Origin of the sequence: Hydrocarboniphaga sp., assembly GCF_965279055.1 — a bacterium.
In the GTDB taxonomy this organism is placed as follows: Bacteria; Pseudomonadota; Gammaproteobacteria; order Nevskiales; family Nevskiaceae; genus Hydrocarboniphaga.
The window spans coordinates 4,216,416-4,272,762 of the sequence record NZ_OZ257125.1 but is presented as its reverse complement, the minus strand read 5'-3'; the positions used below and the strand labels follow the sequence as shown (position 1 = coordinate 4,272,762).

The 56,347-nt window shown below is 66.3% G+C and carries 50 protein-coding genes (1 of these 50 running past the window's edge); 30 read left to right on the top strand and 20 right to left on the bottom strand.

The features are described 5' to 3' along the window. The 11 genes from ACQZF9_RS19250 to ACQZF9_RS19200 form a co-directional block, all read left to right on the top strand. Positions 1–472, top strand: the 3' portion of a protein-coding gene (locus ACQZF9_RS19250; protein ID WP_428310582.1) for an SMP-30/gluconolactonase/LRE family protein. 1,127 nt of this gene lie to the left of the window's left edge; only the last 472 of its 1,599 coding nucleotides appear in the window; its start codon lies off the left edge, out of view; the stop codon is at positions 470–472. Between the two features lie 10 nt (positions 473–482). Further along, complete coding sequence (locus ACQZF9_RS19245; protein WP_428310581.1) at positions 483–896, top strand: EthD domain-containing protein; 414 nt, start codon at positions 483–485, stop codon at positions 894–896. Positions 897–1,037: 141 nt separating this feature from the next. Then, positions 1,038–2,420: an aromatic ring-hydroxylating oxygenase subunit alpha gene (locus ACQZF9_RS19240; RefSeq protein WP_428310580.1), complete on the top strand. Its 1,383-nt coding sequence runs from the start codon at positions 1,038–1,040 to the stop codon at positions 2,418–2,420. An 82-nt stretch (positions 2,421–2,502) separates the two neighbouring features. After that, on the top strand, positions 2,503–3,321 hold the full coding sequence (locus ACQZF9_RS19235) for a TauD/TfdA dioxygenase family protein (protein ID WP_428310579.1): 819 nt from the start codon (positions 2,503–2,505) through the stop codon (positions 3,319–3,321). A 27-nt stretch (positions 3,322–3,348) separates the two neighbouring features. Next, positions 3,349–4,596: an MFS transporter gene (locus ACQZF9_RS19230; protein ID WP_428310578.1), complete on the top strand. Its 1,248-nt coding sequence runs from the start codon at positions 3,349–3,351 to the stop codon at positions 4,594–4,596. A gap of 210 nt (positions 4,597–4,806) precedes the next feature. Continuing rightward, positions 4,807–6,630 (top strand): flavin-containing monooxygenase, encoded by a 1,824-nt coding sequence (locus ACQZF9_RS19225; RefSeq protein ID WP_428310577.1) that lies wholly within the window; start codon positions 4,807–4,809, stop codon positions 6,628–6,630. Positions 6,631–6,695: 65 nt separating this feature from the next. Further along, on the top strand, positions 6,696–8,126 hold the full coding sequence (locus ACQZF9_RS19220; protein WP_428310576.1) for an aromatic ring-hydroxylating oxygenase subunit alpha: 1,431 nt from the start codon (positions 6,696–6,698) through the stop codon (positions 8,124–8,126). Between the two features lie 46 nt (positions 8,127–8,172). Next, the gene (locus tag ACQZF9_RS19215; RefSeq protein WP_428310575.1) at positions 8,173–9,951 is read left to right on the top strand and encodes a thiamine pyrophosphate-binding protein; all 1,779 of its coding nucleotides are present in this window, start codon (positions 8,173–8,175) and stop codon (positions 9,949–9,951) included. A gap of 107 nt (positions 9,952–10,058) precedes the next feature. Continuing rightward, positions 10,059–11,480, top strand: a complete 1,422-nt coding sequence (locus ACQZF9_RS19210; RefSeq protein ID WP_428310574.1) for an aldehyde dehydrogenase family protein — start codon at positions 10,059–10,061, stop codon at positions 11,478–11,480. 29 nt (positions 11,481–11,509) lie between these two features. After that, positions 11,510–12,001 (top strand): nitroreductase/quinone reductase family protein, encoded by a 492-nt coding sequence (locus ACQZF9_RS19205; RefSeq protein ID WP_428310573.1) that lies wholly within the window; start codon positions 11,510–11,512, stop codon positions 11,999–12,001. 149 nt (positions 12,002–12,150) lie between these two features. Further along, a complete protein-coding gene (locus ACQZF9_RS19200) occupies positions 12,151–13,401 on the top strand; it encodes an MFS transporter (protein ID WP_428310572.1) in 1,251 nt (416 codons plus the stop codon). Positions 13,402–13,467: 66 nt separating this feature from the next. On the opposite strand, the gene ACQZF9_RS19195 is transcribed toward ACQZF9_RS19200, so the two are convergent. The 3 genes from ACQZF9_RS19195 to ACQZF9_RS19185 are packed head-to-tail and all read right to left on the bottom strand — an operon-like array spanning position 13,468 to position 17,651. Then, complete coding sequence (locus ACQZF9_RS19195; RefSeq protein WP_428310571.1) at positions 13,468–14,838, bottom strand: MFS transporter; 1,371 nt, start codon at positions 14,836–14,838, stop codon at positions 13,468–13,470. Positions 14,839–14,884: 46 nt separating this feature from the next. Next, positions 14,885–17,104 (bottom strand): acyl-CoA dehydrogenase family protein, encoded by a 2,220-nt coding sequence (locus ACQZF9_RS19190; RefSeq protein ID WP_428310570.1) that lies wholly within the window; start codon positions 17,102–17,104, stop codon positions 14,885–14,887. A 58-nt stretch (positions 17,105–17,162) separates the two neighbouring features. Then, on the bottom strand, positions 17,163–17,651 hold the full coding sequence (locus ACQZF9_RS19185; RefSeq protein WP_428310569.1) for a YybH family protein: 489 nt from the start codon (positions 17,649–17,651) through the stop codon (positions 17,163–17,165). Positions 17,652–17,843: 192 nt separating this feature from the next. On the opposite strand from ACQZF9_RS19185, the gene ACQZF9_RS19180 reads away from it, so the two are divergent. Then, positions 17,844–18,296 carry a PaaI family thioesterase gene (locus ACQZF9_RS19180; protein WP_428310568.1) on the top strand — a complete coding sequence of 151 codons (453 nt, stop codon included), beginning with the start codon at positions 17,844–17,846 and terminating at the stop codon, positions 18,294–18,296. Between the two features lie 231 nt (positions 18,297–18,527). Here the strand turns inward: ACQZF9_RS19180 and ACQZF9_RS19175 are convergent, their stop codons facing one another. Next, positions 18,528–19,346, bottom strand: coding sequence for an IclR family transcriptional regulator (locus ACQZF9_RS19175; protein ID WP_428310567.1), 819 nt, complete (start codon positions 19,344–19,346; stop codon positions 18,528–18,530). A 161-nt stretch (positions 19,347–19,507) separates the two neighbouring features. Here ACQZF9_RS19175 and ACQZF9_RS19170 point away from each other — a divergent pair, with 161 nt between their 5' ends. The 4 genes from ACQZF9_RS19170 (at position 19,508) to ACQZF9_RS19155 (ending at position 24,639) form a co-directional block, all read left to right on the top strand. After that, complete coding sequence (locus ACQZF9_RS19170) at positions 19,508–21,076, top strand: acyl-CoA synthetase (protein WP_428310566.1); 1,569 nt, start codon at positions 19,508–19,510, stop codon at positions 21,074–21,076. Positions 21,077–21,144: 68 nt separating this feature from the next. Further along, a complete protein-coding gene (locus ACQZF9_RS19165; RefSeq protein ID WP_428310565.1) occupies positions 21,145–22,281 on the top strand; it encodes an FAS1-like dehydratase domain-containing protein in 1,137 nt (378 codons plus the stop codon). A gap of 150 nt (positions 22,282–22,431) precedes the next feature. After that, positions 22,432–23,655, top strand: coding sequence for a CaiB/BaiF CoA transferase family protein (locus ACQZF9_RS19160; protein WP_428310564.1), 1,224 nt, complete (start codon positions 22,432–22,434; stop codon positions 23,653–23,655). 72 nt (positions 23,656–23,727) lie between these two features. Next, entirely contained in the window at positions 23,728–24,639 is a 912-nt protein-coding gene (locus ACQZF9_RS19155) for an SDR family NAD(P)-dependent oxidoreductase (protein ID WP_428310563.1), read from the top strand. 152 nt (positions 24,640–24,791) lie between these two features. On the opposite strand, the gene ACQZF9_RS19150 is transcribed toward ACQZF9_RS19155, so the two are convergent. The 4 genes from ACQZF9_RS19150 to ACQZF9_RS19135 form a co-directional block, all read right to left on the bottom strand. Continuing rightward, on the bottom strand, positions 24,792–25,562 hold the full coding sequence (locus ACQZF9_RS19150; RefSeq protein ID WP_428310562.1) for an enoyl-CoA hydratase/isomerase family protein: 771 nt from the start codon (positions 25,560–25,562) through the stop codon (positions 24,792–24,794). Further along, a complete protein-coding gene (locus ACQZF9_RS19145) occupies positions 25,562–26,836 on the bottom strand; it encodes an acetyl-CoA hydrolase/transferase family protein (RefSeq protein ID WP_428310561.1) in 1,275 nt (424 codons plus the stop codon). The genes ACQZF9_RS19150 and ACQZF9_RS19145 overlap by 1 nt, the downstream gene beginning before the upstream one ends. A gap of 157 nt (positions 26,837–26,993) precedes the next feature. Further along, complete coding sequence (locus ACQZF9_RS19140; RefSeq protein ID WP_428310560.1) at positions 26,994–27,884, bottom strand: HpcH/HpaI aldolase/citrate lyase family protein; 891 nt, start codon at positions 27,882–27,884, stop codon at positions 26,994–26,996. A gap of 48 nt (positions 27,885–27,932) precedes the next feature. Next, entirely contained in the window at positions 27,933–29,099 is a 1,167-nt protein-coding gene (locus tag ACQZF9_RS19135) for an acyl-CoA dehydrogenase family protein (protein ID WP_428310559.1), read from the bottom strand. A gap of 127 nt (positions 29,100–29,226) precedes the next feature. On the opposite strand from ACQZF9_RS19135, the gene ACQZF9_RS19130 reads away from it, so the two are divergent. Then, positions 29,227–30,420 carry a CaiB/BaiF CoA transferase family protein gene (locus tag ACQZF9_RS19130; RefSeq protein ID WP_428310558.1) on the top strand — a complete coding sequence of 398 codons (1,194 nt, stop codon included), beginning with the start codon at positions 29,227–29,229 and terminating at the stop codon, positions 30,418–30,420. Positions 30,421–31,483: 1,063 nt separating this feature from the next. On the opposite strand, the gene ACQZF9_RS19125 is transcribed toward ACQZF9_RS19130, so the two are convergent. The 3 genes from ACQZF9_RS19125 to ACQZF9_RS19115 form a co-directional block, all read right to left on the bottom strand. Beyond that, entirely contained in the window at positions 31,484–32,284 is an 801-nt protein-coding gene (locus ACQZF9_RS19125) for an IclR family transcriptional regulator (RefSeq protein WP_428310557.1), read from the bottom strand. Between the two features lie 98 nt (positions 32,285–32,382). Next, positions 32,383–33,510, bottom strand: coding sequence for an acyl-CoA dehydrogenase family protein (locus ACQZF9_RS19120; protein WP_428310556.1), 1,128 nt, complete (start codon positions 33,508–33,510; stop codon positions 32,383–32,385). Between the two features lie 44 nt (positions 33,511–33,554). Beyond that, entirely contained in the window at positions 33,555–34,784 is a 1,230-nt protein-coding gene (locus ACQZF9_RS19115) for a CaiB/BaiF CoA transferase family protein (RefSeq protein ID WP_428310555.1), read from the bottom strand. Between the two features lie 231 nt (positions 34,785–35,015). Here ACQZF9_RS19115 and ACQZF9_RS19110 point away from each other — a divergent pair, with 231 nt between their 5' ends. The 6 genes from ACQZF9_RS19110 (at position 35,016) to ACQZF9_RS19085 (ending at position 40,960) form a co-directional block, all read left to right on the top strand. Then, complete coding sequence (locus tag ACQZF9_RS19110; protein WP_428310554.1) at positions 35,016–35,969, top strand: acyl-CoA dehydrogenase family protein; 954 nt, start codon at positions 35,016–35,018, stop codon at positions 35,967–35,969. 2 nt (positions 35,970–35,971) lie between these two features. After that, positions 35,972–36,748, top strand: a complete 777-nt coding sequence (locus tag ACQZF9_RS19105; RefSeq protein ID WP_428310553.1) for an SDR family NAD(P)-dependent oxidoreductase — start codon at positions 35,972–35,974, stop codon at positions 36,746–36,748. Between the two features lie 94 nt (positions 36,749–36,842). Further along, positions 36,843–37,970, top strand: coding sequence for an acyl-CoA dehydrogenase family protein (locus ACQZF9_RS19100; RefSeq protein ID WP_428310552.1), 1,128 nt, complete (start codon positions 36,843–36,845; stop codon positions 37,968–37,970). Positions 37,971–38,101: 131 nt separating this feature from the next. Continuing rightward, on the top strand, positions 38,102–38,863 hold the full coding sequence (locus tag ACQZF9_RS19095; protein WP_428310551.1) for an SDR family NAD(P)-dependent oxidoreductase: 762 nt from the start codon (positions 38,102–38,104) through the stop codon (positions 38,861–38,863). After that, entirely contained in the window at positions 38,860–39,840 is a 981-nt protein-coding gene (locus tag ACQZF9_RS19090; RefSeq protein ID WP_428310550.1) for an NAD(P)H-dependent flavin oxidoreductase, read from the top strand. Before ACQZF9_RS19095 ends, ACQZF9_RS19090 begins: the two co-directional genes overlap by 4 nt. A 136-nt stretch (positions 39,841–39,976) precedes the next feature. Beyond that, positions 39,977–40,960, top strand: coding sequence for an MDR family oxidoreductase (locus ACQZF9_RS19085; protein WP_428310549.1), 984 nt, complete (start codon positions 39,977–39,979; stop codon positions 40,958–40,960). 152 nt (positions 40,961–41,112) lie between these two features. On the opposite strand, the gene ACQZF9_RS19080 is transcribed toward ACQZF9_RS19085, so the two are convergent. Together ACQZF9_RS19080 and ACQZF9_RS19075 are read right to left on the bottom strand one after the other, a co-directional pair. Beyond that, positions 41,113–42,543 (bottom strand): NAD-dependent succinate-semialdehyde dehydrogenase, encoded by a 1,431-nt coding sequence (locus ACQZF9_RS19080; RefSeq protein ID WP_428310548.1) that lies wholly within the window; start codon positions 42,541–42,543, stop codon positions 41,113–41,115. Positions 42,544–42,627: 84 nt separating this feature from the next. Next, a complete protein-coding gene (locus tag ACQZF9_RS19075) occupies positions 42,628–42,753 on the bottom strand; it encodes a hypothetical protein (protein ID WP_428310547.1) in 126 nt (41 codons plus the stop codon). 75 nt (positions 42,754–42,828) lie between these two features. Between ACQZF9_RS19075 and ACQZF9_RS19070 the strand changes: the two genes are divergently transcribed. Continuing rightward, on the top strand, positions 42,829–44,013 hold the full coding sequence (locus ACQZF9_RS19070) for a lipid-transfer protein (protein WP_428310546.1): 1,185 nt from the start codon (positions 42,829–42,831) through the stop codon (positions 44,011–44,013). Between the two features lie 129 nt (positions 44,014–44,142). On the opposite strand, the gene ACQZF9_RS19065 is transcribed toward ACQZF9_RS19070, so the two are convergent. From ACQZF9_RS19065 to ACQZF9_RS19045, 5 genes are all read right to left on the bottom strand, one after another. Next, complete coding sequence (locus ACQZF9_RS19065; RefSeq protein WP_428310545.1) at positions 44,143–44,781, bottom strand: 3-oxoacid CoA-transferase subunit B; 639 nt, start codon at positions 44,779–44,781, stop codon at positions 44,143–44,145. 1 nt (position 44,782) lies between these two features. Continuing rightward, the gene (locus ACQZF9_RS19060; protein WP_428310544.1) at positions 44,783–45,517 is read right to left on the bottom strand and encodes a CoA transferase subunit A; all 735 of its coding nucleotides are present in this window, start codon (positions 45,515–45,517) and stop codon (positions 44,783–44,785) included. 80 nt (positions 45,518–45,597) lie between these two features. Continuing rightward, on the bottom strand, positions 45,598–46,335 hold the full coding sequence (locus ACQZF9_RS19055; RefSeq protein WP_428310543.1) for a TetR/AcrR family transcriptional regulator: 738 nt from the start codon (positions 46,333–46,335) through the stop codon (positions 45,598–45,600). 118 nt (positions 46,336–46,453) lie between these two features. Next, a complete protein-coding gene (locus ACQZF9_RS19050) occupies positions 46,454–46,858 on the bottom strand; it encodes a hypothetical protein (RefSeq protein ID WP_428310542.1) in 405 nt (134 codons plus the stop codon). A 193-nt stretch (positions 46,859–47,051) separates the two neighbouring features. Beyond that, positions 47,052–47,837, bottom strand: coding sequence for an alpha/beta fold hydrolase (locus ACQZF9_RS19045; RefSeq protein ID WP_428310541.1), 786 nt, complete (start codon positions 47,835–47,837; stop codon positions 47,052–47,054). A gap of 234 nt (positions 47,838–48,071) precedes the next feature. Between ACQZF9_RS19045 and ACQZF9_RS19040 the strand changes: the two genes are divergently transcribed. Continuing rightward, positions 48,072–50,195 (top strand): PQQ-dependent dehydrogenase, methanol/ethanol family, encoded by a 2,124-nt coding sequence (locus ACQZF9_RS19040; RefSeq protein ID WP_428310540.1) that lies wholly within the window; start codon positions 48,072–48,074, stop codon positions 50,193–50,195. Between the two features lie 18 nt (positions 50,196–50,213). On the opposite strand, the gene ACQZF9_RS19035 is transcribed toward ACQZF9_RS19040, so the two are convergent. Continuing rightward, entirely contained in the window at positions 50,214–50,969 is a 756-nt protein-coding gene (locus tag ACQZF9_RS19035; protein ID WP_428310539.1) for a helix-turn-helix transcriptional regulator, read from the bottom strand. A 466-nt stretch (positions 50,970–51,435) separates the two neighbouring features. Between ACQZF9_RS19035 and ACQZF9_RS19030 the strand changes: the two genes are divergently transcribed. From ACQZF9_RS19030 to ACQZF9_RS19010, 5 genes are all read left to right on the top strand, one after another. After that, on the top strand, positions 51,436–52,059 hold the full coding sequence (locus ACQZF9_RS19030; RefSeq protein ID WP_428310538.1) for an energy transducer TonB: 624 nt from the start codon (positions 51,436–51,438) through the stop codon (positions 52,057–52,059). Positions 52,060–52,091: 32 nt separating this feature from the next. Next, positions 52,092–52,919, top strand: coding sequence for a MotA/TolQ/ExbB proton channel family protein (locus tag ACQZF9_RS19025; RefSeq protein WP_428310537.1), 828 nt, complete (start codon positions 52,092–52,094; stop codon positions 52,917–52,919). Between the two features lie 4 nt (positions 52,920–52,923). After that, positions 52,924–53,355 (top strand): ExbD/TolR family protein, encoded by a 432-nt coding sequence (locus ACQZF9_RS19020; protein WP_428310399.1) that lies wholly within the window; start codon positions 52,924–52,926, stop codon positions 53,353–53,355. Between the two features lie 128 nt (positions 53,356–53,483). After that, positions 53,484–53,918 (top strand): ExbD/TolR family protein, encoded by a 435-nt coding sequence (locus ACQZF9_RS19015; protein ID WP_428310536.1) that lies wholly within the window; start codon positions 53,484–53,486, stop codon positions 53,916–53,918. Between the two features lie 9 nt (positions 53,919–53,927). After that, positions 53,928–55,133, top strand: coding sequence for a hypothetical protein (locus ACQZF9_RS19010; protein ID WP_428310535.1), 1,206 nt, complete (start codon positions 53,928–53,930; stop codon positions 55,131–55,133). A 38-nt stretch (positions 55,134–55,171) separates the two neighbouring features. Here the strand turns inward: ACQZF9_RS19010 and ACQZF9_RS19005 are convergent, their stop codons facing one another. After that, entirely contained in the window at positions 55,172–56,338 is a 1,167-nt protein-coding gene (locus ACQZF9_RS19005) for an acyl-CoA dehydrogenase family protein (RefSeq protein ID WP_428310534.1), read from the bottom strand. Positions 56,339–56,347: the final 9 nt, after the last annotated feature.

The following is a 56,347-nucleotide window of genomic DNA, read 5'->3' as shown; positions in this document are numbered from 1 at the left end:
TGCGGTCGAGCAGGGCAGCGGCCGCGTGGTGTCGCTGCAGGGTGGCAATGTCGAGACGCTCGCGACCGGCCTGAAGCTGCCGTCCGGCGTCGCGGTGTCGGCCGATGCGGTGGTCTACGTTGCCGAATCCGCCGGCGGCCGCGTGGTCAAGCTGGTCGGCGGCCGCGCCGAAACCGTACTCGACGGCCTGCAGCAGCCACAGGGGCTGGCGCTGTCCGGCGGGCGTTTGTACATCGTCGATGCCGGCGCCAAACAGGTTCTCGAATGCGATCCGGCCAGCGGCCGCAGCCGCGTGATCGCCTCGCAATTGCCGGTCGGTGCGCCGCCGGGCGTGACGCCGAAGTTCCTCGGCGCGATCGGCACCATGTCCGGGCCGATGGGACCGTTCGCCGGTATCACTGCCGGCGCCGATGGCCGGCTGTATTTCTCGGCCGACGCGGAAGGCAGCGTGCTGGCGCTGCGCCCGGCGTAAGGAGCGGGCCATGCTCAAGCAGATCGTATTTCTGAAAAAGCGCGCCGACATGAGCCGCGAGCAGTTCATGGACTACTACGAAACCCAGCACACGCAGCTGAGCCGGCGCCTGGGCGCCAAGCCGGCGCTGCCGAACGCGCAGCGCTATGTGCGCCGCTACCTGACGCCGGTGCCGAACCCGCTGACCGGCGAAGTGATCGATCCGGGCTACGACTGCGTGATGGAAATATGGTGGAACAGCCGCGCCGATTTCGACGCGGCGATGAAGGGCCTGGCCAATCCGGAAATGCTGCAGGCGCGCCTCGCCGACGAGCGCCGGCTGTTCGCGTCCAACAGCAACCCGGTGTGCCTGGTCGACGAGCACGATTCGCCGGTCGGTCTGCACAACACGATTCCCCGGCTGGTGCTGACGCCGTCGACTTAGGCCGTTGTTCGCGGCCGTTCCCGGCTGCGGTCTTAGTAATCACTACTGTTGACTTACTTCGGCCCGAGCGACCAATATCGGCACGATAAAAAATACGGCGGTGACCGATCGCTGCCCGTTTCACCGCCTTTGGAGGGCGCCATGAGCGAAACCGCCGAGACCGACAACAGGACCGCATCCCGGGCCGCCGAGGAGCTGTCCGAAGCGGTCACGTTCGGCGTCGATGCCTATACCTCCGAAGCCTACGTGCGCGCCGAACGCGACAGGCTCTGGTGCAAGGTCTGGCAGCAGGTCGGGCGTGTCGAGGACATTCCCAATGTCGGCAGCGTGCTGACCTACGACATCCTCGACGATTCGATCATCGTCGTGCGCACCGCCGCCGAACAGTTCAAGGCGTTCTACAACGTCTGCACGCATCGCGGCCGCAAGCTGATCGACACGCCGGCCGGCGCCAAGGGCGCCTGCACCAAGCGCCGCAGTTTCGTCTGCCCGTTCCACGGCTGGACGTTCGATCTGAACGGCGAGTGCACGCAGATTCGTGAGAAGGACGACTGGGGCGGTGCGCTGACGCCGGAAAACACCCGCCTCGGCGAAGTCAAAGTCGATACCTGGGGCGGCTGGCTGTGGATCAACCTGGATCCGGACTGCGAGCCGCTGCGTGCCTATCTGGAGCCGGCGGCGAGCATGCTCGATCCGTTCCAGCTGCAGAACATGCGCGCGCGCTGGCGCAAGTGGGTGATCTTCGACTGCAACTGGAAAGTCTCGGCCGAAGCCTTCAACGAGATCTACCACGTCGACGTGACGCATCCGGAGTTCATGCAGTTCGGCCAGTTCCAGGGCTGGGCGCGCGCGCAGGGCAAGCACAGCAACATCGGCTACGACGCGCCCAAGAACATGGACGCGAATCAACAGGCCAAGCTGCGCATCGGCAGCGGCGACGCGCGCATCTCCACCGCGCTGATGCAGACCTTCACCTGGGAGCAGGTCAATACCAACACCACCAAGACCCTGGTCGACGCGGCGCAGCGCCTGGTCGACGAGCTGCCCGAAGGCACGCCGCCGGGCGAGGTGCTGCAGCACTGGCTGGCGAGCGCGCGGCGCGACGACGAGGCGCGCGGCGTGTTCTGGCCCCAGGTCGATCCGGCGCATGTCGGCAAGAGCGGCACCGCCTGGCAGATCTTCCCCAACTTCCAGATCGGCCACGCCGTCAACAACATGCTCTGCTACAACTTCAAGCCGTACGGCATGGACCCGAACCGGTGCATTTTCGAGGTCGCGGTGTACGAGCTGTATCCGAGCGGCGAAGAACCGAAAGCCGAATGGGAATACACGCCGGTCGGCGATCCGCGCTGGCGCACCGTGCTGCCTCAGGATTTCTCCAACATGGCGGCGGTGCAGCAGGGCATGAAATCGCGCGGCTTCAAGGGGCCTAAGCCGAATCCGTATCGCGAACGCACCATCGCCAACCTGCATCGCAACCTGGCCCGATATCTGGGCATCGACGAGCCGAAGAAGCTCAAGTAGCGGCAGCAAAACCCCCTCATCAACGACGAGCCGGCGGCCCGCGGGGCGCAGACCGGTATCCACACAGCAGGAGACTTGCAGCATGGTTTTTTCGACTCGGGATCTGACGCCGCGCATCGCCACCGAAATCAACTCGGACAAGGCGACGCTGCTCAGCGGTGAATACGCCGGCAAGCTGCGCGAGCTGCTGGAGCAGCGCGGCGTGCTGGTGTTCCCGAAGATCATGTTCAACGACGAAGAGCAGGTCGCGTTCACCAATACGCTCGGCAACTTCGCGCCGGAAATGGCCGGCGAAATCATCTACAAGGTGACGCTGGATACCAAGGCCAACAAGCTCGCCGATTACCTGAAAGGCTCGCTGTACTGGCATATCGACGGCACCATGAACGACGTGCCGATCCTGGCCTCGCTGCTGTCGATGAAGACGCTGCCGTCGACCGGCGGCGGCGACACCGAGTTCGCCAATACCTACGCTGCCTACGACGATCTGCCCGAGGAAGAAAAAGCGCAGATCGACGCGCTGCGCGTGATGCACTCGGCCTGGAACACGCTGTACTACTACGACCCGGAACCGAGCATCGAAACCCTGCGCGGCATGATGCGCATCGGCGACCGCGAACTGCCGCTGGTGTGGAAGCACCGCTCGGGCCGCAAGTCGCTGGTCATCGGTGCCACCGCGCGCCACGTCGTCGACATGGATTTCAAGAAAAGCGCCGAGCTGCTGGTGCAGCTGCGCGACTGGGCCACCAAGCCGCAGTTCGTCTATCGCCACGTCTGGTCGGTCGGCGACCTGGTGATCTGGGACAACACCGGCACCATGCATCGCGCCACGCCTTACGATCCCAAATCCGGCCGCATGCTGCACCGGACCAAGCTCGCAGGCGAAGAAGCTTTCGCTTAAGGAACCACGGCCGACGAGGCGACGAGCATGAACGCGACAGGCAACACCACCGCTTCCGAATGGCGCGGCTACTGGTTTCTGCCGGTGGTGGCGGCGCTGGGTTACGCCACCTCGGTGCTGCATGTCTATTCGATCGGCCCGTTCATCGCGCCGCTGCACCAGGAGTTCGGCTGGTCGCGTGCGCAGATCGCGGCCGGCATCACCGTGTCGGCCATCGTCAGCGCGATCTTCTGCATTCCGGTGGGCATGCTGGTGGATCGCATCGGACCGCGCCGCGTCGGCCTGATCGGCGTGCTGGCGATGTGCGCCGCGTTCGCCCTGCTCGGCACGGCCAGCGGCAGCACCGCGAACTGGCTGATGCTGTGGGCGGTGGTCGCGGTCGGCACGTTCTGGGTACAGGCGACGGTGTGGACCAGCGCGGTCGCCAGCCGCTTCGAGCGCTCACGCGGACTGGCGTTCGCGATCACCTTGTCCGGCGCTTCGGTGGCCGCGACGATTTTCCCGATGCTCGGCACCTGGCTGATCGGCCGCTACGGCTGGCGCCCGGCGTTCGGGGCGATGGCCGGCATCTGGGCGCTGCTGGTGTTCCCGCTGCTGCTGCTGCTGTTCCGTGGCGCGCGTGACGCTGGCCGCGCGGCGACGGCCGCGCCGCCGCCCGCCGTGCGCAGCGGCATCAGCTTGGCCGAAGGCCTGCGCTCACCGGTGTTGTACAAACTGCTGCTGGCCTGCGGCCTGTTCTCGTTCACGCTGATCGGCGCGCTGGTGCATTTCGTGCCGATCCTGACCGACGCCGGCGCGGCGCCGTTGAAAGCCGCCGGCATCGCCTCGCTGATCGGCATCTTCTCCATCGTCGGCCGCCTCGGCACCGGCCTGCTGCTGGATCGTTTCCCGGGGCACAAGGTCGGCGCGATCGCCTTCCTGATTCCGATCATTGCCTGCGCGCTGCTGCTGCTCGACGGCGCCAACCCGGTCAGCCAGGGCTTCGCCGCCGCCGCGATCGGCTTGACGGTCGGCTCCGAAGTCGACGTGATCGCCTACCTGGCGGCCCGGCATTTCGGCCTGAAGAATTTCGGTGCGCTGTACGGCGTGCTGCAGATGGCGCTGGCTTTCGGCACCGCGTTCGGCCCGCTCGCGGCCGGCTCGGTGTTCGATCACTACGGCAGCTACGCGCCGTTCCTGATGCTGACCATCGCGCTGCTGGCGACCAGCGCCGCCTCGCTGTTCAGCCTCGGCCCGCCGCCGCCCGCCCTCGAACCGGCCGAAGCACCGCCGTGATGTCCCTGTAGGAGCGGGCTTGCCCGCGACCGGGGGCCGCCCCGTGGGCCAGGCATCGCGCCTCATCCGCCTTCAACCGATTGAAAGTCTTGTGCGCTGCGGCAGTGACGCTGCCGCCGGCTTTTCGCCTGCTAAATGGTCCGAGATGATATAAAGTTGCCGCAGTTGAAATAAACAGCATCGTTGATTAGACGGATGGAGAAGCCGCATATGCAGTGTCAGCCGACGCAGACGCCGCAGGACATCGATATTCCTGCGCTGCGCGAGAAATACCGCCTCGAGCGCGACAAGCGCGTGCGTCCCGAGGGGCAGCAGCAGTATGTGCGCCCCACCGGCGGTTCGGTCGCCCGCTTCGAAGCCGACCCGCATATGCCGATGCAGCCGCGTGCGCCGCTGTCCGAGGATCTCGACGTGCTGGTGCTGGGCGGCGGCTGGGGCGGCATCATGGCCTCGTATCACCTGAGCCAGGCCGGCGTCACCAGTCTGCGCAATGTCGACACCGCCGGTGATTTCGGCGGCGTCTGGTACTGGAACCGCTATCCCGGCATCCAGTGCGACAACGAGTCCTACTGCTATCTGCCGCTGCTGGAAGAAACCGGCTTCATGCCGTCGAAGAAATTCGCCGACGGCTGGGAGATCCAGAAGTACTGCCGCTCCATCGCCGAGAAATTCGGCTTCGCCGACAAGGCCCTGTTCCACACGCTGATCAGCGAGCTGCGCTGGGACGATCGGCTGCAGCGCTGGCGCGTCGGCACCAATCGCGGCGACGACATCCGCGCACGTTTCGTCGTGCTCGCCTGTGGCGTGCTGAACATGCCCAAGCTGCCGAGCCTGGCCGGCATGGATCAGTTCCAGGGCAAGATGTTCCACACCGCGCGCTGGGACTACGCCTACACCGGCGGCGGCTACGGCCAGCCCGAGCTGGACAAGCTCAAGGACAAGCGCGTCGCCATCGTCGGCACCGGCGCCACCGCGATCCAGGCGGTGCCGCATCTGGCCAAGTACGCCAAGCAGCTCTACGTGGTGCAGCGCACGCCGTCGAGCGTCGACGAGCGGCCGAATCCGCCCACCGATCCGCAGTGGCAGAAAACGCTGCAGCCCGGCTGGCAGATGGAGCGCAAGGTCAATTTCCATCACGCCGCGATGGAAGGCCTGCGCCCCGGCGAGCCGGACCTGATCTGCGACATCTGGACCGAGATGAACCGCAATCTGCAGGCCGAGATGCAGGCCGAAGGCTGGCCTGCGCTGAGCATGGAGCAGTTCATGGCCAGGCGCGAAGTCATCGATTATCGCGTGATGGAGCGGCTGCGCCGCCGTGTCGACGCCGCGGTCAAGGATCCGGCCACCGCGGAATCGCTGAAGCCCTACTACCGTTTCCTGTGCAAGCGGCCGCTGTCCAGCGACGAGTTCTATCCGGCCTTCAATCGTCCCAACGTCGAGCTGATCGACGTCGCCGAAACCAAGGGCGTGCAGCGCATGACCGCCAAGGGCTTCATCGCCAACGGCAAGGAATACGAAGTCGACTGCATGATCTTCGCCAGCGGCTTTGAAGTCACCAGCGATCTCGAGCGCCGCTGGGGCATGGACACCGTCGCCGGCCGCGGCGGCAAGTCGATCTACGAACACTGGTCGGAAGGTCCGTCGACCTTGCACGGCACGATGACGCACGGCTTTCCCAACCAGTTCTACATCGGCTACATCCAGGGCGGCCTGAACGCCTCGGTGACCGAGCAGTTCGGCGAGCAGGGCCGGCATATCGCCTACATCATCTCCGAGTCGCTGAAGCGCGGACTCAAGGTGGTGGAGCCGAGCCAGCAGGCGCAGGATGACTACGTGCGGCACTTCCGCGAACTGGAGATCGATTTCTCGGAGTTTCAGAACGCCTGCCCGCCGGGCTATTTCAACAACGAGGGCGAAGACCGGCCGAAGTGGGCGCTGTTCCGCGGCTACGGTCTGGGCTGGGATGCGTTCCAGAAATTGATGGCGGACTGGCGCGACCAGGGCGACATGCAGGGTCTGGTCGTCGAGCGCTGATTGCGGCGCATGATCGGCAGCGGACATCGGTGCAGATCCGCGGCATCGGAAGACAGGAGAACATCGTGAATTATTCTGTGAATATCGGCGCCGGCGATCACACCGCGTTCAAGGTCGAAGATCTGGCCGAGCCGCTGACGTTCCCGGCGGATGCCTATGTTTCGCCGGAATACGCGCGCCAGGAAGGCGACCGGCTGTGGGCCAAAGTCTGGCAGCACGCCGGTCGCGTCGAAGAGATTCCGGAGATCGGCAACTACATCAGCTACGAGGTCGGCAGCGACTCGATCCTGGTGGTGCGCACCGGCGAGAGCACGATCAAGGCGTATCACAATGTCTGCTCGCATCGCGGCCGTCAGCTGGTCGACGTGCAGCCCGGGCAGCACAGCGCCTGCGGCAAACGCAAGATGTTCGTCTGCGCGTTCCACGGCTGGCGCTACGACCTCGACGGCAACTGCACCTTCAAGCTCGACGAGGGCGACTGGAAAGGTGCGCTGACCGACGTACGCACGCATCTGAACGAAGTGCGCGTCGACACCTGGGGCGGCTGGATCTTCATCAACATGGATCCCAACTGCGTGCCGCTGCGCCAATACCTGGAGCCGGCCGCGTCGATTCTCGATCCGTTTTCGTTCGAGAAGATGCGCTACAAGTGGCGCCAGTGGGTGATCTTCGACTGCAACTGGAAAGCCGCGATCGAGGCGTTCATGGAGCCGTATCACGTCGAGGGCACGCATCCGCAGCTGCTCGCCTACGGCCAGTATTACGCCTACAGCAAGGCGCACAGACTGCATGGCGTCAGCGGCTTCGACGAGCGCGACCCGGCCATGAAGATGAAGCAGAGCAGCACGATCACGCGCGCCGGCAAGGGCAAGGACCCGCGCGTGTCGACCTACGAGCTGCAGAACGAAATCTATACGACCGTCAACAAGGCCAGCACCACCGAGACGCTGGTGAACGCGGCCAGGCGCCTGGTCGACGAGCTGCCGGAAGGCACGCCGGCCGGCGAGGTGATCAAACACTGGCTGGCCTCCGCGAAAGCCGATGACGCGGCGCGCGGCATCGACTGGCCGACGATCACGCCGGAGCAGATGTCCGAGGCCGGCCTGGCCTGGAGCATTTTCCCGAACATGTCGATCCTGCAGGGCATCACGTTCGCGTTGTGCTATCGCGCGCGGCCCTACGGCGACGATCCGAACAAATGCATTTTCGAGTCGTTCGCGATCGAGCGTTTTCCTCCCGGCGAAGAACCGAAGACGCAATGGGTTTACGCCGATCCGACCGCGGAAAAATGGGGCAAGGTGCTGGCGCAGGATTTCTCGAACATGGCGGCGGTGCAGCGCGGCCTGCGTTCGCGCGGCTTCCGCGGCACGCTGCCGAATCCGCACCAGGAACGCAAGGTGACCAACTTCCACCGCAATCTGGCGCAGTACATGGGAGCGGGCGATCTGCAGCTGCTCGCCGACGCCGATCCAACGCAGGCCGGTCAATCACGCTAGCTCAGCTCATCAGCAGTTCAACCGAATCAGTCAAAGGTAGAAGAGAATGTACGGAGAAGAAAAAACCCCTGCCGCTGCCGTCGCTTCCGGCGAGCGTGGCAAGGTGAAGGTTTACCAGCGCATCCTGGAACTGCTCGAAGCCGAGGGCATCAACGCCGTTTTCGGCATCCCGGATCCCAACTTCGTGCATCTGTTCGTCGAAGCCGAGAAGCGCGGCTGGACCGTCGTGACGCCGCACCACGAGCTGTCGGCCGGCTTCATGGCCGAAGGCTATGCGCGCATGACCGGCCGCCCGGCGCTGTGTATCGCCACGCTCGGCCCGGGCATTGCACTGACCGCCGGCTCGATGATGACCTCGCTGGTCGAAAACACGCCTGTGATCTACCTCGGCGGACAGCGCGCGCGCATCACCGAGCAGCGCGTGCGCCGCGGCCGCATCCAGTTCATCCAGCAGGAGCCGCTGTTCGAGAACTCGGTGAAGTGGAGCGCGAGCATCGAGTACGCCGAGCAGACCGACGAAATCGTTCGCCACGCACTGCGTGTCTGCCAGTCCGGCACGCCGGGTCCGGTCTACATCGAGTATCCGTCCCACGTCATCCAGCAGGAGCTGGACGTGCCGCCGGCGCTGCCGCCGTCCTCGTATCGCCTGTTCGAGCCGGGTGCGGACGGTAACGCGATCGCCAAGGCCGCCGAGCTGATCAAGGGCGCCGAGTGCCCGGTGCTGCTGGTCGGTCACGCGGTGCAGTGCACGCGCGCCGGCCAGAAGGTGCGCGAGCTGGCCGAGCTGATGGGCTGCCCGATCCTGCAGACGTCGGGCGGCACCGCCTTCATCGAAGGTGTCGAAGACCGCAGCTTCCCGTATCTGTTCTCCGACGTGGGTGACGAGATCGTCGCCAAGTCCGATGTCGTCGTCGCCATCGGCACCGAGATCGGCGAGCCGGTGCACTACGGCCGCGGTCACCTGTGGACCAAGGGCAACACCGATCGCAAGTGGATCTACGTCGAACTCGATGCCGAAGCCATCGGCCAGAACCGTCCGATCGACGTGCCGCTGGTGGGCGATCTGCGCACCGTGGTGCCGCAGCTTTCCGCCGCACTCAAGGGCAGCCCGCGCAAGGAGCACCCGGACCTCAAGCGCTGGATCAAGGAAGATGCGGACCGCCTCGCCGGGCTGGCCAAGCAGGAGTTCAAAACCGAGAGCGGCCGCGTGCACACCGGCCAGTGGGTCATCGAAGCCACCAAGGCGATGCCGAAGAACGCGATCCATGCGCGCGACGGCGGTTGCACCGTGATCTTCACCTGGACGTATCTGCAGTCCAAACCGCATGACGTGGTCTGGAACCAGAACTTCGGCTGTCTCGGTACCGGCCTCGGCTATGCCATCGGCGCGTCGATCGCCGACGGCGGCAAGCGCCCGGTGCTGCTGACCACCAGCGACTCGGCGTTCCTGTACCACGTCAGCGATCTCGAAGTGGCACACCGCTTCAATCTGCCGCTGGTCGTCGTCGTCGGCGTCGACAACTCCTGGGGTCTGGAGGTGGGCGTCTACAAGCGCACCTTCGGCCACGGCAACACCACCGAGCCCGGCGTGCACTGGAGCAAGGACGTGCGCTTCGACCAGATCGCCAAGGGCCTGGGCTGCGAAGGCGTCTACGTGGAGAAGGGCGAAGACATCAGCAAGGCCGTCGCCGCCGCCTTCGAAAGCGGCAAGCCGACGGTCATCCACGTGCCGATCGACCCGGTCGTCAACCACGGCGGCAACCAGAACCTGGATACGCCGAACTACGCGCGTTTCCGCACCTGGTACGCCGAAGGCACGCAGTAAGGCAAAAAGGCCGCCACGCGCAAGCTGGCGGCCTTTTGCGTTGTGGTGGCGCCCCGCGGCGCGCAAAAAAATTCTGGAGAAATTCCAGAAAAATTCTGGAGAGAGAAATGCGTGAATACCTGAAGTTCTACATCGACGGCCAGTGGGTCGCGCCGTCCACGCCGAAAACCGCCGAGGTGATCAACCCGGCAACCGAAGCGGTCAGCGGCAGGATCTCGCTGGGCTCGGCTGCCGATGTCGACAAGGCCGTGGCCGCGGCGAAGAAGGCCTTCGCCAGCTGGTCACAGACCACGCGCGAGCAGCGTCTCGACGTGTTGCAGTCGATCCAGGCCGAGTACGCGAAACGCCAGACCGAAATCGGCGACGCGATCATGGAAGAAATGGGCGCGCCCAGCGGCCTTGCCCAGGGCTTCCACACCGCGCTCGGCGCCGGCCATCTGGCCACCGCGATCGAGGTGCTGAAGGAATTCAAGTTCAGCGAGCAGCGCGGCGCGACCTTGATCGCCAAGGAACCGATCGGCGTGTGCGCGTTGATCACGCCGTGGAACTGGCCGATGAACCAGATCGCGGTCAAGGTGTTCCCGGCGCTGGCCACCGGCTGCACGATGATCCTGAAGCCGCCGCAGCTGGCGCCGTATTCCGCGCAGATTTTCGCTGAAATTCTCGACAAGGCTGGCGTGCCGAAAGGCGTGTTCAACATGCTGCAGGGCAGCGGCGCCGTCATCGGCACCGCGCTGTCGACGCATCCGGACGTCGACCTGATTTCGTTCACCGGCTCCGAAGGCGTCGGCGTCGAGATCGCGAAGAACGCTGCGCCGGGCGTCAAGCGCGTCTGCCAGGAACTCGGCGGCAAGAGCGCCTTCGTCGTGCTCGACGACGCCGATCTGGCCAAGAACGTTGCCAGCGCGACCTCGTCGATGATGATCAACTCCGGCCAGACCTGCAGCGCCGGTTCGCGGCTGCTGGTGCCGAAAAAGCGCATGGCCGAAGCCCTGGAAGCAGCGAAAGCCGCGGCCGAAGGCGTCACCGTCGGCGACCCCAAGGGCAACGTCGCGATGGGCCCGGTGGTGTCCAAGGCGCAGTACAACATCATCCAGGAATACATCGAGACCGGCGTCGGCGAAGGCGCGAAGATCGTCGCCGGCGGCGCCGGTCGCCCGGAGGGTTTGAGCAAGGGCTGGTACGTCAAGCCGACCGTGTTCGGCAACGTCAGCAACAGCATGCGCATCGCGCGCGAGGAAATCTTCGGGCCGGTGCTGGTGGTGATCGGCTACGACGATGTCGACGATGCGGTGGCGATCGCCAACGACTCCGACTTCGGTCTCGCCGGCTACGTCAACGGCGCCGATGCGGCGGCCTGCAACGCGGTCGCCAGGCGCATGCGCACCGGCTGGATTTCGATCAACGGCGGCTACGACTTCCACGCGCCCTTCGGCGGCTACAAGAAGAGCGGCAATGGCCGCGAATGGGGCGAATTCGGCTTCCACGAATACCTGGAAGTGAAGTCGATGCTGGGCTACGCGCCGTAGAAAAGCCGCGCCGACGGGGAGAGCAGCCGATGAGCAACGAAAGCAGCGCCACGATCGCCGCAGCGCGGCGCGACTGGAAGACCGAGCATCTGGAGATGTATCTGGAGTCCGGCGGCGCCAGCGGCCACATCGTCGACGTGCACGACATCGGCGGCCATCCGTTCACGACGACGCTGCTGCTGCGCTATCGGGGCCGCAAGAGCGGCAAGACCATCATCACGCCGCTGATCTACGGCGACATCGGCGGCGAGGTGGTGATCGTCGGCTCCAAGGGCGGCGCCGATCATCATCCGGCCTGGTATCTGAACCTGGTCGAGACACCGCAGCTGGATTTCCAGGTCGCGACGCAGGCGTTCCGCGCCAGCTGGCGCGAAGCGGCCGCCGGTGCAGAGCGCCAGCGCGTCTGGGACTTCATGGTCGGTGTATTTCCGCCGTTCGCGAGCTACCAGGCCTCGACGCAGCGCGAAATTCCGCTGGTGATGATGAAGGCGATCGAGCCGATCGAAAGCTTCAAGGCTTAGTCTGTCATTCCCGCGAAAGCGGGAATCCAGTCCTGCAAGGCACAGCGTCGTTCGATCCGCGAGGGAACTGGATGCCCGCCTTCGCGGGCATGACGATCATGCGGTCGTAGCGCGGGGCATGACCCGCCGACCTCAAGGAGAGAACCACAATGAGCACGTCCAACAGTGCCTTCAAGGAATGGCGGCAGTTCGGCACGCTGCCCGTGGCCGCCGCGATCGGCTATTCCACCGCGGTGCTGCACACCTACGGCATCGGCGCCTTCGTCGCACCGCTGCAGCAGGAGTTCGGCTGGTCGCGCGCGCAGATTTCCGGCGGCATCACCATCGCCGGCCTGGCCGGCGCCGCGCTGAGCATTCCGATCGGCCTGCTGGTCGACAGGCTCGGCCCGCGCATCGTCGGGCTGATCGGCGTGCTGCTGATGACCGGCGCGTTCGCGATGCTCGGCACCGCCACCGGCAGCACCGCCAACTGGCTGGGCCTGTGGTGCCTGATCGCGTTCGCCAACCTGTGGCTGCAGGCGACGGTGTGGACCAGCGCAGTCGGCAGCCGCTTCGAGCAGTCGCGCGGCCTGGCGTTCGCGATCACCTTGTCCGGCGCTTCGCTGAGCGCGGCGGTATTTCCGGTGCTGTCGACGGCTCTGATCGGCGCCTACGGCTGGCGCAATGCATTCGCGGCGATGGGCGGCATCTGGGCCGCGGTGGTGCTGCCGGTGATGCTGCTGTTCTTCCGCGGCGCGCAGGACGGCCCGTTGCGGCGCAGCGTCGCGTCGCGGGCTGCGGCCGGTGCGCTGCCCGGCGTCAGCGTGCGTGAAGGTCTGCGCTCACCGGCGTTCTACAGGCTGCTGCTGGCCAGCGGCCTGTTCACGTTCACCGCGCTCGGCATCGTCGTGCACTTCGTGCCGATCCTGAAGGATCGCGGCGCCGATCCGCTTGCCGCGGCCGGCGTCGCCTCGCTGGTCGGCCTGTTCTCGCTGCTCGGCCGCCTCGGCACCGGCTTTCTGCTGGACCGGCTGCCGGCGCATCGCGTCGGCGCCGCGGTGTTCCTGTTGCCCATCGTCGCCAGCGCGCTGCTGTATTTCGACGGCGCCAATCCGCTGAGCCAGTCGCTGGCCGCAGCCGCGTTCGGCCTGACGCTGGGCGCCGAAGTCGACGTGATCGCGTACCTGACGTCGCGGCACTTCGGCCTCAAGCACTTCGGCGTGCTGTTCGGCGCGATCACCGGCGCGCTGGCGCTGGGCAGCGCGTTCGGGCCGCTGGCCGCGGGTGCGGCTTTCGATCATTACGGCGGCTACGCGCCGTTCCTGCTGCTGACGATGGCGCTGATGGCGCTCAGCAGCCTGGCGCTGGCGACGCTGGGACGGCCGCGCTTCGTGGCTCCGCACGCCGTTCGTCCCGAGTAGCCGCTTTAGCGGCGTATCGAGGGACCGGATCGCGGTCGGGTCCCTCGATACGCCTCGCAAGCGAGGCTACTCGGGACGAACGGGTGTTGGTGCAGACGTTCGCAGCACCAGCAGGCTGCACAGCACCGCGATCAGCGCCAGCGCGGCGGCGATCAGCGACGGCGCCGCGCCGGTGCCGACACCCAGCGCCAGCAGTGCCGCGACCGTGGTCGCGCCCAGCGTCTGGCCGACGCCGCGTATCGTCGAGTACAGCGCGCCGGCCGCGGCGGCGCGCGCGATCGGCGCGGCGCCGACCACCTGCCGTGCGTTCGGCGGAAAGTACATGCCGAAGCCCAGGCCGCAGACGGCGACGCGCCACATCACGTCGAATGCGCCGGGCGCATTCGGCAGCAAGGCCAGGCTGCCCAGGCCGAGCGCGCCGATGACCATGCCGATCGCGCCGAGCAGGCTCGCCGGAATGCGATCCGACAACAGCCCGGCGACTGGCGCGACCACCATCATCATCATCGGGATCGGCGCCAGCGCCGCGCCGGCCGCGGCCGGGCTGAAATGGAACTGCTGCTGCAGCCGGAACGGCAGCGCCACGTTCAGCATCATCATCGCGACATAGCCGAACAGCGAGCCCAGGCAGGGCAGCGCGATGGTGCGCAGCTGCAGCAGGTCGATCGGCAGCACCGGGTTGGCCTGGCGCCGTTCCCAGCGCACGAAGCCGATGCCGACGGCCAGGCCCAGCGTCAGCAGCGCGGCCGCAATCAGCGGCGCGTCGCCGTGTACACCCATCTCCAGGCCTGACACCAGCAGGCCGAACATCACCGCGCTCAGCAGCGCGCCGAGCAGGTCGTAGGGCGCCTTGCGGCCGCCGCCCTCGGGCAGGGTGCGGCGGCCGATGGCGATCGACAGCAGGCCGAACGGAATCACGATCGCGAACAGCCAGGGCCAGCGCGCGACCGACAGCACCGCGCCGCCAATGATCGGCGCCGCCGAGGCCGCGGTGGTCGCGATCACGGTGTTGAAGCTCAGGCCGCGGCCGAGCTGGGACGGCGAGTAGATCGCGCGGATCAGCGCGGCGACCACGCTCATCGCCGCCGCCGCGCCCAGCGCCTGCAGGCCGCGCAGCAGCACCAGCACCGGCAGGCTCTTGGCGAAGAAGCACAGCAGCGTCGCGACCAGGAACAGCATCTGGCCGTACTGATAGGTGGCGCGCTGGCCGAGGCGCTGGCTCAGCGCCGACAGCGGCAGCAGCGCGATCATCATCACCAGCTGGTAGACCGTGACCACCAGCACCGCCGACGACGCCTGCACGTGCAGCTCGCGCGCCAGCGTCGGCAAGGCGACGTTGACGATCGAGCCGTCGACCGTGGTCAGGATCGTGCCGAGCGAAATCGCGGCGATCGCCGCGTAGCGGCGCGGCGCCGGCAGCCCCGCTTCGGCGGTCATCGCGGGACCGCTTGCCTGGGGCGGCCCGCGGGCCGCCCTGCGAAACTCAGGCGCGGCTGCGCGGCAGGCCGAGCCGGCGTTCGGCGACCATGCTGCGCAGCACTTCGCTGGTGCCGCCGTAGATCGAGGTCGCGGTCGAGTGACGATAGCCTTTTTCGACCAGGCCCAAGCCGTCCTGGCCGCGCAGCAGCGAGCGCGGTGCGGCCAGATCGAGCAGGTCGGCGGAGTCGACGATGAAGGCCTCGGTCGAGAACACCTTCGACGCCGGGCCGAAGGCGAGGTCGGGAATACCGGCCAGGCGCGAGCCGAGCACGCGGCCCGACAGCACTTCGCTGATGCGGCTGTCGGCGTAGGCGCGGGCGACGCGCGCGAGGAAGTTGGAATCCTCGACCAGCGGCCGGCCGTTGCGCTGCTCGCCGCGCGCCCATTCGACGACGATGTCGGCCATCTCGCGAATCAGGATGTGGTAGTAGCCGCCGCCCTGCTCCATCGTCAGCGCCGCCGCCAGCACCTTGGCGCCGCCGTTGACTTCACCGAGGCGATACTTGTCCTCGACGCGCACGTCGGAATAGAACGTCGCGTTGGTGCGCTCGTCCATGAAGGTGTGCACCGGCGTGATCGTGATGCCGGGCTTGTCCATCGGCACCAGGAACACGGTGATGCCCTTGTGCTTGGGCACGTCCGGATCGGTGCGGGTGATCAGGATCACGTAGCTGGCCAGCTCCGCGCCCGAGGTGAACATCTTCGCGCCGTTGATGATCCACCCGGCGTCGGGGCCGTCGCCGTCGCGCACCGCGCGGGTCTTGGCAGCGAACACGTCGGAGCCGCCGGAGGGTTCGGTGTAGCCCAGGCAGGCGCTGATTTCGCCGCGGCCCATGCGCAGCAGCACTTCTTCCTGCAGCTCCGGCTTGCCGGTTTTCTGCACGACGTGGCCGATCATCGAGGTGGTGCTGCGCGGCAGGCCGGCGTAGCCGACTTCCTGCCACACGGTCAGGCTGGCGCGCGTGGAATCCGCATCCGCGCCGCGGCCGCCCCATTTCACCGGCCAGTCCGGATACAGCAGGCCGGCTTCGCCGAGCGCGCGGTGCACGTCCCAGTCGTGCGACTCGAAATTGTGATCGACCAGGTTGTGCTTGGCCGGATCGAGGATGCGCTGGAACAGCGCGCGGGTTTCGTCGGCGAGCTCCTTGCCGGTGGTCGGCGGATAGAAGTCGACATCGACGACGCCCGGATCCGGCAGCACCGCTTTTTCGCCGAACACCAGACGCCGGCCGGCACGCACCAGCTCGGCCTGCGGATCGCCGAGCACCAGCGCCCAGGTCTTGGCGCGGCGGTGATACAGCTGGATGTCGTACTCGACCGACAGGCCGTAGCCGCCGAAGGTGTGCAGCGAATGCGCGACGCACTGGGTCGCGGTCCGCACGCTCCACCAGTACAGCATCGACACCGTCGCCGCTGCATCAGGCTCGCCGTCGGCGATCGCGCGCAGCGTCCAGTACAGCAGCAGGCCGGCGCCGTCGGCGTCGATCGCGTCGACGGCCAGCGGATGGGCGATGCCCTGGTTGGCACCGATCGGCTGGCCGAAGGCGATGCGCTCGCAGGCATAGGCGGCGCCCATCGCCAGTGCTTCCTTGGACAGGCCGATCAGCGCGGCCGACGTCAGCAGCTTCCATTCCTCGATGCCGGCCGCCCAGACCGCGGCGGCGCGCTCGCCGCTGGCGATGACGACGCGCTCGCCGGCCCCCGGCGTGAACACGCCGATGCCGACGCCGGACAGGGTTGCCGGTGCAGCGAGCGCCGCGGCGGGAATGTCGATCGCGACGTCGCTTCCGTTGAACGTCAGCACGCCGCTGGCCACTGCGGCGCCCGGCACCAGCTGCGTCTCACCGGGCCTGGCGTCGTGCAGCGCCAGCGTCAATACGCTTTCGCCGTCGCGGACCTTGGCTATCCATTGCTGGGCCACGTCACCGCCGAGTTCGCCGAGCACGCGCAGCGCGACCACGGCCTCGGCCAGCGGCACCGAGGCCAGACGGCGGCCGGCCTGCTCCATCATCAGGCAGGCGTCGAACAGGCTCATGCCACCACCGCCGGCATCCGCCGACAGGCGCATGAACGGCGCTTCGATCGCGACCAGCTCGCGCCACAGCGCCGCGTCGAAACCCAGCGGCTCGGCCGCACGCACGCGCGCCGGCGTCGACTCGGTGGCGAAGAATCCCTCGAACATCTCCAGCACAGGCAGGCTGTCTTCCGGCAGACCCAGCTTCATACCACGGCTCCTCTATCGGTTCATTCGCCGCGATCGGCGCGGCGTGCGTGTCGTCGGTTTAGTTTTTTAGCAGCTGCGCGCGCGTGAAAGGATCGTCGCCGATGAACAGCGGCTTGCCTATGAAGGCAGTGATGCGCCAGACGCCGTCTGCTTCCAGCTGAAAATCCATGTGGCAGGCGGTGATCATCGCCGGCGTGATCGTCATGCGCACCGGCGGATGGCCTTCGCCGGCGTAGCTGACGTTGGTGAAGAACACCGTCGCATGCTGCGCGTCCTTGATCACCGTGCGCAGGTTCAGAAAGGTATGCGTGCCGACGCGGATACCGTCCTTGTGCTGGCCGGGAATGCGCTCCAGGCGGTCGGCGTAGAACTTCCTGATCGCCGCATGACCCTTGTACTGCGTGTCGCCGACGAAGAACACGCCGTCCTCGGCGTAGAAATCGGCGAGGTCGAGACCGTTGTTGGTGTCGATCTCATAGGCGAAGGCCGATACCGTCTGCTGCAACTCCAGCGCGATGGCAGCCGATGGCGGATCGAACTTGGGCATGGGTTCTCCTGTTGTCGTTCTGTTGGTGCTCCCGGTACGAGCCGGCTGCGTCCATGGCAAATACTTTACTTCAAACGGCCGGCCTGGGGAGCAAATGAACAGCTTTGTTGTTTAACGCAGGCCGGGTCGCCGTTATGCTATGCGTCCATTGACGGATCGGGCGGCAGGCTTGACAGCGCCGGCAGGTGAACGATGAGCGATTTGACGGCTGAGAGCTGGCGCGAACTGAAGACCATCGGCCTGATGCAACGCATCGGCCCGCTGCTGGCGCGCCGCGACGGCGACAGCTGGCGCTACGGCCTGCGCACCGGGCCCGAGCATGGCAACCCGATCGGCGTGATCCATGGCGGTACGCTGATGGCGCTGCTCGATCAGACCGCGACCTTGATCGGGGTCTGGCTGACCGGCGAAAAAGCCATGGTGACGGTACAGATGGACACGCGCTTTCTGGACGCCGGCCGCGTCGGCGATCTGCTCGAAGGCGAGGCGACGCTGCGTCACCGCACGCGCACGATGCTGTTCCTGGATGCGCGCCTGAGCGTCGCCGGCCGTCCGATCGCCGACGCCTCGGTGATCATGAAAGTGCTGCCAGCGACGACCAAGGTAACGAAGGCTGCCGACGTCGAAAAAGCGGCTGATTCTTGATCCTGTAGCCGAACCCCGTTCGTCCCGAGTAGCGACGAAGGCGCCTATCGAGGGAGCCGACGAAGCTCGATCCGGCCCCTCGATACGCCGCTGTGCGGCTACTCGGGACGAACGGACTTTGGCTCCATAGATTACGAACCACGACGAAGGCGATGCGCCAGCAAAGCCGCGTTCGTCCCGGGTAGCGCCGCAGGCGCGTATCGAGGGAGCCGGCCGACCCTCGATGTCACATCAGCCCTGCGAGGTCAGCCCGCTGAGCTGGTTCGACAGCTCGCGCGTCGCCGACACCAGCGCCGCCTGCAAGGCCGGAAGACCGGCGCGCTTCATCGCGCTGCCGATGCCGATCGCGACCAGCGCGTGGCTGAGCTTGGCGCGGGTTTTCCATACCGGCGCGGCGAGCACGGTGACGCCGGCGATGTAGTTGCCCTGGTCGATCGCAAAGCCCTGGGTGCGGGTCTGCGCAACTTGCGCTTTCCATTTGTCGAAGCTCGGCGGCTCGTCCCAGCGCAGCGTCTTGAAACGCGATTCCAGCTCGGCTTCGCTGTGTTCGCCGAACGCGGCGATACAGCGGCCGGTGGCGCTGATCAGCGCCGGAAAACGGCTGCCGATCTGCGCGCTGAGCTGCAAATTGTGGCTGGCCTGCGAGGCCGCGACGACGACGATGTGGTCCAGGCCGACGATGTGCACGCCGAGCACGGTGACGTCGAAAGCGCGGCTGATGCGGTCGATCGCCGGTTGCGCCAGATCGTTGAAGCGATCGCGCCGCAGCCAGTCGCGAGCCAGCGTCAGCACGCCGGCTTCCAGCGAATAGCGCTTGGTGTCGGCGTCCAGCGCGACGAATTCCTCGGCGACCAGCGCGCGCAGCACGTACAGGCAGGTGCTCGGCACCAGGCCGAGTTCGCGCGCGATCGCCTGCAGGCCCAGCGGCGTATCGCTCTTGCCGAGCAGGCGCAGCACGGCGGCGGCGCGTGAAATCGCCGGTGCCTTGCTCGCCTCGACGGCGCTGGCGAGATCACGATCGGGACGCGCAACGCGCTTGCTGGTAGCCATGGCAGAACCGTTGTCGGATGGAGGGAAGAGCTCTCGTTTCGTTATTCAATATATAGAATTATATTCAGTATTTGCAATGAACCGATTTTCTGCCCCATACTTTCGGCACTACGAAAGCCCGGCGCACCGCACGCGGCTTCAGGCGAAACACGACGGCATCGATGGCCAAGCTCACCGACTACACCAGCTACGCAGACGCCCAGGCGCACGCCAAATCCAAGGCTCTGTGGGAGCTTTTCGACGGCGACCGTGAAGGCAGCTTCAACATCGCCAACGAGTGCATCCTGCGCCACGCCAAGGGTGATGGCCGCGCCGCGGTGCGTATCGCGCATTCCGCGGGCAGCGACGAAATCCTCAGCTTCGACACGATCGCCGCCGGCGCCTCGCGCTTCGCGCATTGGCTCGACGCGCAGGGCATCGACAAGGGCGACCGCATCGCCTTCATGCTGGAGCCGTCGCTGCCGTTCTACGTGAGCCTGTTCGGTGCCACGCTGACCGGCGCGATCAGCGTGCCGATGTTCACGCTGTTCGGCCTCGACGGCCTGCGCCTGCGCCTGGACGACTGCAAGCCCAAGCTGCTGATCACCAATGCCGAGAAGGCCGAGATCGCCCGGCAGATCGACGGCGTCAAGGTGATCGTCGCCGACGCCGCGTTCCTGAGGACGCTGGAAGCCTACCCGGCCACGTATTCGCCCAAGAGCCGGGGCGAGGATCTGGCCGTGTTCCAGTACACCTCGGGCACCACGCGCGAGCTGCCGGCCGCAGTCAAGCACACGCACAAGGCGATCGTCACGCTGATGTTCGCGGCGCTGTACGGCACCGGCATCCGTCCGGGCGACGAGTTCTTCTGTCCGTCGTCACCGGCCTGGGGCCACGGACTGTGGCACGGCACGCTGGCGCCGCTCGCGCTGGGCGTGACCACCGGCACTTTCTCGGGCCGCTTCGACGCGGTACGTCTGCTCAAGGCGCTGCAGGATTACAAGATCACCAACATGTCGGCGGCGGCAACGCACTACCGCATGATGAAGAACACCGGCAAGGCTTCGGACTTCAGGTTCTGCTTCCAGAAGCTGTCGTTCACCGGCGAGCCGATCGATCCGGCGACGCTGGAGTTCATCGAGGAATACTTCAAGGTTCCGGCCTGCAGCATGTACGGCACCACCGAAATCGGCGTGGTGCTGGTGAACTATCCGGGCGCCCGGGATTTCACCGTCAAGCCCGGCGCGCTGGGCAAGCCGGTACCGGGCCTCAGGCTGGAAGTGCAACGCGCCGACGGCAGCCCCACCGCCGCCGGCGAAACCGGCGAGCTGATGCTGTGGAAGAAGGATCACTGGGAAACCACCAAGGATCTCGCCAAGCTCGACGACGAAGGCTATCTGTATCACTGCGGTCGCGCCGACGACGTGATCATCTCCGCCGGCTGGACCATGAGCGCGGTTGAAATCGAGGCGACGCTGCTGAAGCACGCGGACGTCAAAGAGGCCGCGATCATCGGCGTACCCGACGCGACCCGCGGCCAGGTCGCCAAGGCCTTCATCGTCAGCGATCGCGCCGGCAGCGATGCGTTCGGCGACGAGCTCAAGGCGTTCACGCGCGAGCGCCTCAGCCAGCACGAATTTCCGCGCCACGTCGTCTTCGTCGCCGAGTTGCCGAAGACGCCGGCGGGCAAGGTTCACCGCAAGGTGCTGCGTGATCGCGAAGCCGCCGCCGCGGCGGCAGCCGCGGCCTGAGACGCGGCGACAAGCACGAAACGAAACACGGCTTTACGCCAGTAAACGATTACTGAAGGAGAATCACCATGGCTGCTGACGGTTCAAACCGCTTTCCCAAAATCACTGAAGAAGGTCTCGCTCATCTGCGCGAGCGCATGGGCGTCAAGATCGAGAACACGGTCGAGCCGTGGAACTTCGAGGCGAACCGCGACAACATTCGTCACTACGCGCATGGCATCGGTGACGACAACCCGCTGTGGTGCGATCCGGCCTATGCCGCGAAGACCAAGTTCGGCAAGGTCGTCGCGCTGCCGAGCTTCCTGTTCTCGACCAGCCGCATCGTCTCCGGCTACTGCGGCGGCCTGCCGGGCGTGCACGCGATGTGGGCCGGCGCCGACTGGACCTGGTACAAGCCGGTGCTCGCCGGCACCGAGTTCACCACAGTGGCCTATCTGAAGGACCTGGTCGAGCACAACACGCGCTTCGCCGGCCGCTCGTTCCAGCAGATCTATCACGTCGACTTCTTCAACCAGACCGGCGACAAGCTCGCCGAATGCGATTCCTGGGTGTTCCGCACCGATCGCGACGAAGCGCGCGAGCGCGGCACCAAGTACACCGAGGCGCGCGGCCGTGTCGAACCGTTCAAGGACGAGCAGCTCAAGGAATGGGCCAAGCTCTACGACAACGAGGAAATCCGCGGCGCCAAGACACGCTATTGGGAAGACGTCAAGGAAGGCGAAGAGCTGCCGCGCATGCTCAAGGGCCCGATGACGGTCACCGGCTTCATCTGCTACGCGCAGGGCTGGGGCGGCCTCTACATCCGCGCCAACAAGCTCGCGCACAAGCTGCAGGTCAAGCATCCGAGCGCCGGCATCAAGAACCGCTTCAACGTGCTCGATTGCCCCGAGCGCGTGCATTGGGACGAGGCCTTCGCGCTGGAAGTCGGCGCGCCGGGCGCCTACGACTACGGCCCCGAGCGCTGCTCCTGGCTGACCCACCAGCTGACCAACTGGATCGGCGACGAAGGCTTCCTGCGCAAGAGCAAGTGCCAGATCCGTCGTCACAATCCGGACGGCGACGTGATCTTCATCGACGGCGTGGTCACGCGTAAATACGTCGAAGACGGCAAGCACCTGCTGGAAATCAGCCAGAAGGCGATCACGCATCGTGACGAGCTGTCGGCCAGCGGTGTGGCGATCGTCGAGCTGCCGAGCCGCGGTTAATGGCGCTACCCCTCTCCCCTCGTGGGAGAGGGGCTAGGGGAGAGGGGAACGCCGGCGTAAGCCGGCGTTGCTGTTTGCGCCGCGCAACCCCTCTCCCGGCGCTGGCGCGCCACCCTCTCCCACAAGGGGAGAGGGATTGCAGGTAATGCCATGAACCTTGATACCGAATCCAAAAACCCAAGCTGGCCCGGCCCGCTGCAAGGCATCCGCGTGCTTGATTTCACGCGCGTGCTGGCCGGCCCGGCCGCGACGCTGGCGCTGGCCGATCTCGGCGCCGAAGTGCTGAAGATCGAGCCGCCCGGCAGCGGCGACGACACGCGCACGTTTCCGCCGTTCCGGCAGGACGTCAGCCACTATTTCATCAGCGGCAATCGCGGCAAGAAAAGCATCGTGCTCGATCTGAAGACCGAGGCCGGCGTGGCCCTGGCCAAGCAGCTCGCCGCACATTGCGACATCCTGGTCGAGAACTACCGCCCCGGCGTGATGGACCGCCTCGGCCTGGGTTACGAGACGCTGGCCGCGATCAATCCGCGGTTGATCTATTGCGCGATCTCGGGCTTCGGCATGACCGGCCCGCTGCGTGACCGGCCGTCGTTCGACATCGTCGTGCAGGCCTTGTCGGGCGCGCTCAGTGTCAACGGCGAGCCCGGCTGCATGCCGACCAAGCTCGGCATTCCGCTGGGCGATCTGGTCGGCGGCATCAACGGGCCGATCGGCATACTCGCGGCGCTGTACGAGCGCAGCGTCACCGGCCGTGGCCGCCTGATCGACGTCAGCCTGCTCGACGGCCTGCTCGGCATGCTCGGCTACCTGGCGCAGCTCGCCTTTTTCACCGGCGAAGACCCGAAGCCGCAGGGCTCGCAGCATCCCAACCTGGTGCCTTACGGCGCGTTTCCGGCGCGCGACGGTTCCATCATCATCGCCTGCCTGACCAATGGCTTCTGGGAGCGCATCTGCAAGGCGCTGGGCATGCAGGATCGCATTCACGACCCGGACTTCAGCAGCATCCAGAGCCGCAAGGACAACCGCGAGCGCGTCAACGCGATGATCGCGGCGGTGACGACGCGCAAGAGCGTCGATGAACTGGCCGCGATCCTGTCGGAATTCGAAGTGCCGCATGCGCCCATCCTCGGCATCCGCGAAGCGCTGGCGCAGCCGCAGGCGGTGGCGCGCGACATGGTGGTCGAGGTGGAGCACGCGATCCTCGGCAAGATCCCGATCGTCGGGCGCTCGATCAAGTTCCCCGGCGATGTGCAACCGCATCCGAGCGCGCCGCCGGCGCTGGGCCAGCACACCGACGACATCCTGCGCGACATTCTCGGCCTGACGCCGCAGCAGATCGCCGAACTGCGAAAATCCAAAGCGGTGTCCTGAAGCGAAGCAGACAGCACTGCTGATCAGCTAAGCTTTCGCTGCGACAACACATAACGACTCAGAGGAGAACCCATGGCCGATCTCAGATTCGACGATCGCGTCGTCGTCATCACCGGCGCCGGCCGCGGCCTGGGCCGCGCCTATGCGCTGCTGCTGGCTTCAAGGGGCGCGAAAGTCGTCGTCAACGATCCTGGCGTCACCCTGCAGGGCGAGGGCGTCGATATCGGCCCGGCGCAGGAAGTGGTCAACGAGATCCAGGCCGCCGGCGGCATCGCGGTCGCCAACACCGATACCGTGGCGACGCCGGAAGGCGGCAAGGCGATCATCCACGCCGCGCTGGATCACTACGGCCGCATCGACGTGCTGATCCACAACGCCGGCAACGTGCGCCGCGGCTCGCTGAAGGAAATCAGCTACGAGGATTTCGACGCGGTGCTCGACGTGCATCTGCGCGGCGCGTTCAACGTGGTACGGCCGGCGTTCCCGCTGATGTGCGCGGCCGGCTATGGCCGCATCGTGCTGACCACTTCGGTCAGCGGCCTGTATGGCAATCAAAACGTGGTCAATTACGCGACCTCGAAGACCGGCATGATCGGCCTGAGCAATGTCGCCGCGCTCGAAGGCGCGGCCGAAGGCGTCAAGTGCAATCTGATCGCGCCCGGCGCGGTCACGCGCATGGCCGAAGGTCTGGATACCTCGCAGTATCCGCCGATGGGCCCGGAGCTGGTCGCGCCGCTGGTGGCCTGGCTGGCGCACGAAAACTGCAGCGTGACCGGCGAGATCATGTCGGCGATGGCCGGGCGCCTCGCGCGCATTTATCTGGCGGAAACGCCGGGCGTGTTTCAGCCGTCGTGGTCGGTGGAACAGGTCGACCAGCAGATGGCCGGCATTCGCGATCCCGGTACGCCCTGGGTGCTGTCGCCGGTGCCCACCGGTCAGTCCGATCACATTCGCCGCAGTTTCGAGATGGCGCGCAAGGGCTGAGGGCTTCGTCCGGTCTCTCGATGCGCCGCGCTGCGGCTACTCGAGACGAACGGAGTTTGCTTGTGTCCTCACATGCGGATGCCACCATCCTCCGCTCGTCCCGAGTAGCGGGCTTGCCCGCGTATCGAGGGATCGGACCCGCGCTTCCAGTCCTACCGGTTGCGCCAAACCGGCTTGCGCTTCTCCGCAAAAGCCTTGGGCCCTTCCTTCGCGTCTTCGCTGCAGTAGGCGTACTCGTGCGCTGCGCGCGCCGCCTGCAGCGCGGCCGAGCGGCCCATTTCGGTGGCGAGCATCACCGTTTCGCGGCCGGCCTTCACCGACAGCGGCGCGCCCTCGAGAATCTCCTTGGCCAGTTCGATCGCGGTGTCCATCAGCGCGGCCGGCTCGGCGAGGCGATTGACCAGGCCGATCTCGTAGGCGCGCTGCGCGGTGATCGGCTTACCGGTGAGGATGATCTCCATCATGATGCGTTGCGGGATCATGTGGATCAGCGGCGCCGCCCACGGCGAGCCGCGGCCGACCTTGACCTCGGTGATCGCGAACTTCGCCGCGGTGCTGGCCACGCACAAATCGCAGCCCTGCGCGAGCATCCAGCCGCCGGCGAAGGCGACGCCGTTGACGGCGGCGATGGTCGGCTTGCTCAGCTCGATGTTGTCGTGGAGCATCGGGAACATGTCGCGCGGCGGCACCTGAAGCTGGCGCTCGACCATCTCCTTCAGGTCACCGCCGGCGCAGAAGGCCTTCTCACCGGCGCCGGTCAGGATCGCGACACGCAGCGAGGCCTCGTTCTCGAAGCGCTGCCAGGCCGCGAACAGACCTTCGCGCACCGCGCGGCTCAGCGCGTTGCGTGTATCGGGCTGGTTGATGGTGATGATGGCGATGCCGTCTTCACGTGCATCGAACCGCACTGCGTCATTGCTCATCAGAAACCTCGCTGCAGAATGGGATGCGCGGCGCGCTCGAGTTCCTCGCGGAAGTTCGGATGCGCGATCGCGATCAGCCGGCGCGCGCGCTCGGCGAGGCTCTGGCCCTTGAGTTCGGCGGCGCCGAATTCGGTGACGATGATGTCGACGTCGCTGCGCGCGGTGGTCACCGGCCCGGACAAGGCGGTGACGATCTTGCTCAGGCTCCCGCCCTTGGCGGTGGCCGACAGCGCGATGATCGAATGGCCGCCGCGCGATCGCGCGCCGGCGCGGACGAAGTCGACCTGGCCGCCGGTGCCGCCGAGATAGGCATTGCCGCTCTGCTCGGCATTGACCTGGCCGCTCAGATCCACCTCCAGCGCCGAGTTGATCGTGACCAGGCGGTCGAGCTGCGCCAGCACCGCGGCGTCGTGCGTGTACGCGGTGCTGCACATGCGAATGCTGTTGTTCCGGTGCGCGAAGTCGTACAGGCGGCGCGTGCCGATGAAAGCACCGTTGATCGACACGCCGGTGTCGATCGCCTTGCGCGCATTGGTGATCACGCCGGCTTGGACCAGATCGACCAGGCCGTCGCCGAGCATGCCGGAATGGACGCCGAGATCGCGACGATCGAGCAGCAGCCTCAGGATCGCGTCCGGCACCGCGCCGACGCCGGTCTGCAGTACCGCGCCGTCCTCGATATAAGCGGCCGCGAATTTCGCGATGGCCTCGTCGGTGTCGGCAATTTTCGCGGCCGCGACTTCCACCGGCGGCCGCGATACCTGCAGCGCGCAGTGGATGCGCGAAGCATGAAGCGTCGGGCCGTTGGTGAACGGCACCTGGTCGTTGACTTCTGCGATCACCACTCGCGCTTTCGACACCATCGCCTCGACATAATCGCCGATCAGGCCATAGCTGTGATTGCCGTCGGCGTCGGCCGGGCTGAGCTGCACGAAGGCAACGTCGCAGCCGATGAGGCCCTGCTCGATCATCGGTCCGATCTGGCTGACATGACAGGGCACGACGGCGAGCTTGCCGGCCGCGGTCAGCGTGCGCAGCGTGCCGATCGCGCCCATGCTCGACAGCGAGATCTTGCTTGCGGCTTCGACCGTCAGCAGCTTCGAGAAGCTCGTTCCAGCGAACGCCGACACATTGCCGATCGCGTCGGCCTGCGCGATCAGCGTTTCGATCAGCGTGGTCGGTTCCGCGCAGGCCTGGCCCCAGACGATGCGATCACCGGCCTTGATGTACCGGCGCAGATCGAGCTGCGCCGCATCGCTGATGACGACGCTCACGAGACGGCTCCCGATACGCAAACCCCTCTCCCACCGGGAGAGGGGCAGGGGTGAGGGCCTCGCAGATACCCAGCCGGTTTGTACTCTGCGGCGCCCTCACCCGGCGCTACGCGCCACCCTCTCCCGGTGGGAGAGGGCACAACATCGAGGCCGTCGCTCATGCCTTGCCCGCCGTCTTCAGCAGCGCCTGTGCGCGCAGCAGATGCGGCCGGTCCAGCATCGCGCCCTTGAAGCCGATCGTGCCGATGCCCGGGTTGGCCTCGAACAGATCGACGATTTCCTGCGCGGCCGCGAGTTCTTCCGCACTGGGCGAGAACGTCTCGTTGATCGGATCGATCTGCGCCGGATGGATCGCGAGCATGCCGCGCCAGCCGGCGCGACGCATCGCCGCGGCGCGCTGGCGCAGGCCGGCTTCGTCGCGAAAATCGCCGTGGATGGTTTCGATCGCGGCGACGCCGGCCGCGGCGGCGCCGACCAGGCACAGGCTGCGCGCGAGTTCATACGTGAAGTCGTAGCCGCCATAGTCGCCGCGGTTGTCGCTGGCGCCGAGCGCGGTCGCCAGGTCTTCACCGCCCCAGGTCATCGCCACCACGCGCGGCACGCCGGCATAGCTGCCGATCGCGAGCATGCTCTCCGGCATCTCGGTGACCAGCAGCATGACCTTGGTCGAGCCGATTTCGGTGCCGGCCGCGGCTTCGAACGCGGTCAGATAGTGATCCAGCAGCTCGGCGTCGGCGCGGCTGCGCGGTTTCGGGAACAGCAGGCCGGCCGGCTTGGCCGGCATCACCGCGGCCAGATCGGCCAGCGCATATTCGGTCTGGATCGGATTGATCCGCACCCACAGCCGCTCACGGTTGGTGGTCTGCGCTTTCAGGAAGGCCGCGACCAGCGCGCGCGCCCTGGGTTTCTCGGCATCGGTGACCGCGTCTTCGAGATCGAAGATCACGACGTCCGCATTGCTCGCGGTCGCCTTTTCCATCTTGCGTTCGCTGTCGCCGGGCGCGAACAGCCACGAGCGTGCGTTGAATGCTGCTGCCTGAATCGCCATCCCGATTTTCCCCTGCGTGGCTTCAATGTTGTTTTGCCGCGCAACTTATCAGTAGGACTTCGGAAGCTCCAGCACCTTTTCGGCGATGTAATTCAGGATCATGTGTGGGCTGACCGGCGCGGTGCGCGGAATCAGCACTTCGCGCAGCAGGCGTTCGACGTGGTACTCCTGCGCGTAGCCCATGCCGCCCAGGGTCAGCATCGCGGTGTGGCAGGCCTCGAACGCGGTTTCGGCCGCGAGATATTTACCGGCATTGGCTTCGACGCCGCAGTCCAGGCCCTTGTCGAACAGCGTCGCGGCCTTCATCACCATCAGGTTCGCGGCTTCGAGCTGCATCCAGCATTTGGCCAGCGGATGCTGGATGCCCTGGTTCATGCCGATCGGCCTGTCGAAGACGATGCGCTCGCGCGCATATTGCGCGGCGCGCTGGATCGCGGCGCGGCCGATGCCGATAGCCTCGGCGCCGAGCAGGATGCGCTCCGGGTTGAGCCCATGCAGGATCAGCTTGAAGCCGTCGCCTTCCTTGCCGATGCGGTCTTGTTCCGGAATCCACAGGTCGTTGATGAACAGCATGTTCGAATCGACCGCGTGCCGGCCCATCTTGTGGATCAGCTTGATCTCGATCTTGCTGCGGTCCAGGTCGGTGAAGAACAGCGACAGGCCGTCGGTCTTGCGCTTGACCTGGTCCAGCGGCGTGGTGCGCGCCAGCAGCATCATCTTGTTGGCGACCTGAGCCACCGAAATCCAGATCTTCTCGCCGTTGACCAGATAACCACCGTCGCGTTTCTCGGCGCGCGTCTTCAGCTTGGTGGTGTCCAGGCCGACGTTGGGCTCGGTGACCGCGAAGCAGATGCGGTCCTCGCCGCTGAGCACTTTCGGAATCATCCGCTGCTTCTGTTCGTCGCTGCCGAACAGCGACACCGGCTGCATGCTGAAAACCGGGCCGTGGATGCTCGACGCCGCGGTCATGCCGCCGCCGGCCTCGGCCACCGCCTGCATCATGATCGCGGCCTCGGTGATGCCCAGACCGGCGCCGCCGACCGCTTCCGGCATGGCGATGCCGAGCCAGCCGGCGTCGGCCATGGACTGGTGGAAATCCAGCGGGAAAACGCCGTCACGATCACGCTCCAGCCAGTATTCAGGCGAGTACTGCGAGCAGTGCTTGAGGATCGCGTCGCGGACGTTCTGCTGATCCGGGGTCAGTGAGAAATCCATGGTGTCGGACTCGGCTGTGGTTGGGGCCTGGAAAAACGCGGCGTGCGGATATTAGCTCAGCAAACCGGAATGCGTATGACGTAACATACGACAAACGGCCAATCGGGACCGTGCATTGGAGAACCTCATGGGCAAGTCCGCCAAGGCTGCGGGGCCGCTCGCCGGCGTGCGCGTGATCGACCTTACGGCGATGGTGATGGGGCCGTACAGCACGCAGATCATGGCCGACATGGGCGCCGACGTGATCAAGATCGAGCCGCCGGCCGGCGACAACACGCGCTACATTTCGGTTGGCCCTGCGCCGGGCCTGAGCGGCGTGTTCGTCAACGTCAACCGCGGCAAGCGCAGCGTGATGCTCGACCTGCAGAGCGCCGAGGGCAAGCAGGCGCTGCGCGCCTTGATCGCGACCGCGGATGTTTTCATTCACTCGATGCGCGGCAAGGCGATCGCCAAGCTCGGCTTCGCTTACGCCGACGTCGCCGCGATCAGGCCCGACATCGTCTACACCAACTGCTACGGCTACAGCCGCCGCGGCCCCGACGGCGATCTGCCGGCCTACGACGACACCATGCAGGCCGAATGCGGCCTGACGCACGTGCAACAGCTGCTGACCGGCCGCGCCGATTTCGTCGGCACGATCATGGCCGACAAGGTCGCCGGCCTGACCGTGCTGTATTCCACCGTGATGGCGCTGTTCCACCGCGCGCGCACCGGCGAAGGCCAGGAAGTGGAAGTCGGCATGTTCGAGACCATGGCCTCGTTCATGCTCGTCGAGCATGCCAACGGCGCGATGTTCGATCCGCCGCTGAGCAAGGCGCACTATCCGCGCGCGGTCGCGCCGAACCGGCGCCCCTACAAGACCAAGGACGGCTCCGTCGCGGCACTGATCTACAACGACAAGCACTGGGCGCTGTTCGTCGACGCGGTCAAGCCGGCCTGGGCCGGCCCGGAACTGGCGACCCTGGAGCAGCGCGCGAAGCAGATCGACAAGGTCTACGGCCTCCTGGGCGAGACCTTCCTGCAGCGCACGACGCAGGAATGGCTGGATCTGCTGCAGAAACTCGGCATTCCCGCGGCGCCGCTGCGCACCACCGACGAGCTGTTCGACAACCCGCATCTGAACGCTGTCGGCTTTTTTGAAACCGTCGATACGCCGCAGGGCAAAGTGCGTTTTCCGGGCATTCCGAGCTGGTTTTCGCAGACTCCGGGCAAGGTCGCGGGGCCGGCGCCGATGCTCGGTGCCGACAATGCAGCGGTGTTCGAGGAGCTGGGGCTGACGCTGCCGGAAGCGCCTTCGAGCGTCGTCGTGGTCGACGGCTGAGACTCCGACTCCTGAAAGTCCGCGCACCTTCCGTTCGTCCCGAGTAGCGCCGGAGGCGCGTATCGAGGGAGCGGACCGACCTTGATGCGTCCCTCGATACGCCGCTTCGCGGCTACTCGGGATGAACGGAGGCTGTGAACGCGGCAGGCGTGGACTCAGCCGCGCTTCGGCCTGCGATATCCCAGCGTCGCCGAGATCAAGCTCGCGTCGTCGTGGTCGACGGCTGAGACTCCGACTCCTGAAAGTCCGCGCACCTTCCGTTCGTCCCGAGTAGCGCCGGAGGCGCGTATCGAGGGAGCGGACCGAGCTTGATGCGTCCCTCGATACGCCGCTCCGCGGCTACTCGGGATGAACGGAGGCTGTGAACGCGCCAGGTGTGGACTCAGCCGCGCTTCGGCCTGCGGTACCCCAGCGTCGCCGAGATCAAGCTCGCGTCGTCGTGGTCGACGGCTGAGACTCCGACTCTTGAAAGTCCGCGCACCTTCCGTTCGTCCCGAGTAGCGCCGCAGGCGCGTATCGAGGGAGCGGACCGACCTTGATGCGTCCCTCGATACGCCGCTCCGCGGCTACTCGGGATGAACGGAGGCTGTGAACGGGGCAGGTGTGGACTCAGCCGCGCTTCGGCCTGCGGTACCCCAGCGTCGCCGAGATCAAGCTCGCGTCGTCGTGGTCGACGGCTGAGACTCCGACTCCTGAAAGTCCGCGCACATTTCGTTCGTCCCGAGTAGCGCCGCAGGCGCGTATCGAGGGAGCGGACCGAGCTTGATGCGTCCCTCGATACGCCGCTTCGCGGCTACTCGGGATGAACGGAGGCTATGAACGCGGCAGGTGTGGACTCAGCCGCGCTTCGGCCTGCGATATCCCAGCGTCGCCGAGATCAAGCTCGCGTCGTCGTGGTCGACGGCTGAGACTCCGACTCCTGAAAGTCCGCGCACCTTCCGTTCGTCCCGAGTAGCGCCGCAGGCGCGTATCGAGGGAGCGGACCGAGCTTGATGCGTCCCTCGATACGCCGCTTCGCGGCTACTCGGGATGAACGGAGGCTGTGAACGCGGCAGGTGTGGACTCAGCCGCGCTTCGGCTTGCGATACCCCAGCGTCGCCGAGATCAAGCTCGCCTCCTCGACCACCAGTTTCGACAGCTCCTCGCTGCGCCCCTTGATCACGCGCGAACTCGGCGCCGCGACGATCAGCGCGCCGAGCACCTGCCCGGCCGCGTCGAAGATCAGGCTCGCCGTGCCGGCGGCGCCGTCGGCGGCCTGGTCGACGGTTTGCGCGACGCCGCTGCTGCGCGCCTGCGCGACCGCGTCGGCCAGCCGGCGCTTGTCGGTTTCGGTATCGGGCGTTCGCGGCTGCGGCTTCAGCGCGCGCCAATACGCGCGTAATTCGGACTCGGGCAGTGCCGCCAGCAGCACGCGGCCGCCGGCGGTGCAATACAAGGGCCGACGATCGCCCAGCGCAATCGCGAAGCGCACCGCGTTGCGGCTCTCGATCACGTCGACATAGGTCAGCGAGCTGCCGTCGGCATCGCGCACGCCGAACAGCACGGTTTCCTTTGAGCGCTCGGCGAGCCGGCGCATGCCTTCACGCAAGAGATCGGAAGACTGCAGATTGCGCCGCGCTTCCAGCAGCGCGCTGCCCAGCCCATAAGCGGCCGGGCCGAGGCGGAACACGCTGTCCGACGACACCACGAAATCGGCTTCGGCCAGGCCGCGCAGCAGCGCCGCGAGGCTGCTCTTGGGCGCATCCAGCGTGCGGCTGATCTGCGCCAGGCTCAGCGGCGCCGGGCTGGCGCACAGCGCTTCCAGGATCTGAATCACGCGCGTGACCGACTGCGGCGAGTTCGACGGGCGATCATCGGTCGGCATGGAGAGCAGCTCTGCGTGGCACGGGCCGCGCAGCCTAGCGCAGCGGCGAGCTCAGCGGAAAGCCGGCATCACCTCACGCATGGCCTTGTCGTCGACGCCTAGCGCGGCCCTTTCGGCAGCCCGAGCACGCGCTCGGCGATGATGTTGCGCTGGATCTCCGCGGTGCCGCCGGCGATGGTTTCGGAGAACACGTCGAGGTAGTCGTGACCCCAGCCGTGCATGCCGACCACTTCGGGCGCATCGATGCCGTAGAGATCGATCGCCGCGGCGGCGACGCGCTGAGTAAACTCGGCGAAGCTCAGCCGCATCAGCGAGCCTTGCGCGTCGGGCACGCTGTCTTCGCAGTCCAGCGCGAAGCGATACGTCGCGGCGCGGATCGAGGCGCCTTCGGCGCGCAGCCGCGCCAGGCGCATGCGCAGCTCGACGCGCTCCGCCGGGCAGGCTTCGAGCAGGCCTTCGACTTTCAGCGTGTAGCCGATCAGCAGCGCCAGCGCCGCGGTGCCGCGCTCGAAGCTCAAGGTCGACATCGCCGTGGCCCAGCCATTGCCGACGCCGCCGACGACGTTGCTCAGCGGCACACGCACCTTGTCGTAGAACACTTCGCAATACTTGTGCGGGCCGGCCATCGTGCGGATCGGACGCACGGTGATGCCGGGCGCGTCCATCGGGCAGATCAGCCAGGTCAGCGCCTTCGATGTCGAGGCGGCCGGATCGGTGCGGATCAGCAGCTCCTGCCATTCGGCGACGTCGGCGAAGCTCGACCAGATCTTGGTGCCGTCGATGACGATGTCGTCGCCGTCGATGCTGCCCTTGCATTTGAGGCTGGCCAGGTCGGAGCCGGCGCCGGGTTCGGAGAACCCCTGGCACCACAGCACGTCGCCGGCCAGGATCTTCGGCAGGTGATAGGCCTTCTGTTCCGGCGTGCCGCAGGCGATCAGGGTCGGGCCGGCGTGGTTGAGCATCACGAACGAGGCGTTCAGCGGCGACGGCGCCTTGGCGCGCGCGTATTCCTCGAACCAGACGATCTGCTCGAGCACCGACAGGCCGCGGCCGCCGAGTTCCTTCGGCCAGGCAATGCCGGCCCAGCCGCCCCTGGCCTGCGTCTTCTGCCAGTTCAGCACGTACTCGCGTGAAGCGGGGCCGTCTTCCGGCGAAGGCTCGGACGGCACGTTGGCTTCCAGCCAGCTGCGGGCCTGGCGTCTGAATTCGGAAATTGAACCGGTCATGGCGTTGTGGCGTCTTCAGTCATGTGGGGTGGTCCTGCTCACGCTCAGACGATGCCGCTCTCATGCAGCCGCGCGATTTCTTCCGACGGCATCGCCAGCAGCGACTGCAGCACTTCGTCGGTGTGCTGGCCGATGGTCGGCGGCGCCGCGTACTGCATCGGCGAGCCGGACATGAAGGCCAGCGGGCTGGCGATCAGCGACACCTGGCCGGATACCGGGTGCGGAATCGTCACCTTGAGCTTGCGATGCTGCACCTGCTCGTCCTCCCAGACTTCCGGCAGGCTGTTGTAGCGCGCGGCCGGCACGCCGAGCTTGTCCAGGCTGGCAAGCAGATCGGCGGTTCTCCAGTGCTTGCTCCAGTCGATGATGATCGCGACCAGCTCGTTGCGGTTGCGGCCGCGCTTGGGGTTGGTGTCGAAGCGCGGATCGGCGAACAGGTCGGGGCGCTGCATCAGCTCGCACAGCAGGCGCCAGTGTTCGTCGGTGCCGGCGGAGACGTAGATGATGCCGTCGGCGCAGTTGATCAGGTCGGCCGGGCCGCCGCCGTTGCCGCCGTTGCCCAGGCGCGGCGGCGCGACGCCGGAGACCAGGTAGTCCTGCATGATGTGCGAGACCATCGCGATCGAACAATCCAGCAGCGCGACGTCGATGTACTGGCCCTTGCCGGTGACGTGGCGCTGGTTGAGCGCGCCGAGCACCGCGATCGCGGCGTTGTGTCCGGTGAACACGTCGACCAGGCTGGGGCCGGCTTTCAGCGGGCCGGCGCCAGGCGAGCCGTCCGGATGGCCGGTGACCGCCATCAGGCCGCCGGTGGTCTGAAACAGGCCGTCGTAACCGGGGCGCTCGGCCATCGGCCCGGTCTGGCCGTAGCCGGTGATCGAGCAGTAGATCAGGCCGGGATTGACGGCCTTGAGACTGTCGTAATCCAGGCCATAGCGCTTCAGGTTGCCGACCTTGTAGTTTTCGATCAGCACGTCGCATTCGGCCGCCATGCGCCGGATCAGCGCCTGGCCTTCCGGTTTGGAGATGTTGACGGTGACCGACTTCTTGTTGCGGTTGGCGGTCAGATAAAACGCCGATTCCCGCGTCGCCTTGCCATCCTTGTCCTTGAGCTGCGAGAAGCCGTACATGCGGCCGTCGTCGCCGGCGCCCGGGCGCTCGATCTTGATCACCTCGGCACCGAGATCGCCGAGGATCTGGCCGCAGAACGGGCCGGCCAATACCCGGGTCAGGTCCAGTACCCGGACGCCTTGCAATGCTCGAGAGTCGGTCATCTGTGTCGTCGATCGAAAAGGGGTGGCGTGCCGTGTTGAGCGCGGCACGCTCGTCCATGATGAAGGCCACAATCATAACAACAGTGTTGATCTAAAAGCTGCGATGGCGCGTGCTGCAGTGCGTCAGTAGTCGCGGTTATCAACAACGATGTTGGATAAGCGATTTGAGCGGGGCCGTGGCCGCGATACAATGCACCCCATACGCGTCCCTACCAGCGAGGCAGCAGATCCGTGCAGGCCGACACCCGCTATCACCCGAACGCCGATCAGCTGGCGCTGGCCAGCGCGATGGACGACACCATCAACGAGCTGCTGCCGCTGTCGCGGCTGCATGTCGCCAACGACGAGAGTCCCGAGGTCTGGTCGCATCTGGAGCAGGCCGGCGTGTTCGGCATCTGCGTCAGCGAGGCCGAAGGCGGCAGCGCGCTGGGCGCGGCCGAAGAGGCGCTGATCGCGATCGGCCTCGGCCGCCGCCTGGCATCGCCGGCGGTGCTGGCGACGCTCGGCGCGGCGCACAGTGGCCTGTCCGGCCTGGGCGGCAAGCGTGTCGCCGCCGGCTATCGACGCGGCGAGCGTGTCGTCGTCGTCGACAGCCCCGGCGCCGAGTGGCTGCTGCTGCGCGAAGCCGACGGCGCGGCGCTGTATGCGCTCGAAGGCCTGCAGACGCGCGCGCTCGATCAGCGGCTATGGGTCGCGAACCTGCACGAAGGCGCGGGCCTCGGCGCGGCGGTGGCGAGTTTCGACGCCGCCGGCCTGCTGCGGCTGCGGCTGCTCGACGCGGCACTGCTCGCCGGCATCGCCGACGCCGCGCTGCAGATGGGCGTGGCCTACGCCGGCCTGCGCGAACAGTTCGGGCGGCCGATCGGCACGTTCCAGGCGGTGAAGCATCACTGCGCGAACATGGCGATCGCGGCGCGCTGCGCGCGCGATCAAGTCAGCTTTGCGTCGGTGGCAATCGACGAAGGCCGTGAAGACGCGATACTGCAGACCGAGTGCGCCGTGTTCGTGGCGGGCGACGCGGCGCTGGGCAACGCGGGAAAAAACATTCAAATCCACGGCGGCATCGGCTTCAGCGACGAGGCCGATCCGCATCTGCTGGTCAAGCGCGCACAAGTGCTGATCGCGTACGCCGGCGGGCTCGAAGCCGCCAACGCGCGCATCGCCAACATCAAGACGGAGCGTTAACGATGCAAGTCGCCATCGTCACCGGAGCCAGCAGCGGCATCGGCTTCGGCACCGCGGTCAAGCTGGCCGGCATGGGCATCGCCGTGGTCGGCGTCGGCCGCGACGCCGGCAAGCTCGCCGAACTGGAAAAAGCCATCGCCAGGCCGGAGCTGATTGCCGCCGTTGCGGTCGATGTCACCGACGACGACGCGCCGCGGCGCATCGTCGAGGCGGCGATGTCGCGCTTCGGCCGCATCGACTTCCTGGTCAACAACGCCGGCGCCGGCAGCCCCAAGCCGCTGCACGAAACCGACGACGCGATGCTCGACGGCTTTCTCAACCTGATGCTGCGCGCGCCGTTCCGGCTGGCGCGCGAAGTGATTCCGCTGATGAAGCCGGGCAGCGCGATCATCAACGTGACCTCGACTTTCGCGGTGATCGGCGGCCGCCGCGGCGGCGCTTATTCCGCGGCGAAAGGCGGCCTGAATGCGCTGACCGGCCATATCGCCTGCCAGTACGGCGCGCTCGGCATCCGCAGCAACAACGTCGCGCCCGGCGTCACGGTGACGCCGATGGTGCAGGGCCGGCTCGACGATCCGACGTTCAAGCGCATCAATGTCGAAATGACGCCGCACACCCGCCTCGGCGAAGTCGAGGACATCGCCAGCACGATCGCGTTCCTGTGCTCGCCGGGCGGCAGCTTCATCAACGGCCAGACCATCGTCGTCGACGGCGGCTGGAGCTCGACCAAGTATCTGTCCCAGCACGCGCTGACCTCGACCTGGACCGCGGCCGAATGAGGTCGTCGCCAGCTGGTCGGACCAGTGCGGTCGGCGGTGCCCCGAACTCGGCAGAATGCCGGTCCCTCAAGCACGACAAAGAAGCGTCTTCCGAATGATCCTCAACGAAACCCAGCAGGCGATTCGCGATGCGGTCCGCGAGTTCGCGCAGGAGCGCATCAAGCCCAACAGCGTTGCCTATGAAGCGGCGCGCGGTTATCCGAAGGAGCTGTTCGAGCAGCTCGCCGCGCTTGGCGTGATGGGCATGGCCGCGCCCGAGGAATTCGGCGGCGCCGGCGCCGACTACGTGTCCTATGCGCTGAGCCTGATGGAAATCGCCGCCGCCGACGGCGCGCTGTCGACCATCGTCAGCATCCAGAACAGCCTGATCGTGTCCTGCCTGCTGAAAGACGGCACGCCGGCCCAGCAGCAGCGTTTTCTGCCCGACCTGATCGCCGGGCGCATGATCGGTGCGTTCGCGCTGACTGAAACCGATGCCGGCTCGGACGCGTCCGCGATCCGCACGCGCGCGGTGAAAGTCGACGGCGGCTACCGGCTGTCCGGCTCCAAACAGTTCATCACCTCGGCCAAGATCGCCGGCATCGCGATGGTCTATGCGATCACCGATCCGGCCGCCGGCAAGCGCGGCATCAGCGGCTTCATCGTGCCCACCGACGCGCCGGGTTACCGCGTCGACAAGGTCGAGCACAAGCTCGGCCAGAACGCATCGGACACCTGCGCGATCCGCTTGGACGAGGTCTTCGTCGCCGACGACCTGCGCCTCGGCGCCGAAGGAGCCGGCTACGGCATCGCGCTGGCCAACCTGGCGGTCGGCCGTATCGGCATCGCCGCGCAGTGCATCGGCATGGCGCAGGCTGCGCTGGACCTCGCCGTGGCCTACGCCAAGGAGCGCAAGAGCTTCGGCAAGGCGATCATCGAGCATCAGGCGGTCGGCTTTCGCCTGGCCGACCTGGCGACCCGGCTGGAGGCCGCACGCCAGCTGGTACTGCATGCCGCAGCAATCAAGGACGCCGGCCTGCCGGGCCTGCAGGAAGCCTCGATGGCCAAGCTGTTCGCGTCCGAGACCGCCGAGGCGGTGGTTTCCGGCGCGATCCAGACCCTCGGCGGCTATGGCTACCTGGAAGAGTTCGGTGCTGCCAAAATCTACCGCGACGTCCGTGTCTGCCAGATCTACGAGGGCACCTCGGACATCCAGCGCATGGTGATTGCGCGCGCGCTGTAGAAATTCCGAGCAGGTCATTGTCGCGCAGCGGGAATCCAGTGAGGCTGATAACGTCACCTGGATTCCCGCTTTCGCGGGAATGACAGCAAGCTAACGCAACACAGCCGGGTCACACCCGAAAGGACAAAAAAATGGAGATCAAGGGAGTCGCCGCCATCGTCACCGGCGGCGCATCGGGCCTCGGCGGCGCCACCGCGGAGCGCCTGGCGAAAGCCGGCGCCAAGGTCACGATTTTCGATCTGAACGCCGACCTCGGTCGCGCCAAGGCGGCCAAGATCGGCGGCCATTTCGTCGCCGTCAACGTCACCGACGAGGCGGCCGTCGCCGCAGCCGTCGCCGAAGCCGAAGGCGTGCACGGCAAGGCGCGCATCCTGGTCAACTGCGCCGGCATCGGCCCGCCGGGCAAGGTCATCAACCGCGACGGCACGGCGATGCCGCTGGCGGATTTCAGCAAGATCATCACGATCAATCTGCTCGGCACCTACAACGTGCTGTCCAAGTTCGCCGCCAGCCTGCACACCGCCGACCCGATCGGCGAGGAGCGCGGCGTGATCATCAACACCGCCAGCGTCGCCGCGTTCGACGGCCAGATCGGCCAGCCCGCCTACGCCGCGTCCAAGGCCGGCGTGGTCGGCATGACGCTGCCGATCGCGCGTGAATTCTCGCGCTACGGCATTCGCGTGATGACCATCGCGCCGGGCCTGTTCCTGACGCCGCTGCTGGAGTCGCTGCCTCAGGAAGCGCAGGACTCCCTCGGCCGGCAGGTGCCGTTCCCGAGCCGCCTCGGCAAGCCCGACGAGTATGCGCAAATGGTCGAGAGCATCGTGACCAACCCGATGCTCAACGGTGAAACCATTCGCCTCGACGGCGCGATCCGGATGGCGCCGAAATGACATTGAAGACTCGCTTCACCGAGATGTTCGGCATCGAACATCCGATCGTGCAGGGCGGCATGATGTGGGTTGGCCGCGCCGAACTCGCGGCCGCGGTGTCCAATGCCGGCGGCCTGGGCATCCTGACCGCGCTGACCCAGCCTTCGCCGGACGCGCTGCGCGCCGAAATCGACCGCTGCCGCAAGATGACCGACAAGCCTTTCGGCGTGAATCTGACGATCCTGCCGTCGGTGAATCCGCCGCCGTATGCGGAGTACCGCAAGGCGATCATCGACAGCGGCATCAAGATCGTCGAAACCGCGGGCCACAAGCCGCAGGAACACGTCGACGACTTCAAGTCGCACGGCATCAAGGTCGTGCACAAGTGCACCGCGGTGCGCCACGCGCTGTCGGCGGAACGTATGGGCGTCGACGCGATTTCGATCGACGGCTTCGAATGCGCCGGGCATCCCGGTGAAGACGATATCCCCGGCCTGATCCTGATCCCGGCCGCGGCCGACAAGGTCAAGATTCCGATGATCGCCAGCGGCGGTTTCGGCGACGGACGCGGCCTGGCCGCGGCGCTGGCGCTCGGCGCGGAAGGCATCAATATGGGCACGCGCTTTTGCGCCACAGTCGAGGCGCCGATCCACGACAACATCAAGCAGCTGCTGGTGACCAACGACGAGCGCGGCACCAACCTGATCTTCCGCTCGCTGAAGAATACCGGCCGCGTCGGCAAGAACAGCGTGTCGGACAAGGTCGTCGAGATCCTGAAAAATCCCGAGGCGAAGTTCGAGGACATCGCGCACCTGGTCAAGGGCGCGCAGGGCCGTGTCGCACTGGAAACCGGCGACGTCGACGCCGGCCTGATCTGGGCCGGCCAGGTGCAGGGCCTGATCCATGACGTGCCGACCTGCGAGGTGCTGATCAAGCGCATCGTGGCCGATGCCGAGGCCATCATCCGCGGGCGTCTTTCCGGCCTGCTTGCCGCCTGAGACCCAGGCGCGCCGTTCAACAACGTTGTTGACTATCGTCCGGGGACGCTATGATCCCCGGACTTTCATCATTCACCAGTGGATCGGCCGTTCGATCGGCCGTTCAATCCGTTGATCGTCGTCTAAAGGATTTCGTATGTTCAAAGCTCTGCTGATCACCAAGAACGAGACCGCGCAGTCGGTCGCCGTCACTGACATCGACGAGTCGCAGCTGCCCGAGGGCGCGGTCACGGTCAAAGTCGAATACTCGACCATCAACTACAAGGATGGCCTGGCCGTCACCGGCAAGTCGCCGGTGGTGCGCAAGTTTCCGATGGTGCCGGGCATCGATTTTGCCGGCGTCGTCGAATCCAGCAGCAGCGATCTGTTCAAGCCCGGCGATCGCGTCGTGCTCAACGGCTGGGGCGTCGGCGAAGGCCACTGGGGCGGCCTCGGCCAGAAGGCGCGCGTCAAGGCCGAGTGGCTGATCAAGCTGCCGGCCGCGTTCACCTCCAAGCAGGCGATGGCGATCGGCACGGCCGGCTATACCGCGGCGCTGTGCGTCGAGGCGCTGGTCGCCCACGGCGTCAAGCCCGAGGCCGGCGAAGTGCTGGTCACCGGCGCGACCGGCGGCGTCGGCAGCGTCGCGATCGCGCTGCTGTCCAAGCTCGGCTACAAGGTGGTTGCCTCCAGCGGCAAGGCCTCCGAGGCCGAGTATCTGAGCTCGCTCGGCGCTGCCGAAATCGTCGACCGTGCTACGCTGTCGGCGCCCGGCAAGCCGCTGCAGAAGGAGCGCTGGGCCGCGGTGGTCGACTGCGTCGGCAGCCACACGCTGGCCAATGCCTGCGCGCAGACGCGCTACGGCGGCTTCGTCGCGGCCTGCGGCCTGGCCCAGGGCATGGACTTCCCGGCCTCGGTGGCGCCGTTCATCCTGCGTGGCGTGTCGCTGCTCGGCATCGACAGCGTGATGGCGCCGATGGCCAAGCGCGAAGCGGCCTGGAAGCGCCTGGCCAGCGACCTCGACGCGAGCAAGCTGGAATCGATCAGCAAGACCGTGAGCTTGAGCGAAGCCGCGGCGGCGGGCGAGGCGATTGTCGCCGGCACGATCCGCGGGCGCGTCGTCGTCGACGTCAACGCGTAAGCTGGTTTGCAATAAAAAAGGCCGCGAAAGCGGCCTTTTTTTGTGCCCCTCTCCCGTCGGGAGAGGGTGGCCCGAAGGGCCGGGTGAGGGACTCGCAGCAACCGTCACCCTGCAAAGCGCCGACCTCTCCCGGAGGGATAGGCAAGCACAGATCAGACGCTCATGCAGACGTACTTGATCTCCAGGTAGTCGTCGATGCCGTAGCGTGAACCTTCGCGGCCGAGACCGGACAGTTTCACGCCGCCGAAGGGCGCAAGTTCGGTCGAGATCAGGCCGGTGTTGACGCCGACGATGCCGGCCTCGATGCGCTCGGCGACTCGCCAGACGCGGCCGATGTCGCGCGCATAGAAATACGAGGCGAGACCGAACGGCGTGTCGTTGGCCATCGCGATCACCTCGTCCTCGGTTTCGAAGCGGAACACCGGCGCCACCGGGCCGAACGTTTCTTCGCGTGCGATCGCCATCTGCTGCGTGACGCCGGACAGCACGGTCGGCGTGAAGAAACGGCCGCCGAGTGCATGCGGCTTGCCGCCGGTGACCACGCGCGCGCCTTTCGATACGGCGTCGTCGATATGTTCGCGTACTTTGGCGACGGCCTTCTCGTCGATCAGCGGGCCGATTTCCGAGTTGCTTTCGGTGCCCGGTGCGACATGCAGCTTGGCCGTTGCCGCCGACAGCTTCTCGACGAACTGGTCGTAAATGCCGGCCTGCGCGTAAATGCGATTCGCGCAGACGCAGGTCTGGCCGGCATTGCGGAACTTGGACTGAATCGCGCCGATCACGGCCGCGTCGATATCGGCGTCGTCGAACACGATGAAGGGCGCGTTGCCGCCCAGTTCCAGGCTGAGTTTCTTGATCGTCGGCGCGCACTGCGCGTACAGCTTGGCGCCGACTTCGGTGGAGCCGGTGAACGACAGCTTGCGCACGGTGTCGCTGGCGGTGAGCACGTCGCCGATTTCGGCGGCGCTGCCGGTCACGACATTCAGCAGGCCATCGGGCAGGCCGGCCTGCTGTGCAAGCAAGCCGAGCGCCAGCGCGGTGAACGGCGTCTGTGACGCGGGTTTTAGCACCACACCGCAGCCGGCGGCCAGCGCCGGGCCGATCTTGCGCGTGATCATCGCCGCCGGAAAATTCCACGGCGTGATCGCCGCGACGACGCCGATCGGCTGCTTCAGCACGACGATGCGCTTGTCACCGGCATGGCTCGGCAGCACGTCGCCATAGACGCGCTTGGCCTCTTCGGCGAACCATTCGATGAAGCCGGCGGCGTAGGTGATTTCGGCGCGCGCCTCGGTCAGCGGCTTGCCCTGTTCGCGCGTCAGCAGCGCAGCCAGCGGCTCGGCATTGGCGATGATCAGGTCGTAGTAGCGACGCAGCACCGCGGCGCGATCTTTCGCGGTGCGCTTGGCCCAGGGGATCATCGCTTTTTCCGCTGCGGCGATCGCCTGCGTCGCCTGCTCGGCGCTGCAGCGCGGCACGCGGCCGATGCGCTCGCCGGTGGCGGGATCGTCGACGTCGATCCAGCGATCCGCGGTGACCCACCGGCCGCCGATCAGGCTGGCTTCGCGCATCAGTTCCGTCATGCCTGCATCTCCTAGCGGCCGCCGGACGTGTGCCGGCAGCGGTCATTTTACCGGCTGAAATCGCGGCCTGCCGGGTTCGTTACGCTAGGCGAGGCGAGCGGTGAATTCAAGGCGCGCCGCTTTTTCAGTAATGACTGAAGACGCCAAAAATCGCTGCTGATCAACGCTGGCGTTCATAATGGCGGTCGGCGCCGCGCGCTTGAGTCGCATCGGCGATGGTGGCAGGCTGCTGCGCCTGGCCGGCCGCCGGCACTCCCATCACGCATCAGCACGGAAGAAACCGCAATGAACCGTAAAGTCTTCGTCTCCGGTGTCGGCATGATCCCGTTCGTCAAGCCGGGCTCCAACGAGCCCTACCCGGCGATGGCCGCGGCGGCGACGCATGCGGCGCTGGCCGATGCCGGCATCGGCTACGAGCGCATCCAGCAGGCCTACGTCGGCTATGTCTACGGTGATTCAACCGCCGGCCAGCGCGCGCTGTACGAAGTCGGCATGACCGGCATCCCGGTGATCAACGTCAACAACAATTGCTCGACCGGCTCGACCGCGCTGTTCCTGGCGCGCCAGGCCATCGCCAGCGGCGCCGCCGAATGCGTGCTGGCGCTGGGCTTCGAGCAGATGACGCCGGGCGCGCTGAAGACCGCGTTCGGCGACCGGCCGAGCCCGTTCGAGCGCTTCGACGCCGCCGCCGACGAACTGGTCGGCAACGCCGAGGTACCGCTGGCGCTGCGCTTCTTCGGTGGCGCCGGCCTGGCGCACATGCAGCAGTACGGCACCAAGCTTGAGACCTTCGCGAAAATCCGCTCGAAGGCGAGCTTGCATGCCGAGCACAATCCGATGGCGCTGTTCCGCAAGCCGGTCACCACCGAGGAGGTGATGGCGGCGCCGACGATGTGGCCCGGCGTGATGACGCGGCTGATGGCCTGCCCGCCGACCTGCGGCGCCGCCGCGGCGGTGCTGTGCAGCGAAGAATTCGCCCGGCGCAACGATCTGAATGCCGGTGTCTACATCGCCGGACAGGCGATGACCACCGACACCCATCAGACTTTCGACGCGCGCGACATGCGCGAAGTCGTCGGCTTCGGCATGGCCAAGGAGGCCGCGCGCCAGGCTTACGAGGCCGCGGGTATCGGCGCCGAAGATGTCGACGTGGTCGAGCTGCACGACTGCTTCGCGCACAACGAGCTGATCAGCTACGAAGCGCTGGGCCTATGTCCCGAGGGCGGCGCCGAAAAGTTCGTCAACGACGGCGACAACACCTACGGCGGCCGCTACGTGACCAATCCGTCCGGCGGCCTGCTGTCGAAAGGCCATCCGCTGGGTGCGACCGGCCTGGCGCAGTGCACCGAGCTGGTCAACCAGCTGCGCGGCACGGTCGGCAAGCGCCAGGTCGAAGGCGCGAAGGTGGCGCTGCAGCACAACCTCGGGCTGGGCGGCGCCTGCGTGGTGACGGTGTATCGCAGCCAGTAAGCCCGAACCCCTCTCCCGCCGGGAGAGGGGCAGGGGTGAGGGCCTCTCCGGCGCGGCGGAGCTACGTTGTGACTGCGGGGCCCTCACCCGGCGCTGCGCGCCACCCTCTCCCGGAGGGAGAGGGTAAGCCTAAGCGACGAACTCCGCCTCGGTCTTGCTGCGCAGCTCGTCGATGGTGACGCCGCTGGCCAGCTCCAGCAGTTTCGGCGGCTTGGCGCCGCTGCGATCGATCTCGAACACACCGAGATCGGTGATCAGCAGATCGACCACGCCCTTGCCGGTCAGCGGCAGATCGCAAGCTTGCTTGAACTTCGATGCGCCGCTCTTCTCGCAGTGGTCCATCACCACGACCACGCGCTTGACGCCGGCGACCAGGTCCATCGCGCCGCCCATGCCCTTGATCATCTTGCCGGGCACCATCCAGTTGGCCAGATCGCCGTTGGCCGCGACCTGCATGCCGCCGAGAATCGACAGGTTGATGTGGCCGCCGCGGATCATCGCGAAGCTGTCGGCGCTGGAGAAGTAGCTGGTCTGCGGCAGTTCGGTAATCGTCTGCTTGCCGGCGTTGATCAGGTCCGGATCGGCTTCGCCTTCATACGGGAACGGCCCCATGCCGAGCATGCCGTTCTCGCTTTGCAGCGTGACCTTCATGCCGGCCGGAATCATGTTCGCGACCAGCGTCGGGATGCCGATGCCGAGGTTGACGTAGAAGCCATCCTGCAGTTCACGCGCGGCGCGCAGCGCCATTTCGTCGCGGGTCCAGGCCATGTCAGATCTCCGAACCGGCGGCAGCGCTGCCGGCTTCGCGTTTGCGGGTGGTCAGGCGCTCGATGTGCTTGACGTAGTTCTGGCCGACGAACACGCGGTCCACGTAAATGCCCGGCGTGTGGATCTGGTCGGAATCCAGCTCGCCGACTTCGACGATCTCCTCGACTTCCACCAAGGTCAGCTTGCCGGCGGTGGCGATCATCGGATTGAAGTTGCGCGCGGTCTTGCGATACACCAGGTTGCCTTCGGTGTCGGCCTTCCAGGCTTTGACCAGCGACACGTCGGCGACCAGGCCGGTCTCCATCACATACCACTCGCCGTTGAACTGCCGCGTCTCCTTGCCTTCGGCGACCGCGGTGCCGTAGCCGGTGCGCGTGTAGAACGCCGGAATGCCGGCGCCGCCGGCGCGGATGCGCTCCGCGAGCGTGCCCTGCGGATTGAACTCGATCTCGACGCCGCCGCTCATGTAGAGCTGCTCGAGGATCTTGTTCTCGCCGACGTAGGACGCCAGCACCTTCCTGATCTGGCCGTTGGCGAGCACCGCCCACATGCCGTGGTGATCGGCGCCGACGTTGTTGCCGATCACGGTCAGGTTCTTGGCCCCGGTATCACGCAGCGCGGTGATCAGGTTCTCCGGAATGCCGCACAGGCCGAAGCCGCCGGACATGATGGTCATGCCATCGCTCACCGCGCCGGCCATGGCGCTGGCGGCGTCTGGGTAAATCTTCGACTTCATTGCGGGTGGCTCCTCACTGCGATCTCGTGTCGCGACCGTTATGGCCCCGCGACATTATGAAGCGCCGCGAGCCACGATGCTCAGCCGGCCGCGCGTCCCCGGCTGTTCTGGCTGTCGGCCTGGAAGCGCTCATAGGCGACCGTGGCGAGCAGATCGAGCAGGGCATGCTGGCGCTCGCGCTCGAGCTTGTTGGTCTGGCTCATCGCCACGCCTCGTGACAGGAAGTGCAGCAGGTCGACCAGCACCGACTCGGTCGCCGGCAGGTTTTCCCAGTACGGCAGGTATTCCACCACCAGGCTGAGCATCTGTCGGTTGATGCGCTTTTCTATCCTTTTCATCAGCGGCGCGATGCTGCGATCGGTGCGCGCCGCCACCAGCAGCTCGTGCAGCGCGGTGAACGAGGGCCGTTCGTAGTACTGCATCACCAGTTCGGCCGAGCGGCGGAAGCTGTGCAAAGTCGGCGCCTGAACACCGACTTCCTGAGCCACCTTCGCGCAGACACCCTTGCTGAACTCGTCCAGCCGCAGGGTCGCCAGGTAGTCCGCGGTGCAGGCGATGACGTCGGCGCGCGAGGCGTAGTGATGCATGATCGCGCCGCGTGAAATGCGCGCGCTCTTGGCGATGCTCTCCATCGTGGTGTTGGTGTAGCCGTGCTCGACCAGGCAGCGGATCGTCGCCTCCAGCACCGCCCGCTGCGTGGCCTGGCTTTTTCGCGCCTGCAGGCCGATGTCGGCGCTCGCAGGCGCTGCTTTCGACCGGGTTTTGGGCGCCGTCTTGAGCGAGCGGCCAGCAGACGGTCGGACGGAACTTCCCTTCATCGATAAGAACCCGGCTGTTGAGTTTTTGCTGGCGCCCTTGCCGGAGCGCGGCTGCAAAAAAGCTTAGCGGAAGCCGCTGCGGCTGTCCGTAGCGCCAGGTCTCAGCAGCCCGGTGACATCAGCTGTCGGCGTGCTGCTTCTCGACCGCGACCACCTGGTACTGCAGCTCCAGCTCGCAGCTCTTGCCGGCATCACCGCGGTCGCGCTTGCCGCCGCAGATCATCGTGCCCTTGTGCACGGCGGTACTTTTGCCCAGCGCCTTGGTGATCTCGGACGTCGGATTGAAGCCGCCGCCGGTGCATTCCTTGATCGGGCACTGGAAGTCGAAGAAAGCCTGCATGCCGTTGGCGAAAATGCGCTTGTACGGCGACAGATGCAGTTTCTTGTCGGGGTCGATAAAGCGCAGTTCGATCGAGATTTCCTCGACTTTCGGGAACTGCTTGCCCAGGGTCGGTACCGCCAGATAGGAGCGCTGGCGCAGCTCGCGCTGGCGCTGATCGACGGCGAAGGGTTTCATGGCCATGGGCAGGGTGTCCGTTGTGTTGCCTGTGAGCAGCGCCGGGCAACGCGAGCGTTGCGGCGGTGGGGCAGGGAGACGGCGACGGGTTTGGCGGCAGGCGCCGCACGGGTGTCGCCATGCTGGAAAACGGGGATCCCTGTGGCCCAGGGTAACACGGATGGCGCCCCCACCCGGCGCCAGGCCGATGGCCGCGGCCCTACAGCGACTGCAGGAAACCCAGCAGCGCGGGATTGACCTGTTCCGGATGGGTCAGATTGGCGGCGTGACCCGCGCCTTCGACACGCAGCAGGCCGCGGCAATCGGCCAGGCCGCGGCACAGGGTTTCGGCGCGATCCATCTCGATCGCATGGTCGCGCGTGCCGTGTATCACCAGCGCCGGCGCGGTGATCTCCGGCAGCCGCGCGACGATGTCGTCGCGATCGAGCAGGCAGTTGCTCGGTGCGATCAGCCGGCTCGCGTCCGCAAGCGCCTTCCACTTGGCGATCCACGGCGCGTTGTGCGCCGGGCTGTCGATGATGATCTGCGCGATGATCGCGGCGACCTCGTCGGACAGCCCGTGCTGCGCCCAGCCCTCCAGCAGCTGGCGATAGGCGCCGCGCTTGTCCGCCGCCTCGGCGCCGGCCTGGGTGTCGATCAGCACCAGCGCCTGCACGCGCTGCGGCGCCAGCAAGGCCGCGCGCAGCGACAGGTAACCGCCCTGCGACATGCCACCCAGGACCGCGCGCTCGATATGCAGATGATCGAGCAGCGCGAGCGCGTCGCGCGCCGAATCCCAGTAGCTGAAGGCCGCGCCGTCCGACACGGTGCGGCCGAAGCCGCGCTGGTCCCAGCTGATCACCCGGTACGTCGGCGCCAGCGCCGCGACCTGTGCCGCGAACATCTCGTGGTCCATCAGGAAGCCGTGACTGAGGATGATGGCCTGGCCACTGCCGCCGGTGTCTTCGAAGTACAGCTGCTGGCCGTTGATCGTGGCGTGGGGCATGGGGTTCTCCTGGTCTCGTTGTGGCGGCGATCGTACGCCCGGCGGTTGCCGAAGAACCCACCCGGTGTAGCTGCACCTGTAGGAGCGGACCCTGTCCGCGACCGAGGCCCCACCGGCACAGTCGCGGACGGGGTCCGCTCCTACAGGCTGCGGATCGAGCCATCACCCCTTTGCAGCAGGACAGCCCCGCGCGCTTGGGCGATAACCCTCGCCGATAACCAGGGGAACACCAAGATGATCCTGCGGACCCGTCTCAAGGTGCTGCTGATGCTGTTGTTGCCGATGCTCGCCGCGCAGGCGGCCGAGATCGACAATGCCGCGCTGTCCAACGACGCCAATGGCGACGACTGGGCCGCCTACGGCCGCACGTTCAGCGAGCAGCGGTTCAGCCCGCTGGACCAGATCAACCGGCAGAGCGTGTCGCGGCTCAAGCTCGCCTGGTCGCTGGAGCTGGACGACGTCTGGAACGTTTCCACCGCGCCGGTGGAAGTCGACGGCGTCATTTACTTCGCCGCCGGCTTCAGCGTCGTGCATGCGGTCGACGTGCGCAGCGGCAAGCTGCTGTGGAAGTACGACCCGCATTGCGACAGCAAGAAAATGCGCATGGCCTGGGGCAGCCGCGGCATCACCTACTGGAAGGGCAAGCTGTACACCGGCGTGCAGGACGGACGGCTGTTCGCGCTCGACGCGAAAACCGGCACGCTGGTATGGGAGACCCAGACCACCGAGCCCGGCGACAACCGCTACATCACCGGCGCGCCACGCGTGTTCAACGGCAAGGTCATCATCGGCCACGGCGGCGCCGACTTCGGTCATGTACGCGGCTACGTCACCGCCTACGACGCCGAGACCGGCAAGCAGGACTGGCGCTTCTACATCGTGCCCGGCAATCCGGCCGACGGCTTCGAAAACCAGGCGATGGAAGCCGCCGCGAAAACCTGGAAAGGCGAGTGGTGGAAGTACGGCGGTGGCGGTACCGCGTGGAACGCGATGACCTACGATCCCGAGTTCAACCGCGTCTACATCGGCACCGGCAACGGCTCGCCGTGGAATCACAAGCTGCGTTCGCCCGGTGGCGGCGACAACCTGTATCTGTGCTCGGTGGTCGCGCTCGACGCCGACACCGGCGAATACCTCTGGCACTACCAGACCACGCCGGGCGAGAGCTGGGATTTCAACTCGACGATGGACATCGTGCTGGCCACGGTCGATATCGACGGCAAGCCGCGCAAGGTGCTGATGCACGCGCCGAAGAACGGCTTCTTCTACGTGATCGACCGCGAAACCGGCAAGCTGATCTCCGCCGAGAAATTCGGCAAGGTCACCTGGGCCGACCACATCGACATGGCGACCGGACGGCCGGTGGAAAATCCCGGCGTGCGCTACGAGGACGGCGAGGCGCTGATCTGGCCGGGCTCGGCCGGTGCGCACAACTGGCAGCCGATGTCGTACAGCCCGGACACCAAGCTCGTCTATATCCCGTCGCACGAACTGCCGGGCTACTACAACGACGAGGGCCGCGATCCCAAAAACTGGAGCATGGTGCCCAGCGACGTGCTCGGCCTGAAAGGTTTCTTCGACGACGTGCCGAAGAATGCCGGCACCAGTTTCCTGCTGGCCTGGGACCCGGTGAAGCAGAAGAAAGTCTGGAGATCCGACACGCCCGGCGCGACCAATGGCGGCGTGCTCAGCACGCGTGGCGGCCTGGTGTTCCAGGGCGACGCCGACGGCGACTTCAAGGCGCATGACGCCGACACCGGCGAGACGCTGTGGAGCGCGCAGATGGGCGTCGGCACGCAGGCGCCGCCGATCACCTACAGCGTCGATGGCAAGCAGTACGTCAGCGTGCTCGCCGGCTGGGCCGGCAGCCAGATGCTGCTCGGCTCGCTGAGCGCGCAGCACGGCTGGACCGGACGCGATCATCCGCGGCGCTTGCTGACCTATGTGCTCGACGGCAGTGCGAGCCTGCCGCCGTCGCCGCCGCCGAGTTTCGTCAAGCCGATCGACGACGCCAGCATCAAGCTCGACGACGCGACCGTGGCGCAGGGCCGCGATCTATATCAGCGCTGCGTGATCTGCCACGGCGTGTCCGCGGTCGCCGGCGGCTTCGCCCCGGACCTGCGCGCCTCGCAAGTGCCGCTGAACGCCGCGGCGTTCAAGGCGATCGTGCAGGGCGGCGCGCTGGAGCCGCGCGGCATGCCCAAGTTCGACGAACTCAGCGACCAGGAACTCGATGCGATCCGCCAGTACATCCGCGAGCGCGCGCGCTACGAGCCCTCGTTCTGGGATCAGGTGAAGACCGCGTGGAACTTCATCGGCCTGATCATCAAGATGGAGTGGAAGCGGCACTTCGGTTGAGCGCCGCGCCGCTGCCTGTCAGACGCTGACCAAGCCGCGGCTGCAGGCGATGGCGACCGCGTGCGAGCGGTTGCTGGCGCCGAGTTTGATGACGGCGTTGCGCAAATGGAACTGCACGGTTTCGCGCGAACGCTGGATGATGATCGAGGTTTCTTCCGCGGTCTTGCCGCGCGCCGCCCAGTGCAGGCATTCGATCTCGCGTGGTGTCAGGCTGCTGTTCGGCTCGGACTCCGGCAGCGCATGGCGGTCGTACTGATGCATGAACGCGTGCGAGAACAGATGCGTGGCGCTTAAGGTTTCGGCGCAGCGCTGGCGTAGCCGGCTGCGGTCGCGCGTCAGCCACGACACGTAGCCGACGCGACCGTTGCGTCTGTGCACCGGCACGGTCAGGCCGCCGACCGCCTGCTGGCCGTAGTGATCCAGCACCTGGCGTTGTTCGGGTTCCAAAGTCCGGCCCTGCCATTGCGCGCCCTGGTTGCTGCAATCCCAGGCGAAAGGGTCCTGCTCGTCATAACAATGCTGCGCCACCGGGCAATGCCGGCCCAGTTTCATCCGCACCCAAGCTTCGAGACCGGATTGCGACCAGCCGATCGCGCTCAACAGGAAATCGCCGGACGTATCGCGTGGCAGGCCGAGCTGGCGGATGTCGCCGACGAAGGCGACGCGATCCCAGCCCAGCGCGGTGGCGGACTCGCCCAGCACCAGGCTGGCGTCGACCAGGCTGCCCTGGCGGCGGATCTGTTCGTGAAAATGCATATCGACCGGCAGGCCCATGGGCTCAACCGGTAGCCGGCAGACGCCGGACGAGGGCGGTTGGTGGTGCGACGGTCAGCATGCTGCTCTCCTCCGTTAGCCGTACAGCCCGTCAGCGAAGCGCCGGAAAAAAGCGCCAATGCGGGTTTATCGTGTGAACGGCAGGAACCCTGAATCTACTCCGCGCAAAAAAAACAATCAACGCAGTACAACGTTTTCGGAGCCGGATATCTCGATTCTCCGTGCGGCATGCGTCGCCGCCCGCAAGCTCAAGCTAGCTAAAGCGGCAGTTGTGGCGCGATCCGGCGGCTGCCAAAAATACTCCGGCAAATACCAGCCGCTGCGCTCGATGCGCCGCTCGTGCGGCCGTTGCACCGCAATGACGCGACAGGACGACTGCCGCAGCGGATGCGGCGCGCTCGCACACAAAAAGCTCATACGCGGAGCCTCATCGACGCGTGTCAGCCAACGCACGGAGACAGGATTGATGGATTTCGCGAACAGACCCGATCCCGGCCGTCGCATCATCGGGATCGGCGCGGTCGTGCTGTTTCACGTGCTGCTGGTCTGGGGGCTGGTGAATGGTCTGGCGCGCAAGGCGATCGAGCTGCTGCCGGCGCCGATCGAAACCAAGATCCTCGACGAAGTGAAGAACGAGGAGCTGCCGCCGCCACCGCCACCGCCGCCGCAGCTCGACATTCCGCCGCCGCCGTTCGTGCCGCCGCCGGAAATCAACATCGCCAGCGCGCCGCCGCCGGTCAACACCATCACCACGACCACGGTGGCGCCGCCGCCATCGGCACCGGTCGCCGCGCCGCGCGCGCCCAGCGTCAGCAAGGCGCCGGTGGTCAAGGCCAAGGCCTGCAAGGAGCCGGATTATCCGGCGGTGTCGGAACGTCTCGGCGAAACCGGCTCGGTGACCTTGCAGTTGCTGGTCGGCGTCGACGGCAAGGTCACCGACAGCAAGGTCGAAAAATCCAGCGGATTCGATCGCCTGGACAAGGCGGCGCAGCAGGCGTTGTCGCGTTGCAAGTTCGAGCCCGGCATCGTCGACGGTGCGCCAGCGCCGGCCTGGGCGCAGCTCAAATACACCTTCCGCAAGCAGGACTGATCGGTCTAATGAAGTACATCTGGAGGATGGATATGTCGTTCGTCAAAACGCTGAAGCAGTCGCTGGCCGGAGCCGCCCTGGTGGTGTTGTCGAGCACGGTGTTCGCACAGGACCCGGCGCCTGCCGCGCCGACAACGGAAGCCGCCGCCCCGGCCGAAGCGCCGCTGGCCGAAGCGAAAACCGAGAGTGTCGAAAACCCCTACGGCATCGGTGCGCTGTGGAAGCAGGGCGACTTCGTCGCGCGCTTCGTGCTGATCTCGATGCTGATCATGTCGGGTGCGACCTGGTACATCATGATCGTCAAGTTCATCGACCAGACCAAGCTGATGGGCCAGGCGAAAGCCGCCAACGCGACGTTCTGGAAAGCCCGCTCGGTGCCCGACGGCGTCAACTCTCTGGCCGCCGGCAGCCCGTTCTGGTACATCGCCGACCGCGGCGTCTCGGCCCAGAACCACCACGAAGGCACGCTGGTCGAGCAGATCGACCTGAGCAGCTGGGTGACGATGAGCATCAATCGCGCGGTGGATGAAATCCAGAGCCGCCTGCAGGGCGGCCTCGCCGTTCTCGCCACGGTCGGTTCCACCGCGCCCTTCGTCGGCCTGTTCGGCACGGTCTGGGGCATCTACCACGCACTGACCGCGATCGGCATCAGCGGCCAGGCGAGCATCGACAAGGTCGCCGGTCCGGTCGGCGAAGCGCTGATCATGACCGCCATCGGTCTGGCCGTCGCCGTCCCGGCGGTCATGGGCTACAACTGGCTGGTACGTCGCAACAAGGCCGGCATGGAAGCGGTCCGCGCTTTCTCGGCCGACCTGCACAGCGTGCTGCTGTCGGGCTCGCGCGTCGGCGACAAGGCCTGATCCGATGGGCATGAACATCGGCAGTGAAGGATCGGGAGACGAGGACGAAGTCGTCTCCGCGATCAACACCACGCCGCTGGTGGACGTGATGCTGGTGCTGCTGATCATCTTCCTGATCACGATCCCGGTGGTGACGCAGACGATCCCGGTGAAGCTGCCGAACGAACGCAACCAGGCGCTGCAAACCAAGCCCGAGAACATCACCATCGTGGTGGACAAGGAAGGGAACATGTACTGGAACACGCAGGCGATCCCGGACGTGAACACCCTCCTTGAAAAGCTCAAGGTCGAGGCGGTGAAAGTGCCGCAGCCGGAAGTGCACATCCGCGGCGACCAGACCGCGCGCTACCAGGCGATCGGCACGGTGATGGTCACCTGCCAGCGAGCGGGCATCGCCAAGATCGGCTTCATCACCGAACCGCCGCCGCGAGGCTGAAGCCAACACGAACCCCCGTCATTCCCGCGAAGGCGGGAATCCAGAGACGGTAAGGCGCGGCTCTCTGCCCACTGGATTCCCGCCTTCGCGGGAATGACAGGTTGAAGCCAACAAATGGAGCGGCAACGATGGGAATGAACCTAGGAAGCGGCAACGGCGGCGGAGATCCGGAAGTCGTGGTCGACGTCAACACCACGCCGCTGATCGACGTGATGCTGGTGCTGCTGGTGATGCTGATCATCACGATCCCGATCCAGACGCACGCGGTGAAGCTGGATATGCCATCGGCCAACCCGCCGGCGAGCGACGCCCCGCCGCCGCCGGCGGTGGACCTGGAGATCGACTTCGACGGCACGGTGCTGTGGAACGGCACGCCGATGGATCGCGGCACGCTGGACGCGAACTTCCGCCGCGAAGGCGAGGCCGGCGAGAACCAGAGCGAATTCCATATCCGCCCGAACAAGCTGGTCGAATACAAGTACGTCGCCGCGGTCCTCGCCTCGGCGCAGCGTCACGGCGTGACCAAGATCGGTCTCGTCGGTAACGAACAATTCATGCAGTAGGACACCAACATGAAAACCTCCCGCACCGTACTCCTGGCGCTGAGCCTGATCAGTGGCCAGGTTTTTTCTGCGGACAAACAGACCCTGAGACCGGAAGTCGGCAAGCCCTTGCAGGACGCGCAGACGGCGCTCGCCGCCAAGGACTACAAAGGCGCCGCCGCGCAGATCACGGCCGCTGAAGCGGTCGGCAAACTCAGCGCCTACGAGAGCTACATCGTCGCGCGGCTGAAGGCCTCAGCGGCACTAGGCCAGGGCGACTACAAGACGGCGCTCAGTGCCTACGAGCAGGTGCTGGTGTCGTCCGAACTGCCGCCTGCCGAAAAGCTGCCGACGCTCGACGCCTACGTGAAGATCGCCTACGCCTCGAAGGACTACGCCAAGACCGCCAGCGCCATCCAGCAGTACAAGGCCGCCGGTGGCACCAGCGCCGAGACGCTGGGCCTGTATGCGCAATCGCTATATCTGGCCGGCAAGTACCAGGAAGCCTCGGTCGCGCTGAGCGCCGAGATCAAGGACCTCGCCGCCGCCGGCAAGAAGCCGACCGACACGCAGCTGCAGCTGCTGGCCTCCTGCGCGCTGAAGCAGAACGACATGGTCGCCTACACCGCGGCGCTGGAGCAGCTGGTCACCTACAGCCCGAAGAAGGAATACTGGCTCGATCTGCTGGTGCGCACGCAGCGCAAGCCCGGCTTCTCCGATCGCCTGGATCTGGACATGTACCGGCTGCGCGACGCCACCGGCACGATGGAAAAGGCCGACGACTACATGGAGGCCGCGCAGCTGGCGCTGCAGTCCGGCTTTCCGGGCGAGGCGCAGAAGTTCGTCGACGAGGGCTACGCCGCGAAGCTGCTCGGTGCCGGCCCCGACGCGCCGCGCCATCAGCGCCTGAAGGATCTGGTCACCAAGAAGATCGCCGAAGACAAGGCCACGCTCGCCGAAGGCGAGAAAGCCGCTGCCGCGCAGGCTAGCGGCGACGCGCTGGTCAACACCGGCTTCAACTATGTCGCGTATGGGCAAAGCGAAAAAGGCCTCGCGCTGATGCAGCAGGGCATCGCCAAGGGCGCTCTGAAGTCGGCCGATCAGGCGCTGTTGCATCTGGGTTATGCGCAAGCGCTGGCCGGCGACAAGGCCGCGGCGAAGCGTAGCTGGAGCACGATCAAGGCCAGCGACGGCAGCGCCGATATCGCGCGGCTTTACGCGCTGGCATTGAATTAAGAGGTTCCCTGAGACGGCGGCCCACGACCCGCCGTCTTTCAGCGCGCCGTCTCCGCCAGCAGCTTCTTCGCGATGCTCCAGCGATGCACTTCGCTGGGGCCGTCGTAGATGCGGAAGGCGCGCACGTCCTTGAAGATGCGCATCACGATGGTTTCGTCGGTGACGCCCTGGCCGCCGAGGATCTGCACGCAGCGATCGACGACGCGCCACACCGCTTCGGAGACGGCGACCTTGCTGATGCTGGATTCGATGTTGCCGCGTGAACCCTGGTCGAGCATCCAGGCGGTGTGCCAGATCGACAGGCGCGCGCCGTGCAGATCCATTTCGTTGTCGGCGAGCATGAAGCCGACGCCTTCGTGTTCACCCAGAGTCTTGCCGAACGCCTGGCGTTTGCGCGCATAGGCCAGCGCCACGTCGTGAGCGCGGCGTGCCTGGCCCAGCCAGCGCATGCAGTGCGTCAGCCGCGCCGGCGCCAGACGGATCTGCGCATAGCGGAAGCCCTTGCCGATTTCGCCGAGCACGTCAGCGGCGGGCACACGCAGCTGATCGAAATGCAGCACGCCGTGGCCGCCGGCAAAGCAGGAATCCAGCGAATCCATCAGCCGCTCCAGGCGGATGCCGGGCTGGTCCATGTCGGCCAGAAACATGGTCGCGCTGCCGTCGTCCATCTTCGCCATGACGATGCAGAAACTCGCGCCTTCGGCACCGGTGATGAACCACTTCGAACCGCTGATCAGATAGTCGTCGCCGTCGCGCACCGCGCGTGTCATCAGCATCGCCGGATCGGCACCGGCACCCGGTGCGGGCTCGGTCATCGCAAAGCAGGAACGGGTGCGGCCTTCGACCAGCGGCTTCAGCCAGCGCTGTTTCTGCGACTCGGTCGCGACCTGTTCCATCAAATGGATATTGCCTTCGTCGGGCGCGTGAACGTTCAGCGCCACCGGCCCCAACGGCGAATAGCCGGCTTCCTCGAACACGATCGCTTTCTCGACATGCGACAGGCCGAGGCCGCCGAGTTCGATCGAGGCATGCGGTGTCAGCAGGCCGATGCGACGCGCGCGGTCGGTGAGTTCGACGCGCAGCGCCTCGTGTGGACCGTGCGCTCCCTGGCGCGGATCGCGCTCCAGCGGAATGACGTCGCTGGCGATGAAGTCGCGCACGCGTTGCTGCAGCTCGGCGAGGCGCGGCGAAAGTGAAAAGTCCATGATCTCTCT

What these genes read in the sequence shown, in the direction of transcription:
- ACQZF9_RS19105 (WP_428310553.1), top strand. Translation starts at nt 35,972, where the DNA reads ATGCAAGTCGCCATCGTCACCGGAGCCAGCAGCGGCATCGGCTTCGGC.
- ACQZF9_RS19185 (WP_428310569.1), bottom strand. Translation starts at nt 17,651, where the DNA reads ATGCCCAAGTTCGATCCGCCATCGGCTGCCATCGCGCTGGAGTTGCAG.
- ACQZF9_RS19095 (WP_428310551.1), top strand. Translation starts at nt 38,102, where the DNA reads ATGGAGATCAAGGGAGTCGCCGCCATCGTCACCGGCGGCGCATCGGGC.
- ACQZF9_RS19085 (WP_428310549.1), top strand. Translation starts at nt 39,977, where the DNA reads ATGTTCAAAGCTCTGCTGATCACCAAGAACGAGACCGCGCAGTCGGTC.
- ACQZF9_RS19015 (WP_428310536.1), top strand. Translation starts at nt 53,484, where the DNA reads ATGGGAATGAACCTAGGAAGCGGCAACGGCGGCGGAGATCCGGAAGTC.
- ACQZF9_RS19165 (WP_428310565.1), top strand. Translation starts at nt 21,145, where the DNA reads ATGGCTGCTGACGGTTCAAACCGCTTTCCCAAAATCACTGAAGAAGGT.
- ACQZF9_RS19215 (WP_428310575.1), top strand. Translation starts at nt 8,173, where the DNA reads ATGTACGGAGAAGAAAAAACCCCTGCCGCTGCCGTCGCTTCCGGCGAG.
- ACQZF9_RS19010 (WP_428310535.1), top strand. Translation starts at nt 53,928, where the DNA reads ATGAAAACCTCCCGCACCGTACTCCTGGCGCTGAGCCTGATCAGTGGC.
- ACQZF9_RS19080 (WP_428310548.1), bottom strand. Translation starts at nt 42,543, where the DNA reads ATGACGGAACTGATGCGCGAAGCCAGCCTGATCGGCGGCCGGTGGGTC.
- ACQZF9_RS19205 (WP_428310573.1), top strand. Translation starts at nt 11,510, where the DNA reads ATGAGCAACGAAAGCAGCGCCACGATCGCCGCAGCGCGGCGCGACTGG.
- ACQZF9_RS19125 (WP_428310557.1), bottom strand. Translation starts at nt 32,284, where the DNA reads ATGCCGACCGATGATCGCCCGTCGAACTCGCCGCAGTCGGTCACGCGC.
- ACQZF9_RS19245 (WP_428310581.1), top strand. Translation starts at nt 483, where the DNA reads ATGCTCAAGCAGATCGTATTTCTGAAAAAGCGCGCCGACATGAGCCGC.
- ACQZF9_RS19190 (WP_428310570.1), bottom strand. Translation starts at nt 17,104, where the DNA reads ATGAAGCTGGGTCTGCCGGAAGACAGCCTGCCTGTGCTGGAGATGTTC.
- ACQZF9_RS19240 (WP_428310580.1), top strand. Translation starts at nt 1,038, where the DNA reads ATGAGCGAAACCGCCGAGACCGACAACAGGACCGCATCCCGGGCCGCC.
- ACQZF9_RS19200 (WP_428310572.1), top strand. Translation starts at nt 12,151, where the DNA reads ATGAGCACGTCCAACAGTGCCTTCAAGGAATGGCGGCAGTTCGGCACG.
- ACQZF9_RS19025 (WP_428310537.1), top strand. Translation starts at nt 52,092, where the DNA reads ATGTCGTTCGTCAAAACGCTGAAGCAGTCGCTGGCCGGAGCCGCCCTG.
- ACQZF9_RS19175 (WP_428310567.1), bottom strand. Translation starts at nt 19,346, where the DNA reads ATGGCTACCAGCAAGCGCGTTGCGCGTCCCGATCGTGATCTCGCCAGC.
- ACQZF9_RS19035 (WP_428310539.1), bottom strand. Translation starts at nt 50,969, where the DNA reads ATGGGCCTGCCGGTCGATATGCATTTTCACGAACAGATCCGCCGCCAG.
- ACQZF9_RS19115 (WP_428310555.1), bottom strand. Translation starts at nt 34,784, where the DNA reads ATGACCGACTCTCGAGCATTGCAAGGCGTCCGGGTACTGGACCTGACC.
- ACQZF9_RS19235 (WP_428310579.1), top strand. Translation starts at nt 2,503, where the DNA reads ATGGTTTTTTCGACTCGGGATCTGACGCCGCGCATCGCCACCGAAATC.
- ACQZF9_RS19045 (WP_428310541.1), bottom strand. Translation starts at nt 47,837, where the DNA reads ATGCCCCACGCCACGATCAACGGCCAGCAGCTGTACTTCGAAGACACC.
- ACQZF9_RS19005 (WP_428310534.1), bottom strand. Translation starts at nt 56,338, where the DNA reads ATGGACTTTTCACTTTCGCCGCGCCTCGCCGAGCTGCAGCAACGCGTG.
- ACQZF9_RS19180 (WP_428310568.1), top strand. Translation starts at nt 17,844, where the DNA reads ATGAGCGATTTGACGGCTGAGAGCTGGCGCGAACTGAAGACCATCGGC.
- ACQZF9_RS19070 (WP_428310546.1), top strand. Translation starts at nt 42,829, where the DNA reads ATGAACCGTAAAGTCTTCGTCTCCGGTGTCGGCATGATCCCGTTCGTC.
- ACQZF9_RS19130 (WP_428310558.1), top strand. Translation starts at nt 29,227, where the DNA reads ATGGGCAAGTCCGCCAAGGCTGCGGGGCCGCTCGCCGGCGTGCGCGTG.
- ACQZF9_RS19120 (WP_428310556.1), bottom strand. Translation starts at nt 33,510, where the DNA reads ATGACCGGTTCAATTTCCGAATTCAGACGCCAGGCCCGCAGCTGGCTG.
- ACQZF9_RS19230 (WP_428310578.1), top strand. Translation starts at nt 3,349, where the DNA reads ATGAACGCGACAGGCAACACCACCGCTTCCGAATGGCGCGGCTACTGG.
- ACQZF9_RS19155 (WP_428310563.1), top strand. Translation starts at nt 23,728, where the DNA reads ATGGCCGATCTCAGATTCGACGATCGCGTCGTCGTCATCACCGGCGCC.
- ACQZF9_RS19100 (WP_428310552.1), top strand. Translation starts at nt 36,843, where the DNA reads ATGATCCTCAACGAAACCCAGCAGGCGATTCGCGATGCGGTCCGCGAG.
- ACQZF9_RS19020 (WP_428310399.1), top strand. Translation starts at nt 52,924, where the DNA reads ATGGGCATGAACATCGGCAGTGAAGGATCGGGAGACGAGGACGAAGTC.
- ACQZF9_RS19150 (WP_428310562.1), bottom strand. Translation starts at nt 25,562, where the DNA reads ATGAGCAATGACGCAGTGCGGTTCGATGCACGTGAAGACGGCATCGCC.
- ACQZF9_RS19170 (WP_428310566.1), top strand. Translation starts at nt 19,508, where the DNA reads ATGGCCAAGCTCACCGACTACACCAGCTACGCAGACGCCCAGGCGCAC.
- ACQZF9_RS19140 (WP_428310560.1), bottom strand. Translation starts at nt 27,884, where the DNA reads ATGGCGATTCAGGCAGCAGCATTCAACGCACGCTCGTGGCTGTTCGCG.
- ACQZF9_RS19195 (WP_428310571.1), bottom strand. Translation starts at nt 14,838, where the DNA reads ATGACCGCCGAAGCGGGGCTGCCGGCGCCGCGCCGCTACGCGGCGATC.
- ACQZF9_RS19030 (WP_428310538.1), top strand. Translation starts at nt 51,436, where the DNA reads ATGGATTTCGCGAACAGACCCGATCCCGGCCGTCGCATCATCGGGATC.
- ACQZF9_RS19210 (WP_428310574.1), top strand. Translation starts at nt 10,059, where the DNA reads ATGCGTGAATACCTGAAGTTCTACATCGACGGCCAGTGGGTCGCGCCG.
- ACQZF9_RS19060 (WP_428310544.1), bottom strand. Translation starts at nt 45,517, where the DNA reads ATGAAGTCGAAGATTTACCCAGACGCCGCCAGCGCCATGGCCGGCGCG.
- ACQZF9_RS19075 (WP_428310547.1), bottom strand. Translation starts at nt 42,753, where the DNA reads ATGCGACTCAAGCGCGCGGCGCCGACCGCCATTATGAACGCCAGCGTT.
- ACQZF9_RS19050 (WP_428310542.1), bottom strand. Translation starts at nt 46,858, where the DNA reads ATGGCCATGAAACCCTTCGCCGTCGATCAGCGCCAGCGCGAGCTGCGC.
- ACQZF9_RS19160 (WP_428310564.1), top strand. Translation starts at nt 22,432, where the DNA reads ATGAACCTTGATACCGAATCCAAAAACCCAAGCTGGCCCGGCCCGCTG.
- ACQZF9_RS19090 (WP_428310550.1), top strand. Translation starts at nt 38,860, where the DNA reads ATGACATTGAAGACTCGCTTCACCGAGATGTTCGGCATCGAACATCCG.
- ACQZF9_RS19225 (WP_428310577.1), top strand. Translation starts at nt 4,807, where the DNA reads ATGCAGTGTCAGCCGACGCAGACGCCGCAGGACATCGATATTCCTGCG.
- ACQZF9_RS19065 (WP_428310545.1), bottom strand. Translation starts at nt 44,781, where the DNA reads ATGGCCTGGACCCGCGACGAAATGGCGCTGCGCGCCGCGCGTGAACTG.
- ACQZF9_RS19055 (WP_428310543.1), bottom strand. Translation starts at nt 46,335, where the DNA reads ATGAAGGGAAGTTCCGTCCGACCGTCTGCTGGCCGCTCGCTCAAGACG.
- ACQZF9_RS19040 (WP_428310540.1), top strand. Translation starts at nt 48,072, where the DNA reads ATGATCCTGCGGACCCGTCTCAAGGTGCTGCTGATGCTGTTGTTGCCG.
- ACQZF9_RS19135 (WP_428310559.1), bottom strand. Translation starts at nt 29,099, where the DNA reads ATGGATTTCTCACTGACCCCGGATCAGCAGAACGTCCGCGACGCGATC.